33 protein-coding genes and 1 pseudogene are annotated in these 48,239 nt (G+C 55.6%); 22 read left to right on the top strand and 12 right to left on the bottom strand.

Features of this window, described 5'->3' with window-relative positions:
• Nucleotides 1–710 precede the first annotated feature (710 nt).
• Nucleotides 711–1,039: pseudogene (locus tag B0G73_RS37625) on the bottom strand (tyrosine-type recombinase/integrase); the annotation flags it as partial.
• A gap of 673 nt (nt 1,040–1,712) precedes the next feature.
• On the opposite strand from B0G73_RS37625, the gene B0G73_RS37620 reads away from it, so the two are divergent.
• A complete protein-coding gene (locus B0G73_RS37620) occupies nt 1,713–2,123 on the top strand; it encodes a hypothetical protein (protein WP_258194157.1) in 411 nt (136 codons plus the stop codon).
• A gap of 719 nt (nt 2,124–2,842) precedes the next feature.
• On the opposite strand, the gene B0G73_RS37615 is transcribed toward B0G73_RS37620, so the two are convergent.
• Complete coding sequence (locus tag B0G73_RS37615; protein ID WP_106286105.1) at nt 2,843–3,034, bottom strand: hypothetical protein; 192 nt, start codon at nt 3,032–3,034, stop codon at nt 2,843–2,845.
• A 1,388-nt stretch (nt 3,035–4,422) separates the two neighbouring features.
• Here B0G73_RS37615 and B0G73_RS37610 point away from each other — a divergent pair.
• Nucleotides 4,423–6,486 (top strand): TonB-dependent receptor, encoded by a 2,064-nt coding sequence (locus B0G73_RS37610; RefSeq protein WP_181196751.1) that lies wholly within the window; start codon nt 4,423–4,425, stop codon nt 6,484–6,486.
• Nucleotides 6,487–6,659: 173 nt separating this feature from the next.
• Here the strand turns inward: B0G73_RS37610 and B0G73_RS37605 are convergent, their stop codons facing one another.
• Together B0G73_RS37605 and B0G73_RS37600 are read right to left on the bottom strand one after the other, a co-directional pair.
• Nucleotides 6,660–7,700 (bottom strand): GlxA family transcriptional regulator, encoded by a 1,041-nt coding sequence (locus tag B0G73_RS37605; RefSeq protein WP_106286103.1) that lies wholly within the window; start codon nt 7,698–7,700, stop codon nt 6,660–6,662.
• 1,234 nt (nt 7,701–8,934) lie between these two features.
• Nucleotides 8,935–9,282, bottom strand: a complete 348-nt coding sequence (locus B0G73_RS37600; RefSeq protein WP_106286102.1) for a MarR family transcriptional regulator — start codon at nt 9,280–9,282, stop codon at nt 8,935–8,937.
• Between the two features lie 93 nt (nt 9,283–9,375).
• Here B0G73_RS37600 and B0G73_RS37595 point away from each other — a divergent pair, with 93 nt between their 5' ends.
• On the top strand, nt 9,376–9,981 hold the full coding sequence (locus B0G73_RS37595) for a hypothetical protein (RefSeq protein WP_258194156.1): 606 nt from the start codon (nt 9,376–9,378) through the stop codon (nt 9,979–9,981).
• Nucleotides 9,982–10,480: 499 nt separating this feature from the next.
• On the top strand, nt 10,481–10,690 hold the full coding sequence (locus B0G73_RS40300) for a hypothetical protein (protein ID WP_146142561.1): 210 nt from the start codon (nt 10,481–10,483) through the stop codon (nt 10,688–10,690).
• A gap of 130 nt (nt 10,691–10,820) precedes the next feature.
• Here the strand turns inward: B0G73_RS40300 and B0G73_RS37590 are convergent, their stop codons facing one another.
• The 4 genes from B0G73_RS37590 to B0G73_RS37575 form a co-directional block, all read right to left on the bottom strand.
• Nucleotides 10,821–11,552 carry a hypothetical protein gene (locus tag B0G73_RS37590; RefSeq protein ID WP_106286101.1) on the bottom strand — a complete coding sequence of 244 codons (732 nt, stop codon included), beginning with the start codon at nt 11,550–11,552 and terminating at the stop codon, nt 10,821–10,823.
• A gap of 138 nt (nt 11,553–11,690) precedes the next feature.
• Nucleotides 11,691–13,943: a YjbH domain-containing protein gene (locus B0G73_RS37585; protein ID WP_106286100.1), complete on the bottom strand. Its 2,253-nt coding sequence runs from the start codon at nt 13,941–13,943 to the stop codon at nt 11,691–11,693.
• A 1,276-nt stretch (nt 13,944–15,219) separates the two neighbouring features.
• Nucleotides 15,220–16,215 (bottom strand): GlxA family transcriptional regulator, encoded by a 996-nt coding sequence (locus B0G73_RS37580; RefSeq protein ID WP_106286099.1) that lies wholly within the window; start codon nt 16,213–16,215, stop codon nt 15,220–15,222.
• Between the two features lie 1,369 nt (nt 16,216–17,584).
• A complete protein-coding gene (locus B0G73_RS37575; protein ID WP_106286098.1) occupies nt 17,585–18,151 on the bottom strand; it encodes a phosphatase PAP2 family protein in 567 nt (188 codons plus the stop codon).
• A gap of 1,371 nt (nt 18,152–19,522) precedes the next feature.
• Between B0G73_RS37575 and B0G73_RS37565 the strand changes: the two genes are divergently transcribed.
• From B0G73_RS37565 to galU, 3 genes are all read left to right on the top strand, one after another.
• The gene (locus B0G73_RS37565; RefSeq protein ID WP_106286096.1) at nt 19,523–19,885 is read left to right on the top strand and encodes a hypothetical protein; all 363 of its coding nucleotides are present in this window, start codon (nt 19,523–19,525) and stop codon (nt 19,883–19,885) included.
• A gap of 1,173 nt (nt 19,886–21,058) precedes the next feature.
• The gene (locus tag B0G73_RS37560) at nt 21,059–22,057 is read left to right on the top strand and encodes a GlxA family transcriptional regulator (RefSeq protein WP_106286095.1); all 999 of its coding nucleotides are present in this window, start codon (nt 21,059–21,061) and stop codon (nt 22,055–22,057) included.
• A gap of 663 nt (nt 22,058–22,720) precedes the next feature.
• The gene (galU, locus tag B0G73_RS37555; RefSeq protein ID WP_106286094.1) at nt 22,721–23,602 is read left to right on the top strand and encodes a UTP--glucose-1-phosphate uridylyltransferase GalU; all 882 of its coding nucleotides are present in this window, start codon (nt 22,721–22,723) and stop codon (nt 23,600–23,602) included.
• A 194-nt stretch (nt 23,603–23,796) separates the two neighbouring features.
• Here galU and rfbC (B0G73_RS37550) read toward each other — a convergent pair whose 3' ends face one another.
• On the bottom strand, nt 23,797–24,345 hold the full coding sequence (gene rfbC, locus B0G73_RS37550; protein ID WP_106286093.1) for a dTDP-4-dehydrorhamnose 3,5-epimerase: 549 nt from the start codon (nt 24,343–24,345) through the stop codon (nt 23,797–23,799).
• Nucleotides 24,346–24,969: 624 nt separating this feature from the next.
• On the opposite strand from rfbC (B0G73_RS37550), the gene B0G73_RS37545 reads away from it, so the two are divergent.
• The 15 genes from B0G73_RS37545 (at nt 24,970) to B0G73_RS37460 (ending at nt 45,638) form a co-directional block, all read left to right on the top strand.
• Nucleotides 24,970–25,215 carry a hypothetical protein gene (locus B0G73_RS37545; RefSeq protein WP_146142562.1) on the top strand — a complete coding sequence of 82 codons (246 nt, stop codon included), beginning with the start codon at nt 24,970–24,972 and terminating at the stop codon, nt 25,213–25,215.
• 108 nt (nt 25,216–25,323) lie between these two features.
• Nucleotides 25,324–25,494 carry a hypothetical protein gene (locus tag B0G73_RS37540; RefSeq protein ID WP_308706163.1) on the top strand — a complete coding sequence of 57 codons (171 nt, stop codon included), beginning with the start codon at nt 25,324–25,326 and terminating at the stop codon, nt 25,492–25,494.
• A 3,464-nt stretch (nt 25,495–28,958) separates the two neighbouring features.
• Nucleotides 28,959–30,485: a mannose-1-phosphate guanylyltransferase/mannose-6-phosphate isomerase gene (locus B0G73_RS37520; protein WP_106286091.1), complete on the top strand. Its 1,527-nt coding sequence runs from the start codon at nt 28,959–28,961 to the stop codon at nt 30,483–30,485.
• A gap of 47 nt (nt 30,486–30,532) precedes the next feature.
• Nucleotides 30,533–31,912: an undecaprenyl-phosphate glucose phosphotransferase gene (locus B0G73_RS37515; RefSeq protein WP_106286090.1), complete on the top strand. Its 1,380-nt coding sequence runs from the start codon at nt 30,533–30,535 to the stop codon at nt 31,910–31,912.
• Between the two features lie 380 nt (nt 31,913–32,292).
• Nucleotides 32,293–33,351 carry a polysaccharide biosynthesis/export family protein gene (locus tag B0G73_RS37510; RefSeq protein WP_106286107.1) on the top strand — a complete coding sequence of 353 codons (1,059 nt, stop codon included), beginning with the start codon at nt 32,293–32,295 and terminating at the stop codon, nt 33,349–33,351.
• Nucleotides 33,348–33,791, top strand: a complete 444-nt coding sequence (locus tag B0G73_RS37505) for a low molecular weight protein-tyrosine-phosphatase (protein WP_106286089.1) — start codon at nt 33,348–33,350, stop codon at nt 33,789–33,791. The genes B0G73_RS37510 and B0G73_RS37505 overlap by 4 nt, the downstream gene beginning before the upstream one ends.
• A gap of 13 nt (nt 33,792–33,804) precedes the next feature.
• Entirely contained in the window at nt 33,805–36,045 is a 2,241-nt protein-coding gene (locus tag B0G73_RS37500; protein WP_106286088.1) for a polysaccharide biosynthesis tyrosine autokinase, read from the top strand.
• Entirely contained in the window at nt 36,042–36,977 is a 936-nt protein-coding gene (locus tag B0G73_RS37495; protein WP_106286087.1) for a glycosyltransferase family 2 protein, read from the top strand. The genes B0G73_RS37500 and B0G73_RS37495 overlap by 4 nt, the downstream gene beginning before the upstream one ends.
• A gap of 9 nt (nt 36,978–36,986) precedes the next feature.
• Nucleotides 36,987–38,369, top strand: coding sequence for an O-antigen polymerase (locus B0G73_RS37490; protein WP_106286086.1), 1,383 nt, complete (start codon nt 36,987–36,989; stop codon nt 38,367–38,369).
• Complete coding sequence (locus B0G73_RS37485) at nt 38,366–39,658, top strand: hypothetical protein (RefSeq protein ID WP_106286085.1); 1,293 nt, start codon at nt 38,366–38,368, stop codon at nt 39,656–39,658. The genes B0G73_RS37490 and B0G73_RS37485 overlap by 4 nt, the downstream gene beginning before the upstream one ends.
• Entirely contained in the window at nt 39,659–40,612 is a 954-nt protein-coding gene (locus B0G73_RS37480; RefSeq protein WP_106286084.1) for a polysaccharide pyruvyl transferase family protein, read from the top strand.
• Nucleotides 40,613–40,615: 3 nt separating this feature from the next.
• Entirely contained in the window at nt 40,616–41,710 is a 1,095-nt protein-coding gene (locus B0G73_RS37475; RefSeq protein WP_106286083.1) for a glycosyltransferase, read from the top strand.
• On the top strand, nt 41,710–42,846 hold the full coding sequence (locus B0G73_RS37470; protein WP_106286082.1) for a glycosyltransferase: 1,137 nt from the start codon (nt 41,710–41,712) through the stop codon (nt 42,844–42,846). The genes B0G73_RS37475 and B0G73_RS37470 overlap by 1 nt, the downstream gene beginning before the upstream one ends.
• A 24-nt stretch (nt 42,847–42,870) precedes the next feature.
• On the top strand, nt 42,871–44,115 hold the full coding sequence (locus tag B0G73_RS37465) for a glycosyltransferase (protein ID WP_106286106.1): 1,245 nt from the start codon (nt 42,871–42,873) through the stop codon (nt 44,113–44,115).
• A complete protein-coding gene (locus tag B0G73_RS37460) occupies nt 44,112–45,638 on the top strand; it encodes a right-handed parallel beta-helix repeat-containing protein (RefSeq protein WP_106286081.1) in 1,527 nt (508 codons plus the stop codon). The genes B0G73_RS37465 and B0G73_RS37460 overlap by 4 nt, the downstream gene beginning before the upstream one ends.
• A 608-nt stretch (nt 45,639–46,246) precedes the next feature.
• On the opposite strand, the gene B0G73_RS37450 is transcribed toward B0G73_RS37460, so the two are convergent.
• The 3 genes from B0G73_RS37450 to rfbA form a co-directional block, all read right to left on the bottom strand.
• Nucleotides 46,247–46,888 carry a dTDP-4-dehydrorhamnose 3,5-epimerase gene (locus B0G73_RS37450; RefSeq protein ID WP_258194155.1) on the bottom strand — a complete coding sequence of 214 codons (642 nt, stop codon included), beginning with the start codon at nt 46,886–46,888 and terminating at the stop codon, nt 46,247–46,249.
• An 89-nt stretch (nt 46,889–46,977) separates the two neighbouring features.
• Nucleotides 46,978–47,529 carry a dTDP-4-dehydrorhamnose 3,5-epimerase gene (rfbC, locus tag B0G73_RS37445; protein ID WP_106286079.1) on the bottom strand — a complete coding sequence of 184 codons (552 nt, stop codon included), beginning with the start codon at nt 47,527–47,529 and terminating at the stop codon, nt 46,978–46,980.
• A partial coding sequence (gene rfbA / locus B0G73_RS37440) for a glucose-1-phosphate thymidylyltransferase RfbA (protein ID WP_106286078.1) occupies nt 47,514–48,239 on the bottom strand: 726 nt, incomplete at its 5' end. The genes rfbA and rfbC (B0G73_RS37445), both read right to left, overlap by 16 nt.

Genomic DNA, 48,239 nt, shown 5'->3' with positions numbered 1-48,239 from the left:
GGGGCAGATGAAACCCGCTGGGATCCAGTTGACTGCTGCAGAGCAATTCTATTCGCTGGTCATCTAAGTCATCCTTATCATATCGGCACTTTCTCGTCCTGCCATCCTTATCGCGACAGAGCCATCAGAACGCGGTCGATCTGCTTCCTCATTATTGAACAACACCTGCAACTTGCAGTACGTGCGGAAGACATTGTTCGCAACAGTGAAGTCCAGTGGACGAATAGGTCAAGGGCGGCCTCTCTTTATCCGCGGAATCGAACGCGCGCGTTTGTGGAGAAATCCACGGGCCTGACAGCTGATTGCCTTCAGAAGGCGGTTGCTCTCCCGTAAAGGCTCACTTTGCGGTCCGGCTTGAATGAAAGGATGCAACTAACCGTCTTTCGCCGTCGCGTGCCCGCCACCCGGTCTTCTATGAGGCCCGCACCGGGCTACACGGCAGGTCGCCTGTGCGATCACGCGGGAAGCGCTCGAAGCGCGATTCTGGTTACCCGCCGGTGCTGACCAGGTCCGCATGCTAAGGCTTTTGCTGACGGACGGCGCCGCATTATCGCGGTCGCTGAAAGAAGGATCCGTCTGCGTCCGGGCGAAGTGGTAGACTCAAGGCCGACGATTTCCTGATCAAGCCTTGAGTTGCCGCCGGTCGGGGGAGGGGATAGTGGCGCCGGAGTCGACCTCTCGCCGTCATCGTCCGGGTCGCGTCGAGCGTCACAGTCGATCCGGTGTTCTCGTCGGTTTCGCGATGCCGGCGATCATCGTCCATGTGCAGATACTGACTGGTTGTCGTCAGTGAGGCATGCCCGAGGTTATCGCGCACGAGTCGCAGATCGAGGTGCTGATCCGCCATATGTGACCCGGCACTGTGACGTAGCCAGTGTGCCGATGCCTACTCGAGGTGGTCAGCGCGCTGCGCATGGTCGTCGCCACGCGAACGCAACGAGTCTGCGGCGCCGCTGAAGACGTCCTTCACGATCCGGTGCAACGCGGCGCGCGTGAGTGGCTTGAGTGACTGGCCGACCGGCAGCGCGAGCGAGGTGTCTAGTAGAAGCCTGAACGACGTGGGCAAACGCTCCTGCAACATCCTCAATGCTTGGCGCAAATCGACTTGCGAAATTCAGTCTTGAATCAGGCGATATAGACAGAGTGCTTTTTGCGTAAGGTCGAGATTTGCCGCGCGTTGAATCCGACCAGAGAGAACATTCCGTGGTGGCGCGCGATAAAGGCACATCGATTGGAATTCAGTCGGTCACGAAGCAGTGCAGCCGGCTCTTTCCAGTTGCCGACGATGCGTTGGCGCATTTGGTCTAGTTCGCTCGACCACGACGACTTCCTCGCAAAGCCTCAGGCTGCGAACGCGCTCTGCTAGAGGGTATTTCGGCGGCACATTGCGAGAAATGCCGCCTGCGAATCAAACGGCAGGACTGCCCAGCGAATCGCGCCCGGTCGCTGCCCACTTCGTCGCGACTTTGTGGGTGTGATCGACACGTCGCGCCGGGTGCGCTGCGGGCCGAGGTCGGGGGAAAGCCGTTGCGAGTATGGCCGCAAGGCGAACGCCGCGCTCTCGCTGTCTCGCACTGAAGTCATCGGGGCGGCTGTTGAACATGTCGCGAGTTATCCAGCTATAATTCGTCCGTTCACCAAACGCTCCTTGTAACCTCGAATCTGTGTCTTCCAGACGAAACAAAACCCGCAGTGCCCGCGGCCATAGACCGTTGACCAAGGCGCTTTTGTTGCCAATGGATCGCGCTTCGGCGAGCGAGCAGTCGCTTGCCATTCATCTTGCTCTCGTCGCGTGTCGGAGCGGTCACGGAAATGGACACCTGATCAATGAATTGATGCGCGCGGTGTATCTGAGCTGGTTCCTGCAGCGTGCTGGATTTGGAAGTCGCCCCGTGGAGCAGTTCAGGATCGCCGAGTACGCCGTTGAAGCGACTTTGGCGCGCGCTCACGAGTGTGGCGAGTGGCGTTTGCCGGGCGACACGATTGATGACTTCGAAGCGCTTGTTGCCCTTTATGATTCGCAACTGGCCGGTGTACCGCTACACGAGGTACTTGCGGCAGAGCGGAAGCTGAGAGCGTTCCTCGCGGGGAACGCCAGTTCGCCAATCTCCATGAACGCCTGATCTGACATAGACGCCGGGGGTCGTTGGGCATTTTTCAAGGCGGCCTGTGGCTCAATGCGACCGCCGGGCTGCGCTCCCTGACTCCGACTTCAATGGTTAAGCTTCCTCGAATCGCTTTCTGGGAGGAAACTGCGCTTCCCTGTTCACCCTATGTTGGTTCACGATTTCACGATGATGCCTGTCCTTGTCCTCATACAGGGTCCCTCTCAATTATGGGAGACTTTCCTGCGGCCCTGACCTGGTTTTACCGGTAAGCCGGAATATGTTTGCATCTGTCTCCAGCGCCCAGTGCGTTTCGACGACTCAGGTGACATTGCACTGCCTGCCAAGTGGTTGGCGCCTTCCATTCAACGCCAAACCGCCCGCCGATTGCGCAGGCTGTGAGCCGCACATTACCTGGCCAGACGAAAATGTCGAGCTGCCGCGGCCCGTCGTTTTTTGAACCCACTGCGACCGCATTTTCATTTGCGCCGCGGCCGGCAAATTGCTGTTCAAAATGCCGAAATCCTCCAATGGCGGCGCACCCGGCAAATGAGAGGGTCCTGCCTCGCAGTCGACTATCTTTCTTCTGTTTTGAGCAGCGGTTCGGGCAGAAAAAAGCCCGTGCGTTCCCAGGCTGACTCCATATCAGGAGGGGACACGGAAGAGGTGGAATTCAGTTTAAAGCCATGCCCGGCAGCATTAGAGTCTGTCGGCGACGTAATTGATCGCGGCGAGCCTTATACGCTGTAGCTGTCGTTGTTTGTCGCGCGGGTCAATGCAAACTGCCCGAAGCCGTCGTCATCGGTTAGCGAGACGCCTGACGCACGACTGCGGTCAAACGCGGCGGAGAAGGTATCTTCGGCGCTACGCAACTGTGCGAAGGCGACGACGTCGCCGCACGCACCGGCCAGCAGCCCGCTCAGGATCATCGCCTGGCATAGTGTCGACTGCGTTTAGCTTGCCTTGCCGCGCTGCATGGCATCGAGCGCGACATGAACTGGCACGCAAAGACGGTTCACATCGGTACGCCGCATCGGTAACAGAATGTCTCGCTCTGACGTGCACTTGCGGACTCGGGCGGCCTTGTAATCGGGATTATCCTGACCACAGGAAAGGTGAGGGTTTGCGGGAGTGGGAAGGCCGGTGCATAAAGGTGCAGGCGCGAATGTTTCAAGCGCACGTAGCGTTGGCCAAGTTGTACGCATTGGTCCGAACTAACCGAAAAAACGAAAAAACGGCGCAACGGGCTATATGTTTCGCAGTATTGCGCAACGGGATCTGGGGATCTGCCGAGGAGTGCGGAATTTAACTTCGAGAGTTCAAAATGATGTCGATTGCTATTATCCGCAACGCCAACTTATGCGCGATAGACCATCCGCTGGGAGACAAATGGGTGCGTTCCAAGAAGAACCTGCCGTGAGCGGATATGCCCGGCGTCAAGCGGGGGCGGGGGATTGCCTCAAAGAAGTGCTCCTCGAAAGGCCCAAGGCGAGCCTATGCGATTGGAATATGCGACCGACGCAAGCGGCGCAGGGTCAAAATGTCGACTGAGCAGGACATGAAGACATGGTCATCCTGGCGATTCTGGTGCGATAAGCGATGTCGAATCGGCCGAATATAGGTCTGAACGACTTGAGGTCGTTAATGCGCGTGGAAGGAGTTAGACAAGCTATTTGCATGCCGCCGCCCCGGCCGCAGAGTGATTCTCTGAGTTCGCACATGTGCGCGTGTAGTCCGCTATCCGCGGAGTGAAGTGAAGCGCTATTCTGTTGATTAATATAGATTTATCAATAGATGCGCACGCCGGTCAACTCATATTCGGATAAGCTTTGCCGTATTCTCAATGTGCATTTCGCGCGGCGTCGCCCTGAGCTGACGCCTGCGGCCTCAATGTCGCGCTTGTTAAACATGTCGGCGTCCCGGTATCGAATGGCAATCCCGTGAGACAATCCGCAGCCCAGACGGGCAGGTCAGCCGGAGTTCTTTGTCGTTACTGTGCGAACACCATATTGATCTTTCCACTACCTTGGGCACCTCCCGCTTTGCCGCGTGCCGAATGTGCGTGCCTTGCCTCCAATGACTGTGAATGATGATGTTTGTATGTGGCCCCGTGACGAAAGTATTCATATCTTCAGAAAATCTGCGACCACCACTGATTCATCCAACGAGAGAGCATCGCCGCTTACCGCGCCTGCTTTGCGGTGTGACAAGTGTCATCGCCTTTTGCCTGGGCGGGCAGTCATGGGCGTCGGGGGCAGAGGCCGCCACCGCTCCGCCGCCACCCGAGGCTCACGTTGACCACCAGAATAAGCTAGCCATGGACCAACTTCCGCCGCTCGTCGTGACGGCAGAAAAGAAGCCTGAATTGGAACAGAAGACGCCGGTGGCCATGAGCGTATATGGCGGAGTCAGGCTCGAGGGTCTCGGTGTGAGCGACCTCAAGTCCCTGAGTACAATTGCGCCGGACGTAAACTTCGCACAGGTGCAGACGGTGGTGCCGGTCATCACGATCCGTGGCATTTCGAGCCGCGATGTGACCGAGGTCGGCGATCCCGCGGTGGTGGTAGTGACCGACGGCAGTTCAGTCAACCGTCCGTACGCGCTAAGCGGAACACTCTACGACCTCGAAGGCATCGAGGTGTTGCGCGGACCGCAGAACACGCTTTATGGGCGCAACGCCAACGGCGGGCTGATTAACATCGTCACGGCTAAGCCTGCAAAGGATGTGGAAGGTAGCGCGTCGATTGACCTCGGCAATTACAACGCCCGCAATCTCGCCGCAATGTTGAATGTTCCTGTGAACGATGCCGTGCAGTTTCGAGTCGCAGTGGTCTCGCGTCGACACGACGGGTATCTGAACAATGCGCCGCAGTCCGATGGCGACGACGAAAACACGCGTTCTGGCCGCCTCTCCGTTGCCGTGGAACCGTCCCGGGAGTTCCACGTGCTGTTTACCGTGCAGCAGACCACGATGAGGGGCGTTGGTCCGGTGTCGCTCGACATCCCGTACGTCTATAATGCCGATGAGAGCGTGTCTCACGAGAAACCTCAGTTTCCTGATGATCCGCGCACGTTCACATACGCTACGCCGCAGTCGTTAAATATTTCGGACACGCTCGCACGGTGGAGCTTCACCTACGACCTTCCCGCAGTTGAGCTAAGTTACACAGGAGGGTACGACAGCCTGGCGTACCACCACGATGGTGACAGCAGCGCGAGCCCTGGTGCACCGGTGTCGTATCAGCAGAACGAATATCCGAAAACGCAGAATCACGAATTGCGGGTGGCATCCCTCGGCGACACGCGCTGGTCGTGGCAGGCAGGCGCGTCGTACTTCGAGGAGTCGTCGTCCCTCTACAGCGCGAACGTGGCACCATTCGCGGGCGGCATGTATCTGCCAACACTCGCATTCGCCTACGACCTGCATACAGCCTCAACAGCCGCGTTCGGACAGACATCGTTTGAGCTCACGGATAAGGTCAAGCTGACGGCCGGCCTTCGAATGACCTGGGACGAAAAGAGTCGCGTTGGCGAGTACTTTTTCGCGGATTCAAGCGCGCAGCCGCTGACCTACACCCATGTGTCGCAGGACAACTCCGGTTCGTGGTCGAAGCCGACGGTGCATCTTGCGGCACAATGGTCGCCGAGTGCTGTGGTGATGACCTATATGCGATACGACACCGGCTACAAGGCGGGCGGGTTTTCATCGGCGGGACCGTACGCACCCGAAACGGTCAAGGGCGTTGAGCTGGGCGCAAAGACGCGCTGGCTCAGCGGGCGGCTGCAAATCAATGCCAGCGCGTTCGATTACGACTACACCGGCCAACAGATCTCGCAGTTGGTGCCGTTTGCGAACGGGCAAGTCGGCACGAAGATCGTCAATGCCGGACGCACGCAAATTTATGGCGCGGATACCGACGTGCTGGCGTTGATTGAGCCGATCGGCAAGATCAATCTTTCCGTGGCCTGGCTGCACGCGCGCTTCACGGATTTTCTTGTGGAAGGTGATGGAGGGCAGAATGTGCAGCTCGCTGGCAACGCACCACCGCAAAGTCCAACATGGTCAGTCGGTCTCGGTATCGAGCACGCTTGGCCAGTGCCGTCCGGCCGCCTGATCGGACGGGTGGATGCAAAATTTCAGAGCAGCCAGCATTTCACGGTATTCAATTACGGCGACGACTACGAGAAACCCCGATTGACCGCAGACCTTTCGGCGACCTATGTCCCGAATGGCAAGGACTTCGAAGTGCTTGCCTATGTGCGCAATGTCACAAACACACTTACGTATATGGCGGCTGAAGAATACTCATTCGACGACTCCTATCGATATGCGTTCGCTGCGCCGCGAACCTTCGGCGTGAAGGTGACCTACTATTGGTGAGCGGACATTGCCGGCGACTGCGGTCAAGCTCCTACCGGCATTCGATTCATTGCAAGCGTGGGTTTGTCACATTGAATAGGCGACGCTACAAAGACGCCGTGTCAGTTTGCTGGTCCTGAATCAAAATGCAAATCCTTTCTGGCAACGCGTCGCGAACACTTGAGGCGACAGTGTCATGTGCGGTTACCCGCCGATGGGACGGACCGAGTCGTGCGTGCTGGGACAGGCGGCCCGTAGGCGCGTGCCTGCAAATTCCGATAGTCGGTGGGTGTTGTCGCCAGATACTTCCTGAACAGTTTGGCCAGCCGGCCGCCGCCGCTGATACCGCAGCGTCGCGCGATCTTATCGATCGGCAGACTCGAGTCGAGGAGCATCCGGCAGCTCATATTCAGACGCGCTCGAAGGAGATAGTCGGAGGGTGTCATGCCGATTTCACTCTTGAAGCGGCGCAGGAAGTTGCGCTCGCTCATCGCCGCGACCTGCGCCGCATCATCAATTGAAACGGGAAGATCGACGTTCGCCTCCAGCCAGCGTGCAGATGCCATGATCTTCTCACTGATCTGTGTTGCCACGCTGGGCGTGCTAGGCGAAGTGAACGGCGAGTGATGCTGGGGCACGATCGACGCCGCAACCTCCCGCGCCAGATCGGACCCGAGATTCTCTTCCACGATGCGCAGCGCCGTTGATACGGCGCCCGGCGCTTCTGTCAACGACTGCGCCGGATGCGGGCTGTATGGCTCGTGACCGCCGTACTGTATCTGACAGTAGCGACTGGGAAGGCCGGCCGCCTCCAGAATCAGCCGGCCTTCCGCAATGGGGTGCACGATCTCGCTGAATGGATGCCTGCGACGTAGCCAGTTGCTTAGGCGTTCGTCGCGTGACGCCTGCTGTACTTCAGCCCCGCCGGCAATGAACAACAGGTGCGTGTCGTTCGTACCGCGGTGCGACTGGACATCGTCGGTCCAGACAAATACTGATGATGAACTGGCGATGCGCCCACCCGCGGCCGAAAGCAGCGAGACGTCGTAGCGTGCACGACCCGGCCGCTGCGCGGCAACAAGCGAGTTTGCCTTCTGGAAGATCTCGATTACTGCTGCGACCTCTGGCAGTGCAAATCCATTGAACAGCGCGATGTCGACGCGAGTCATCGCTCTTACTTGCGTCGGTGCGGTAGTTTGCCGCGAGTATCGCGGCGGTGTGCGTGCCAGCTCCATTTATCTTTCCCCAGAATGTTTTGGTCCGCAAAGCCTGTTTCGAGGCCCTATCGTTTTGTTATGGATGTGCGTTACGCAAATGACGGCGGCGTCACTATCACGCGGTCGAATACGCTAACGCCTGGAAGAGCGATTTCGAGCTCGATGGACGTTGCTAGCGATCTATGAGTAATCGTTCGGCTGTAGGCGTAGTTGGCCGGATTAACAGCTGAGTCGACATTCCGATTTTTGAGTGTGCCGCCGTTGCAAACGGCGTTTGAATTCATGCAACTACGCTTCTTGAAGGAATGGAACAGAGACATTCCTGGAAACTTTTCCAGTCGATGGCAAGCAGGGGAATAGTTCTGTCGCCTCGCGCGCGATATGAGAAAAATCGCATCCAGCCGTCAAGGAAAACACCCTGCCCCGGTAGAAGTAAGCATGGCGGCCTCGCAACGTGAGGCTGGCTTATGCCTACAATCTGTTCGACGACGTCATCAAGCAATTCGTTATTCCGGACGGTATGCGAGTTTGCACTGTTTGTCTGGGGTTGCGAGATAGCACTCAACGGCATCTTCTACGAGGCATGTGGACAATTCCACATACGACGCACCAATGTCATCGAGCACTGTCGCAGCAGTCGGGTCCCGCACTGCGTCTCCCGTAGTGCGTTTGAGTGCTGCCATTCTTGCGTGTCGCGGAAGTTTTCCGAATGATGTTTCGCTGCGCCGCAAGGAGTCTTGAAATGTTGGATAAGACGCTAGCCACCGACCTGCGACCCGACTGCCAATACGCGGTGCCGCGACAAATATGCCGGTCGGCGCGGTGCTTTCCATCTGTGTAAGCTCTCTCAGGTTCATGTTATAAAAAGTATAACGATGTCGCTGTGAGCTTGCAAGATATGCGTGCTTGCGGGCGGGTTTTTTGTTGCGGCAATATTCGAGTTATTGGATGCACGCGCAATGCAACGACTACGGGCTGCACCCCTGCCTCGAGTAGCTGCTATATGATGGCGGTGCGTGCGGAGTATTCGCTATTGCAACCCCCTGGAAGCATGCGGCACCATCGATTCAACAAAGTGAGCGGCGCCGACAATTGCATTACCGGGTCGGAGCAATCAGACGGGTTTCGCAACGGGCCTGCGTGATATTTTTTGATAGCTGTCTGCACCAACGAGCGTCCGTAGTTAGACCTGGCGTGGTATCAGGGCTTGCCCGTGTGCAATTTACCGAAGACTTCTAGAGGAGACAGAACGCTAAGCGTTCTTTGCGGCCTTCACGAGACACTCTGACAGCTTGTCAAAATGGCGCAGAGCGGCTTGCGTAAGTTCGATCTGTTTGCGCCGTGCGTCCTCGGTGTCAGACAGCATGATCCAGCCCTTGTCGCGCATGGATGTAATACGGGCATGCAAAGTGGCCGGCGAGCCGAGTTCGCTCACCCCCATCAGGTCTCTGACGGATAGCCGGTCCTTGGTTTGGGCAGCGCGGGCGACGAATTCCAGAATCCGCTCTTCCAGCGGGTCGAGCAACGGCAGCGAAGGCAGGCCGCGAAGCGCTTCGGCAAGTTGCAGAAACCGGAGGTAGAGGTCGGCAGGGCGCGTCATGGATTACGCTCAAATACAGGGTCGGTCGCACGCTGACCGATGGATGGGCTATGATGCTGCTCAGTCGATCCGGGCGATCTTTATTCTACCTCGATGTCTAGCTTACGTTTGCATTTCTGGTCGGTGGTCGGCACCGCGGTCGTCTTCATGCTGTCGCTATGGATCAATCAGGAAATCTTCACGCACACTGAGTTCGTGCGTGGTGTGAACTGGATTTACTTGCCATCTGGCGTCCGGCTTCTGAGCATATTGCTGTTAGGCGGCGACGGCGCAATCGGCCTGCTCATCGCGAGCTGGCTGGTTGACTTCTTTTACTTCTTTCCGCAAGACCCCGTTCGCTCATTTGCGGGGGGGATCATTGCGACGGTGGCGCCGTATGCGGTCTACCGGCTTGCGCTGGAGCGCTATAAACTACGTGCGTCGCTGACGAATCTCACGCCCAAGCGGCTTCTTGTTCTTGCCTTCGCATATTCAGTAGTGAATCCGCTTCTGCACCACATCTGGTTTGCTCTGCAAGGCGACACGGAGAACATTGCCGAACGTCTTTTTGCCATGTTCGTAGGCGATTTCGCGGGCGCGCTAATCATGCTCTACACGATGAAAGGCATGCTAGCGGTATTGCCAACGACACGACAAGCCGACTCGATAGTCGACCACGGAGACGAGGTGCCCCCGAGCGAGCGGCGCAAACAGATCTGACTGATTCGCGCAGGGGCATGCGGAACCAAAGCTGTCCGTTACCACTCTTGACGGGTCGGATTGCAGCCACGAATCGGCTGGCTTTCCCATTCGTTTGCGGGTTGTGCATTTACAGTACTTTTTAGCCTGCGTCTTTATCATCACGTACGCGCCGCGCGTGTCGGTTATCGGCGACGGGGTAGCCTGTCGATGCCTCCTGCCGGTACGACCCGTTGGAACCGGCCCCCTTCTACTTGCGACGGTTTTGCCACGCAAGTCACTATAAAAATCATAACAAATTGAACAGACGATTGCAAATCTGCCTTGAAGGGCTGTGACGCAAATAGTGACGTCTGCATGTCAGCCTGATTGACGGTCTGGTATGGCGAGGGCCGATAAGTTGCTGCCATCGAATCTATTCGTCCGGGATGATCGGCAGTCCTGGCGCGGGTGGACAAGCTGAACTGCAATGCTCCGCCAGATATCGGTTGTAGCGAGCTGTCCACACAGGGCTCGCATCATGGCAAAGTACAACCACGAATGCGCGCCCGAACCTGAATCGTTGCTTAAGCTTGACCGGCAAAGGCAAAGTGTTCTCGTCGAAACGTATGTCCGATTGCCCAGCGCCGGAACTGACGTCAGGCAACTCGCTCGCGACGGCGTCAGTTGCGGGCGCTTATCAACGCACGAGCAGGATGATGAACTCGCGATTGAAGTGCGTCGCCACTGAACAGCAGGTCAACATTTCGCAGCGTACTGTGCGGGCGTACGCTCGTCAAAAATCGAGCGTAGCCCGCGGCCCCGTTCGACTTACTCCCGAGTGGGAACGAGCTTGCAAGCCTCATCGCGCACCATCTTTTCTACGTCCCGGTTCCACCGGCTCCGCCCGTTCCGCCTGTTCCGCCGGTCGGGGTAGATGAGCCACCGGTGCCTGAAATGGGTGCCGCAGCGCCCGCAGCAAGCGCCGCGCTGGCAAGCGCTGCGGTGGGTTGGCCGTTACTCGTAATTGCACCGGCGGTCAGCAGGGCGTCGAGATCCGCGTCTGCCCCTGGTTGGCCCGGGGTGAACGATACAGTCAAGAACGAGTTTGTTGATAACGTTACGCCATACATGCTCTTGATCAGTCGCGCCACCGCGTTTTCTGCATTTGCTATCACCGTGCTATTCGTCAGCGCGCTCTGGTAGGTCGAATTGGTCGTGATGCCGGCAATCAGACCGTTGAGCGTCGTGCCGAGCTGTCCAGCCAGATAGCTCAAGAGTAGCTGGGTAAGCGACGTAATGTTGTATGTCCCCGCACCGGCGGCAAATGAATTGAGGACGATTGAACCACTTGTGACCGTAAGCAGGCATGGGCCGTCGAAGTGAAACGTACTCGAATATGCTCCGTTCGAATCTGAAGTCGCGTTGCTGGAGCCATTCTTACAGCTCATCTGGATGGCCCCGTTGGCCACCGGAGCGCCGACTGCTACCGTTCCTTTGATAGTCGAACGTGGCGAATCGCCGCCTCCTCCGCATGCGACGAGCGTGCTGCTCGCGAGCACAATCGATCCATACTGCAGCGCCCGCCACGCGCGGGTATCAACTAGTTTCATGGTACTTCTCCGAGAGAAAGTCACTCATAATTTCGCAGGCGGATAAGCCTGCACTGTCGCTACCTCTTGCTAACTGCTTTCACGGTCAAGCCACAACGCCATTTTTGTAGCTGTCGAGGAACCGGTTGGCTTGCCATGTCAATCCAGCTTCGGCGGCCCATTGTCCGGTCGCGCATAGCGGATATACGCGTCACGCATGCGATACATCTGCGTCGAAAAATATGCCGCGCTAAAACGTCCCTGGTTCAGCAGATATTGGCCGGTGCTATACGGGAAGTTGAGGTTCTCTGCTCCACCGGGCGACAGGTAGTTGGTCGATCCAACGCGTGTACGGAAATCCAGCGCAAACGCCTGGGCCCCGTCTACTTGAGTAATACCCGGTTTCATACCTTGACGCGGCGTGAGAGGGAAGCTGATGCTTGCACCGAGGAAGCTTCCCCGGCCGCTGTGTTCGCCATGAACACTGACAGACACATCGTCGAACCAGCGGGTCAGCGTGATAAGGGGACCCTTGTCGCCCCCCACGTAGCGTGCCACCCCAGCTTCGACCCATAGATTCCACGAAGGTTGGACCCATCGGTAGGTGATCGTTGCGTTTTCCTGATGCGACAGCGTATCTTCACCGGGCTCCTGATGCAGATAGGCGAGACGTACTCGCACGACATCCGGCCGGCCAGGGACGAACGCAGTTGTTTCGTTCTCGATGCCAATGTAGTGGTAGTTGAACTTACCTACGGCGGCCACATTCAGGACTCCCGGCATGACCCAGAAACTTTGAGCCAACGCCGCAGTGGCCAGGCCGCCGCGCAGGCGGTATTGGCTGAACACCCGGTGACTGTCCATATTCGCCGTGTTGTACAACGGGGCGATGTAGCTTGCGTACAGTTCAGCGCCACGCCACAGCGGAACGAATCCTTGAATATTCGCCCCGAAAGAAATATCGAAGTTTCCGTACTCGGTGCCATACAGATAACTCGTCACGGGCGAGATCTGAATGCGCGTGAGTCCATGACGCCGATCATCGCCATGCCATGCAATCGAGTCCGGGTCATAAGTCGGCCGCGTTCGCATCGTCATCGATGCACTTGCCGCGGAAGGTGCCCCGCCGGCGAGGAAATGTGCATAGGCTTTACGATCGACGGCGATGTCGGCGAGCGGTTCGTTGGCCTTCTTGACTACTGCGCGTATTCGCTCGATGTCACGCGGTGCATTGATACTCGCCACTCCCAGCACGATGCCAAGCGCGTCAGCCTCGTTCTGGTTGTACCGGTGGTTCTCATATTCGACGATGAGATCCCGGCCGCTGATTCCCACGCGCACGCGTTCGAGACCTGCGGCAAACAATTCCGTGGCAATCGAATCGAGCGCGGACGTGTCCAGCGACTCGGAAATGGCCGGCGCGTGCTCAGTAGACACCGCAGAGGTTGTATTGGCTACGACGACCGACGCATAGGATCGCAGCGGCGGCACAAATGGAACCGCCTCTCCGGCAGCGCGATCCGGCTGCTCCACAGCTCGTGGCTCGAGAAGCGGCTGCATGCTACGCGGCACGATAGCTTCGCTTGCGTCCGCATCGGTTGGTCCCTGCTGCATCTGAGCGTTGGTGCCATCGCACAGACCGTCTGTGCAGCGCCGTGAATTGAACCGCTCGCCGAACGGGATCTGGATGCCCACCGAGATCGATGTCCGCGGCGATACGCCGTCTGTCGACCTGACCGCACGCATTATCGTAGCGATTACGTTGGCATCGGCTAGCCAGGTGATGCGGGGCGACTGATAACGCACGCCTATGTAGGGCGTCTTCGAGTCATGTTCAGCCAGCAGCGATAGTCCCGTCTGCCAGAGCGACAACTGGGCACCTCCGAATAGGCCATCAAGCCGATCGCCTTGTCCATAGCCGATTGTCAGGTTGAGCGGCCCAATGGGCTGTGATACCGCGCCGTACTTCGAGCGAAAAAAATGTGTTTGACCACCGATGTCGGTCATGCCGAACGCGATGGCCGGCTGATATTTGAAAAACTGCGGGACTGCCAATTTGACATCGGCCATCAAATGACGAAAGATAAAATGATCCTGTCCGGCGTATCTGGTCGGCACATCCGCGGGATAGTTCGCCAATCCGCCGGCCACCTCAATGTACGGCAAGAGCCCGACGGCACCCCAATAGATCTGAGAGCCTGTTGCTTGCGTACCGTAGCGGGGGTCGATGTAGTTGTTGTACTGCCCCTCGCCGACGCCCTCCGGCAATGGGAACGCATAGGGGATTACCAGACCGCCTGCCTGGCCGAGGGAGCTCAGGGCTGGGTCGACAGCGTGCGCCGACGCAGAAAATGCCAGTACAGCGCCGAGCGCCAGCGCTTGCGGCGCGGATTGAGGTCGATATATGCGCAATCTGCAGAGTCCCTTTCATGTTCAAGCCATTGACGGACGTAGCAACAAAGCTGGGATCACACGACAGAACGGATCCACCCATTGCGTTTTCCACGCGATTAACTTCTTTCGACGACTAAGAGAATTTCGTCGGTAGGCACGAAGGTGCGCAATATGGCCGCGCGTGGCTTTCACACTGCAAACAGACCAATGTCGGACTGCGTAAGAATTTCGGTACCCGCGCGAGATACCAACGGCATCCGCATAAACGGTGTCGGGTCCAACCTGCTGAAAAAGTAGAACGTCGTCGTGAGCGTCAAGCGTATCTAACGAGCGCGAGCCCCGGCAACGCAGAGTCGATCGACACGTCGCTTCTTGTGAATTTGCAACTGACCTGCTCGGCACGTGCGAGCAGCCAATCGATTTGTAGGCCGCCTCGACGCTGCGGACTTGTCAAACGCACGAGCGCAACCTGGCGCTTTTCTGTAGCAAAAATCTCAACAGTCGCCCACCACTCGTCTCCGCCTCCCGATCTATGGCTCCCCTCAGATCTCTAACGTTGAAATGTCTGTGCCCTCACTGAAGAGATCTAGCCACCGGGGTCGATCCTATAGAACAATTTGAATTTCCGACACCGCGTGTCGGAATGAGACCCAATGTTGGCGAATGCAGCCATATATGAGAGCGACAGGTCCGCGAATCGTCAGTGCTGACAATCGGTGTAGTGCCCATTGGTAGCTCATTCATGGTTCTAGTGCGCGGTCTACTAAGCCATCCTGCGCCATCGTCAGGTGAAAATACGACCTTTCTGCGGCGTGGCCGGTGACCGCCGCCGGCGACACTATCAGACACTCTGCAGCGACAAGAGATGCTCGATACCCTCTCGGCTAATGCATTGCCGAACGGTTCGACGTTGCAGCGACAAGGTGCTTCGTCCCCGGGGAGGATCAGATGGCCGAGGAAAGAACGTGCCCACCCACCGGACGAGGAGGGCTTTATTCCGAGGATGACCGGGCCGCGCTTCGCGAGTCAACCAGATCATCGTTTGGATGACGGGTATATGCAAAGGTCAAGCTGGCGCCTGATGCGAGAGGACGGCAGAACTACTTGTTCTGGCCAAAGCGAACACGCCGACTTTAGAGGTGTAACATCCTGAGCCGTGCGTGACGCGCGCCTCTCGAACCCAACGGCAGTGAGCACCGTGATGCGCAATTGTGAGTGCACCGCTCGAGACTAAACCGAAAATTTCGCACAATGCGCCTTCATGTCGAATTCAAGTTGAGCGCACCGCAGACACTCAGGACGAACCACCCTGAGGGGTCGTTTTGCGCGTCCGGTAGTCGCTCGGTGTCGTCGCCAGATACTTTCTGAACAGCTTGGCCAATTGGGCGCCGCTGCCGATACCGCAGCGCCGGGCTATCTTGTCGACAGGCAAACGCGATTCGAGCAGCATCCGGCAACTCAAGTTCAAACGTGCCCGAAGCAGATAGTCGGAAGGCGTCGTACCGATCTCGCTCTTGAAGCGCCGCAGGAAGTTGCGTTCGCTCATTACTGCGACCTGAGCTGCGTCGTCAATAGAGACGGGGCGTTCGACATTAGCCTCCAGCCAGCGCGCGGAGGCCATGATTTTTTCACTGACTTGCCACTTCGCGTTGCGCGCGATTGACGAGTTAAAGGAAGTCCTGTGCCCCGGCGCGACGGATTCGGCAACCAGCCGCGCCAGTTCTGGTCCTAAGTCCTCTTCAACGACACGTAGTGCTGTCGCCACGGCGGCCGGCGCTTCACTCAGCTGGCTTGTCTGATAAAGACCGTGCGCTTCGGTGCCGCCATACAGAAGAGGGCAATACCGGCTGGGAAGTCCGGCCACCTCCAGAAGCAGCCGTCCCTCCGCGATCGGATGAACGATCTCGCTGAACGGGTGCCTCCGGCGCAACCAGTTGCCAAGGCGTTCGTCGCGGCACGCGAACTGCACGCCCGCACCGCCCGCAATGAAGAGCAGATGCGTGCCATTTGTGCCGCGGTGCGAGTCAACGCTATCTGTCCAGACGAACACCGACGACGAACTCGCAATGCGACCACCTGACGCCGACAGCAATGAAACGTCGTAGCGTGTGCGGGCCGATCGCTGCGCTGCAACGAGTGCGTTTGCCTTCTGGAAGATCTCGATAATCGCTGCAACCTTTGGCAGAGCAAAACCATTGAACAACGCTATGTCGACGCTAGTGATGTCGTTTACCTGCGTCGTCACCGTACCTTGCCGCGAGCAGCGGGGCAGAGTATGCACTGATTCCATTTTTCCCTCGGAATGTTTGACCTGCAAAGGCCTTTCTCTCGAAACTTTCTTTATTTTTGATAACACATGTTACACAAATGATTCTGACGTCATTATTACATGGTGATCGAGCTGAGCATTGGAAATTTAAGAAACTGAGCGGCTAGGAGGCGCATGAACATGGTGCGTATTCATGTCGGGTGAGTCGTGGTATGGTGCGGAAAGATACAGAGTATTAGCGAGGCATAAATTTGGGTAAATGAGACGGAGTGTATAGGGCGTCTTTTGAATTAGCTTATATGTTGAATGATTTAAAGGAAATCATCGGAACGTTGATGCCGGTACTTTGCCGCTAGCGCTTTCCGCCTTATTACGAGAGGTGGGACGGAGGCTTGATTGTTCCACGTGGAGGGTGGCTGACATGCCTCAGACCTAGATACGCTGCCAGTTTGCTGCTAGCGCGATCATGCAGAAACAAGACATCAGACAATTGATGACAGCGCCTGCGAAACCGCGGATTCCGTCGTCGGTGCGCGCGAGCGGAATATGGCCGAAGACCCCAACGCGATGCACGACTGGGTCTTCTCGGACATGCTCGTTGAGCAATCCCAGCATCTGTACCGCCGACGTGCTCTCGATCCAGGGACGCGCTGCATAAGGCCGGAGGTTTGGCAGGCGGTTTCGGGCAAACCATGCCGTAGCCGCTGCCCGCTTCCTCGACGCGGGCGGTGACTACGGCATGGGATCGGCAGATCATAAGCGCATATTCGACAAACCGATGATGCGCCCATTTTTGATGCGACGGCCGTCGTTATCCGGCTCGGCTCCTGTGTAAGTCGGAAAATTCGATAGATTGCGCCCGCATTCAAACTGTATGTTCAGCAAGAGGCTGGAGGGGTACCATAAAAGGCTCCGGTCGCAGTTGTGCGACTTGTGCCAAAAACTGTAAGAGCTGCCCAAGTTCGACCGTGGTTGTCCGTGGGAATTCAGGTGACCCAGCTTGAAGAATATCTCCTTTCCGCTCGCGATGAGCAATGAGAAACTCCTCGAGCTAATGCATATAAGCAAGCTTAAAAAGAGGGCGACAGAACGAAAAGCTGCGTCAGTTTCGGGCGGAACTCGGTACTGTCGCTGGGAATCCGTATCGACCGCGTTCTTAAGATTACCGGATCATCGGCTACGAGCGAAGAGCAAGATATGAAGTTGAATGAGTGATGTGACGGTCAGAAAGAATTTGACTTCTCGTCTGTCGAGCGCATAACAAAGACCGTCGATCAGGCGAGTTTTCTACGCTCTTCGCTACCCGATTAAACCGCCTTGGCCGATTTTTTCTTGAGCAGTAGAAACGACGGTAGCCCCCGTGCATAATGAAACGTGCTACCAGGATGACTTACTGGAAGCGTCTGCAGATGGCAGGTGAGTACTGGTCGATCAGGGACTGGAAAGGCGCGTTATGTCCATAAGCTATCCCCGATACCAGCAGAAGTGACACGGCTGCGACAATAGTTCCTCGTAGTTGAACATGCGAGTTGGCCAGCGAGCGTACGAAGAACAAAGCGACAGCCGAGCCAATAGCCCAACCCGCGATGACCTCTGACACCGTGTGGGCTTCCTCGAACACACGAGCTGCGCCTATGACGGCACCCCCTGCGAGGCCTAGGGTTACGCCGATGGACGAACGCCCCGCACGGCGCAGAAACAACGCGATGCAAGTCGTCCACACGGCCGACGAGAGCATCGTGTGTCCGCTGACCACGCGAAAACCGACTTCCCTGATTTCTATGCCGCATCCGGCGTAGAGGATCTTTGTTGCTCCGACGATCGCCATGCCCACTGCCAGAGAAATCAGCCAGTAAGCAGCCATTCGCCGATCAGACATGGCAATCCACATTGCGCAGCCCATTGCCAGCGGGAGAGTTACTGCGGCGTCGCCAAAGTTGCTGAGTGAATTCCACATTATGCTCAAATACCGGTGGGCGCGAGATGATTGGTTAGGAAGTGGGTGTTATATTCGCGATAGGCGCCACGCCGGACAATCCTACCGCGTTGCTATTCGACGACTTCAGTGCCTGACTAGGGCAAATCTCGGCTACGGCTGGAGACCGGAAGTCGAGATACACGTCGACAAACATGCTCGCTACGGCCTTCGCGTCAAATGTCATCTCCGATATCCGTGCTACATGTTCCCAGTTACTGCCCCGCCTGGCTAGCGTCAAACGCTGCGGTCAGTTAATGTCGCCGCCGTTGGATCGCGTCCAGCAACGCCCAGCTTCGAGCAGGTGTTCAACCCTGAGCCTTCTACCGGTGGCGTGATGCTCTTTCAATTGTGACACGACGAGATAGGTCAATAGTTTTGCGGACCCAAGCAGGCCAAAATCGAGTGGCTGGGTCATCGGGAATTGGGTTCGCAGACGGATTTCGACACGCAATGCTTAGTAGGCGAGCTGTGGCTTGACAGAAGCGCAAAAAGATTGACCGCCCCTGTCGCGCAGGCGGTCGCATCGAGTTAACGCCACGCGGGATCGAAGATCTCAAGGGAGAGTATTTAGCCTCAAATCTGATTGCCTCCGTCAAAATGTTGGCGGATTCCGTCGAGTGCGACTTGGTGGCGGTGAACTGCGCGTTCTATGACCACGCACAAGCCGTAACCGAGTTGCGCGCCGTCCGGCGGCCTCCAATACGAAGACTCTTCGGGTTGTTTTTTGGGAATCTCTATCGAAGCGCATGAGTTCAGTGTGTTCGGTGTCTTCCCCGCTCCCGACGGCCTTTCCTTCACTCCGATACTTCAATATTGGCGCTTTGCGTGGCTATCGGCGGCCCACGCCGGCCCGTTTCATTGCCGGATTCGGTCAATTTCGTGGCCTTGTCCGCCACTTTTCATCGCGCCTAATACTTTTCGAACTATGATACGCGCCGATCGGCTCGGGGGATTCCCTGGCAATCTTAAGCGATCGTATGAGACAGACTAAAAGTGATAGTCAATGAACCCCTCTTGTCGTACTCAAAGAGCCGTGACTTCACCTTTAGAACGCTATCGAACCCCGGTTCGTCGACCGCCATGATAACGTTGTCTCCGACAAGGGGAAGCAGATGTATCATCCGCAACCCGGTAGTACGGTATATGCCAAAGCCGCCAGTGTACTCGTACACATACGTCACTTTCTCGTCCATACGTGCCCTATTCGCTTATATAAACAATTTTTCTACTGAGTAGTGTCGCACAACTACGGCCGCGCTTTCACTTTAAACGGAGAGTGACAGCGATCCTACCGTTGCGACCCGACGAGACATGGGGAAAGAATGAAATGCCTCATCTGCAGGAAGTCAGATGGGAACGATCGTACTGAGCAGCGAAATCGATCTGCGTGCCGGACTTCATACGTCGGCGCGAAAAGCGAAAGGTACGACGGGGTGGTTCACAAATTTGATCACTGCCGGGCAGCAAATAAATTTTCATGGCAACCTCCTGTTGCGCGTAACTTATATATTGGAAGCTCGAAAGGAGGGTTTTGATGTACCCGTACGCAATATGAACTTATACATCGTTGACGTTATGGTAGCGAACCGAATCTGGCGGTTCAAGAAAAAATGCCTGCCGTCCGAGGGGGCGGCAGGCGAAATCGAGGGGCGGGGTTGCCTCAGAGAGGCGCCTCCTCGAAAGACCGAAATGGAGTTTAATCGTTCGAAGTAGACAGCGGACATTCGTGGCGGATTGAGTCAAAATGTTGACTGAACGTGACATGGAAAGGTGTCGTCCGGACAAGAGCCACTAAGACGTTCAAATGTGGCACTGATCTCGTAGCCGCGGGCTACTCGCCGCTGTCGGTGATGCAGATAGTCGGCATTTCGTTCTGTGGAATCATGCAACGGCGGCGCGAATAGATAACGACGAAGAAATCGAATTCGAGCAATCACTGTCATTGTCTTATCAGTTGGTCTGCACAACATTGACGCACCATTTTTCAACTACGACATTGTGGTGCCCGATGGAAATGTCCCGATGTCCGACGAGATAAGCTTAGCGACGTGCTTTGCATACGCCTTTCACATCGCTCGCTGCAAGCCAGCATGTCCGTGAGAGTGTTCGTTACGCTGAATGACCACCCTCAACCGATGCGAGCATGGCGCTGAATCGCCGGTTCTTTTGGGGCGGACGTGACGTGCATGTTTGCGACCCTTCTCCTATCGATGAGTTCAGCGCCAGACGGATCCGAGCACTCTCTACTCTTTTGCACTACGTCGCGTGAACCACGAGTGCATGTTCGACGCCGGCGTAATTTCTGCCCGGGAAGCGGCATCCGTGACACGCTGCGTGAGTTACGGTGATTCCTGCCATTTCAGCTTAGACCGGGTCAACGAGCTTCAATGCGAAATTGGTGAAGATTGGCACGACAGGAAAGGAGAGAGGCCGTTGCAAGCTTGCTGCGAGCCGGCGCCCGGTGGCGAAGTTCAAATGCCACTCCAACTTTGGAAGTCGCGGTTCGACGCCGACGAAGGGATTCTGTACGCCGGGCGCGTCCGCGAGAAGGCGCGGGTGTGCGCACCGAGCGGCGCCAATATGCATGCACCGGCGTTAGGTATCCGCGGGCGGTCGATGGTTGCGCGATGGCGAACTACTACTACTGCGTGGGCGACGACTTCGGCCCATTCTGCCTGAAGTCCCGTTCCCGCTAAAACCGAAGAATTTCCCGCCGCAGCGCGCCGCGCCGTACATGTCGCCTAAAGGGTTGATCATACCCGCCAACATATTGATCGATTCGGCCAGAAAAATGCGTCGCAGTCCATCCTTATGTACGATCAGTCCAGACCCCAAATTTGACTCAAAGCAAGTCTGAGCGGGCAACCAATTTCCGGGGAAAATCCGATGGAGCATTCTTCAGTCGCCAGCCGCAAAAGCGCAATGGGACCTCACATCATGCCAGAGACCTGTAGCGCGACGAAGCGTATAGGCATCGTTTTATTCAGTGGCTTTGCCCTTCCAGACGCCGCATCGATCGCGGAGGTATTCCAGTCGGCGAATGGACTCACTGTGGTCGAGCCGTGCGGCACGACAAGTTACGACGTCATTTTGTTATCGGCAGGGGGAGGCAGCATCGCGAGTTCTTCATCGGTCCTCGTCTGGACCGAGGGTATCGAAGCACAGCGCGACTCTGGGCGCTTTCACGCTTTATTTGTTGCCGGTGGCGGAGGGGTGAGTGATGCTCTGCGCGATGAACACTTGATTGCGTGGCTTCGTCGGGCGCATTGGCGCGGCGATCTCGTATTCCCGATCGGCGAAGGGCGGGCGCTTGTCGACGCTGCCTGCTTCGGGAAGGCAGTCGATGATGGTGTTAAGCGCTACGACGACCGCACGTGGGAAACCGTGCGGACTGGTTCAGGTAACGACTCTTCGAGCGCTTCCGCTAGTCTGTTTCGAACGGCCATTGCGGTGATTGAGGACGATTTTGGGGTTGAAATTGCTCGAAAGATCGCTGACCGGGTCGCTCCGTCTACAGGTTCCCCGTTTAGGGGGATTGTGCGCAAGAATACTTCGGCTGGCGTGAGCGAGAAAATCAAGGCGTCGGCAAAATGGCTGGAAACGAACGGGCACCGTCCTATATCGATCGAGGAGGCAGCGCAGATTGTTGGTATGAGCGATCGAAATTTCCTCCGGCGTTTCAAGATTGAGATGGGCGTGACACCGTCTGAGTACCTGCTGTACGTGCGGCTTGATATGAGCTGTCGCCTCCTTGTCGAAACGGACCTTCCAGTCGACAAGGTGGCGCGTCATTGCGGTATTGGAAGTGGCGGTCGGCTAGCGAAACTCTTTCGCAAGCATCTGACGACAACGCCCACTGAGTATCGTATGAGCAAGCAGATTTAAACAGGAAAGGCGGTTCTCCGGCCGTTTTAAAGACATGCCATGACATTGCAATTGGGAAACGTAGCTAGCTTTGCGGTCTCTACATGTCCATTGACAGAAGAATTATAAATTCGGGCTCCTGATGTAAAAGTGTCGTGACCATAGGTGTTGAGGTCTCGATCATTCCCGATCTGCTGCATTGTAGATCAGACGATCTGTCTATCATGGTTCATCGGCGATTTTTCGGTCAGCTCGCAGAGAGATTGGTAGATAAGGAGATGTTCAGGTTACTCATTCGGACCAGTTAATTACTGGAGAAAGGACAATGGATGGAAGTTGCGGTAACGGCTCGGCACCGAAGCGAAGATCACGGGCGAGGGGGAAGCTGGGCTAACGAAAATGTAGTGATTAGGGCTGGCTCAGCCAAAATTGAAACGCTTATGCGTTCGGGGCGACGTTAACAACTAAGGCATTATGCTCTCGCGCCAATGTTTTGCCTGCTGTGAGCGACATCCGCTGAATCTAGGTGGTCGCCACCGACCAACCGGTCTCAAGTCTGACGCGTTGAACCTCTCCCACAGGCTTAGCGGGTTCCATCGCTGCGCCTAGCATTGCGTGCTAATCACTAGTGCAGGGGTGACCTGATCGCGACATGACCGTATTTAATGACTTTCGGAGTTCCTCATGCTAAAAGTTACAAAGGCAGTATTTCCAGTAGCGGGTCTCGGTACTCGATTTCTCCCCGCCACGAAGGCTAGCCCAAAGGAGATGCTACCGATTGTCGATAAACCGCTGATTCAATACGCCGTCGAGGAAGCCATGGCCTCCGGTATCACTGAAATGATTTTCGTCACGGGCCGCAGCAAGCGGGCCATCGAAGATCATTTCGATAAGTCGTACGAAGTTGAAGCGGAATTGGAAGCGCGTGGCAAGGACAAGCTGCTCGAACTGGTGCGCAGCATCAAGCCGAGCCATGTCGACTGTTTTTACGTACGCCAGTCGGAGGCGCTCGGCCTCGGGCACGCAGTACTGTGCGCGGAGAAGCTGGTAGGTGATAATCCGTTCGCCGTGATTCTCGCAGACGACCTTCTGTATGGCAGTCCTCCCGTCATGACGCAAATGATCGAGGTGTTCGATCACTACCATAGCTCGGTGATCGGCGTTGAGGAGATCCCGGTGCAGGATACCAAATCGTACGGAATCGTCGACGGCAAGGAATGGGAGGAGTCGATCATCAAGATGTCAGGTATTGTTGAAAAGCCTGAGCCGAGCGCGGCGCCTTCAAATCTCGGTGTTGTGGGTCGATATGTGCTGAAGCCTCGCATTTTCAAACATCTGCGCGCAATAAAGCCGGGTACCGGTGGGGAACTCCAGTTGACGGATGCAATTGAGTCGCTGCTTGCCGATGAACAAGTGCTAGCATACAAGTATCGCGGTACGCGTTTTGACTGCGGCAGTAAAATCGGATATTTGAAGGCGACAGTGGAATTTGCGCTGCGGCATCCTGAGGTACGTGTCGAGTTTCGTGCATACCTTGAAGAGCATTTGTCTCTGCTGCCGATCTGAAATCGTCGACGTTGTGGTATGGGCGATGGCGGTCAGCTTTCGATGTATTCACCGGTATATTGACGTCACGCTAATAGGTAGCAAGCGCTCTTTCAACACGGCTAAGGAGATCCTGCTGGTTCGTGATGGCGGCGGTTGGGGGAGCTTCATCGGTTAGCGGAGGAGGGTCATTGTCGCGCGAATGGAGCCCCTTTTCAGTACACCTCGGCCATGCTAAAGCGCGTACCCACAGAGTCGCGCTCGGACGTGATGGGCACATCTCTCAGGTCCCATTCGATGGCGATATCGGCGTCATCCCACTGCAGCGTGCGTTCGTACTCCGGCAGACGTTTTTCGGTCGTCTTGCACAACACTTCCGCCACGTCGGAGAGTACGAGGAACCCGTTCGCGAAGCCCGGCGGAATCCAGAGCTGACGACAGTTCGCCGCAGACAGCCGCGCGCTAACATAGCGCCCGAAGGTGGGCGACCAACGCCGCAGATCGACCGCCACGTTTACCAGTTCGCCGTTTACGACCCGAACCAGCTTTCCCTGCGGCCTCTGAATCTGATAGTGGAGCCCACACAAAACGTTGTGCGCCGACACAGAGTGACGCTCCTGGACAAAACGATAACCACGCGCCACATGTTCGTCGAAGTCTTCCTGATCGAAGCTGTCAAATGAAACGCCGCGCCTGTCCGAGACAATGCGCGGCTCAATCATTTTGACATCACGAATTGCCGTGTGTGTAACCTGAATTGTCATGTGTGACGAATATGAAGAAGGATCGAGGACTCTCGATATAGTGTGCTGCGGGTGGTCGTTCGCGATCTACGGGCCAGCACCGCGCCAGGGGCGATCGGTTTCTGACCGGAGCGGCTGCGGGCGTGGTCTTCGGTGCGCCGTTGCGGAATCGCTGCGGCGTTAACGGAAGCCGACTTTGGCAGCCTTCCGAAAACTCTCGAAGAATACCGCTAGCGGTTCGTGAATGTCACTAACGACGGTTTATCCTTGATCGCCAAAAGATTGGCGCAAAACGCCACTCGTGGTTTCGAGCGGCAGAACGTCGGCCTATATGTTGCGTTGTGTCAACGATCGGCGTTATCGAGCCGTTTCGGGATCGGCGTATAGGCGCCATGGGCGCCGGGCGTTGAACGCGATTCGAACTTTCCAGATGGGTACGGTCGTACAACTTTCCACCAGCAAGAACTCGTTGCGATCCCGTCCGCGGCCGCGCAAGCCTGGCGAGCGCCACACAGTGCGTGGCCGCCAGCCGCCGACGGCGCAGGCGTGGCTCGAACACGATCGGCAGCGGTGCCTGGCTCGTGCCAATGAGGTCGGGCCACGCCGTCACACACTGGCTCTCGCGGTGTTCACGACACAGTGCTCGTGAACCTGCGTAGCGTGCAGGGCATCGTCCGTATGCGCAAGAAGTTCGGCGATCAGCGACTGGACGCCGCGTGCGAGCGAGTGCTTGCATCTGCGAGCCCGAAGTACCGCACCGTCAAGGCCATTCTCGACAAGAGACTGGACAGCGAGCCCGCAGCAGCAGCGCGCAAACGTCGGCGGCGCCTGCTGACCTATCTGAACGGCGGCCGCTTCGGTCGTGACGTCCGCTCCCTTCTCCTGCATTGAACCTCACGAATCCCAATCCTGAACTGAATATGGTCCTCAAGCAACTGCACCTGTCCGGCGTACTCGACTCGCTTGAGCAGCGCAACCGTCAGGCGATCGACGGTCAGGTTGCTTACACCGAAATATCCCACCAGGTTCCTGCATGAAGAAGTCGCGCAGCGGGACCAGAAGAAGCTCAGCGCGCGTCTCGTGCGTGCCGGCTTCGGGCTAGGCAAGACACTGGAAGCCTTCAACCTCAACCGGCTGCCGAAGCTTACCGCATCGTCATTGAAGGCTTGAGCTTCTTCAAGGCTAAATCGATGTGCGAAACCGGCTAAATCGGCGTTGCAAAATCCAGCAAGCAACCGCCTTCTTGAGGCCGTCCGGGTCCGCGTCCAACACTATTTTCAACTGCCGCCATTACCGAGATCATCCGTGGCGCCGTACACCGATCCGTGACACGGTTCGGGATCGCGTGCGATGCGGTGGCCTCTGTTGCCCGTCCGTGGATTTCGATGAGGGGCGGAATCCTTCAATGTTTTGGCGGACCAAATCACATAGCCCACAGGACAATACGTCGGGGGATTACAGATCTTGCGTGGCGTTAGACATGTACCGTCTGGCGGAGCTTTGCATCGGCGTCACCGGTCATATGCACGGGGACGTCACCGCCATTTCCAAAAATACGCGACCGTATGATCGCGTCCACTTGCGTCGCCAATGATGGATCGGCTCATCGGATTTGATCTTCACGCATGTACGGAATTACTCGAATATCTGGTTGCGTCCCGACTGGTGGTGCGCCAGCGAAATCGCCAACCGTTGAAGCCTGCGCAGTCGGTCAAATCCACTCGACTCTGCTTGGACCTGAACGGCTGTCGCGCCGTCTGGCATGCAGCGCCTGACATTGGAATACCGTGCACAAAGGCTCACTGAGCAACTCAAGCGAACCTCGGTGAAGACGTGCGACGGAGGCAGTCTGGCGTGAATGTTATTTGGCGGTGCGAGGATGGATTCACGCTTCCGGGCGGTGACAAAAATCTTCGTCACGTGCGTGGCCAATTTACCAGGAGAGATCGTCTTCGTAGTGAGGGCCGCTGACAACAACTCGTTGCGCGCCGCATGTGTGACCCAGCTAATTCCACTGACTCGATATGCCCTGGTCAACTCAACCCGATATTCTTTCTCGCGCCGACCTCTTAACCTATCTCGTCGTGTCGCAATTGGTAAGACATCGTCTAACCGGAAAATGGCTGACGGCAGAGCACACTGTTGAATCCGCGCATCTTTGGATGTCTGTGAATGGCCGACTTGATCTGCTAGCGCGCGTATCGTTGGGCAGTCGCGCGGAAGCGCTCGCAGCGCAAATGCTACGTGTGTCGACGGTGACGATCGATGCAAACGCCCTAGCGGGCACATTGGTTGACTCCGGGCATCTCGACTATCGGTCTCCCGCAGTGGCCGAGATTCACCACGCCTGCATGGTGCACCTCATGTCTGGATTCAATTCCCCGGCGCGCCAGATTTGGCGGCATGCATCGGGGTTGTTGTCGTGCGCAGTCATCTTCTTCCGACCTGCTTCCACGGACGAACTGAATGCGTCGGTAAGAATCGCACGTTGCTCGACGGGCGGAACATCGAGAAAGGAGCTTTGAAAGCTGCGAAAGGAGAGCGAGGGTCGGACCGTGCAGGGCGTCGATAACGGTTCTAAAATTTGACTCTCTCTAGGCGGTGGAAACGCGGCTAGGCAGGTGCCTTTGAAATCGTGATGAGCTGGCTATGCCTCTGGTCTGGGGCGGGCCGGTCAGCACATGAGAAAGTCATCCACGAGCTTGTTAGTGATTTTCGATTCGACGATTATCGCTGCGCGAGATCGGTTCGTGTCCGTTGCGGCAGTGTGGATGCCGAGATGGCATCCAGCGCCAAGGATTGCTCCTGGAGCGGACGTGCGAGAAATTCTGGTAGATGTCGTCCACGGGGCTGAGTCGTACGGCTGACTCTCGCGAGCAGAAGTGCGATCAATCTATGTTGCACTGAAAATTTCAATAGTTGCTTTTCAACATCCGACATGCCGCCCTCTCATATGGACCGGTTGGCTAGCCGTGCTGTGGACATCACTTTGAGAATCCGTATTTAGGGTGGCGGATTGAGCTACATCTTTGACGGATACGTTTGCCAAAAAGATGCGGCGCGGCTTTCACGCAGGGAGGGCAGGTCGTGTTGTGCAAGGGAGTGAAAATGGTATTCCGACTATCAATGAATTAGACGGATACGGCCAAACGTTTGTCACGAAACGTGAAGTGGCGGCCTGCAGTCTTGAAGAATCTCTATCGTTCGTCCTAAGTCGGTGAAATATATGGTAATTCATCTTTCTGTCCTCGCACACCTCTGCTTCGGATGGGCGTTCGTCTATCTGGCTTTTAGCGTGTTCTCCGCCTTGAAGGTTGGGAAGCGGCACGACCGGCCATTGATATTTCTCGAGTTTCAGCCACATCGGGCGCGTGGAACCTGGGAAGCATCACGTGCCAAACTGATGATGCGCTTGCGGCTGTGGGCAATTCTTAGCCTGTTGGTTGGAATTGCGTCTCTTACGGGATATCTGTTGTTCTCGTGAAGGCCGCCAGTTCCGTCTTTGTCGTACATGGCAAGAAAATGCGTCGAGAGCCGGCTGGACGTGGCTCCGACAGCGCTCGCCACCTCGCCGGCTGTTGTCTGCAATCGGCAACCAAACCGACGCAGGGCGGACAGATTGGTGGCGTAGCTGCCATGGACATTTGCCAAGACGCGCCAAGCCCAGGGATCTTTGGCAAATCAGGAGACGGCGCTGAGTGCGTTTTCGATCTCGAAAAAGTCGATAGCTGTCTTTCGTTGAACGGTGCATTGTCGGCACTTAAACTAACGCCCGAACGGCGGAATTCGATTGACGTGACAAGCCTCTGCGTCTGCTGCAAGCCAAATCGAGCAAAACTGTTGGGAGCCCTCTAGCGTGGTATCTGCAGATTTCGTCCAGACGTACGCGGGAAAGGCGACGATCAGACCACTGAATTCGGCGCGGGACGCATCTACGCGAGGGTGCTATAAATTGACGGCGTGATCGCGCCACTCGAAGTGGCGAACCCCATCGGCTCAAAAGGGTGCCCGTTCCGAGGCGTGATAACCGAATGGGCTAAAACGCCAACATATTGGCGTTTTCCGTCAGTCATACAACGTGAGAAGGCGGCCTATGTATGATGCACTGCAACTGAGGTCGCAGTGCATTTTTCAGGTTAGCGGTTACGACTACAACCGAAATACGAAAGAGAAAGCGCGATTTTACGCGGGCAACGAGTAGCAATAGCGTTACCAGTGGGACGGAAGTGAGCGTGGACCGATTGACACCGGAATACGGTTGAGTCAAAAACTGCGCATGGCTTCTAAGAAGGATGCGATTTGCATTTTGAATTCGCTCACGCAATCGGCGGGCGAAAGTCGAAAGTGGCTGGAGACGCCACGAATATCACATCGGTTCAGTCCATCAAAGATGATGTTGCATAGATGGGCAAGTCCTATTGAGAGTCACGAACGACCCCGGTTGCTGGATCATGTCGACCAGTGGCCGAAGGGTTACCGCATTGTTTTTTCTGATTCGGCAGTGCAACTGTCCGTGTACCAAAGTCCATCAAAATGGGCTGGGATCAACAGTTGCGCCACATGAAATAAATAGCATAGAGCAAAACACTGCTTTGCGAAGGCTGCTCAAGTTGGAACCACAAACAGGACTGCATATGGAGAACACATCGACGGATGAAACGGTCGCGTACGCTGACGACCGCAAGGCGGTTTCGACGGAACAGGGGTTCTCCGCTGCGCCCGTCCGGCTCGTCCCGGTGGTGCTCGCCGGCGGGGCTGGCTCACGGCTGTGGCCCGTGTCGCGTGAACAGTATCCGAAGCAGTTGATTGACGTACTCGGGTCGGAATCGCTGCTGCAAGCTACCGTGCAGCGGGTGAAAGGCTTCAATGTGCAAGGGCGATTGGTGGCTACTCCGATTGTCGTCTGTGGAAACGAGCACCGTTTTGTGACGTCGGAGCAGTTGCGTGAACAGGGGCTCGAGGCACGTATCGTGGTGGAACCGGCTCGCCGTGACACTGCGCCGGCACTGACGTTGGCGGCCACGATGGCGTGCACCGATGGGGATGACGCGATCATGCTGGTCATGCCTGCGGATCATGCGATCGTCGACGTTGCGGCCTTCCAGGCGGCAATCGCTGTGGCCGCACAGCACGCCGATCGAGGCGCGATCGTCGCACTGGGTGTGCCACCCACGCGTGCCGATACGGGTTTCGGTTATATCAAACTCGGTGATGAGATTAGTGGCAGTGCGCATCTCATTGAGCACTTCGTGGAGAAGCCGGCGGCAGAAGTCGCTGCTTTATACGCGGCGTCGGGCCAGCACTGGTGGAATAGCGGCATCTTTGTTTTGCGCGCGAGCGTGTGGCTAACGACGCTCAAGCGGCTTCAGCCAGCAATGTATGACGCGTGTCTGCAGGCGCAGGTGCAGGGTCACAGCGACTCTTCTTTTTTCCGGCCGGGCGCGGAAGCGTTCAAGTCATCCCCGACCGACTCTATCGACTATGCGGTGATGGAACACCTCGGATCGCAACAAGGCTTGGCGGAAGGTGTCGTGGTGCAGCTCAGCGCGGGCTGGTCCGACCTCGGTTCGTGGGACGCGGTCTGGGATGCACTCGAGAAAGACAATGATGGCAACGCTTCTCGCGGCCGTGTCGTTTTTGAGGGTACCACTTCCAGCTTCGCTCATTCCGAGAAGCGTCTGATCGCGTGCGTTGGCATGACCAACGTGGTGGTGGTTGAAACAGACGACGCCGTGCTGGTAGCCGACCGTTCCCGCCTCCAGGAGGTGAAGAGTGTGGTTAGCCGGATGCGGGCACTGCAGGCGCCTGAAGCGGAGGTTCATCGCAAGGTCCGTCGTCCGTGGGGTTACTACGATTCGATCGACCGAGGTGAGCGCTTCCAGGTCAAGCGGATTGTGGTCAACCCGGGTGGACGCCTGTCGCTGCAACTTCATCACCACCGTGCCGAACATTGGACAGTGGTGAGTGGCACGGCATTGGTCACACGCGGCAATGAGGAATTCGTGTTGAGCGAGAACCAGTCGACGTTCATTCCGTTGGGGGTGGCGCATCGACTCGAGAACCCGGGAAAGCTGCCGCTCGAATTGATCGAAGTGCAGTCCGGCTCATATCTCGGTGAAGACGACATTATTCGGTTGGACGATACATACGGGCGGGCGTGACGCTTTGGCGCAACACGTTGTCCATCTTCTGGCGGGGAAATCGCAACATGCTCGGAATACAAGGGTTACTGGCGCGGCTTGTCGACGTGATTGTCATCGTGGCCGGTGCGCTTCTGGCATCGAACATTCGCTTTGAGGATCTGGCGCAGACTCGGGTGGATGGCGCATTCATCACGTTTTCGGTCGCGCTTGCTCTGGTCTCGTTTCCGGTATTCGGCCTCTATGAATCATGGCGCGGTCGCTCGTTGTTGCGTCTGAGCGGGCAGGTTTCGTTGGCGTGGCTGCTGGTCCAGGCGGGCGGGCTCGTGCTGATGTTCTCCGTGCATCGCACGGATATGATCTCACGCCTCTGGTTCATTTATTGGACCGCTACTAGCGCGGGTGGCTTGATCGGATCGCGTCTGTTGCTGCATACGGTGCTGCGTAGCGTGCGCTACGTTGGTATGAATTTGCGCAACGTCGCCGTAGTTGGCGGCGGAGTTCATTGCAGGGAAGTCGTGAGCAAGGTGCTGGCCGCACCCGCGAGCGGCTTCCGCATGTCGGCTCTATTCGAGGTTGGCGCGGGGGAAGTTTTCGCACCCAAAGGCATTCCCACTTTTGAGGACTTCGGTAAGTTCTCCGAACACGTACGAAAGAGCGGGATTCAGGAAATCTGGTTGGCGTTGCCATTGTCGGAAGCGCAGACCATGCTACGTTTCGTGAACGAATTCCGCGACGACCTCGTGAACATCCGCTTCATCCCGGATGTGCGCAGCATGGCGTTGTTCGACGCGGGCGTGGTGGATCTGATCGGCGCGCCGGCAATCAGCTTGGTTGCGTCGCCACTGCCCGCACGGGCAATGGTGCAGAAAGAGATCTTCGACCGGTTGTTCGCGGCGCTGGCGCTGCTCGCGTTGACGCCGTTGCTGCTGGTAATCGCGATCACGGTGAAGTGCTCGTCGCGCGGTCCGGTTTTCTTTACGCAGTATCGGAAGGGTGCAGATGGGCAGGTGTTCCGGATCTATAAGTTCCGGACTATGCGTGCTCATGCCGAGAAAGCTGGCGTGGTCACTCAGGCGACCAAGGGCGATCCACGCATCACGCGAGCAGGCGCGCTCCTGCGCAAGACAAGTCTCGATGAACTGCCGCAGTTTTTTAATGTGCTCCGCGGCGACATGTCGGTGGTTGGGCCACGGCCGCATGCGATTGAGCATGACGAAATATATCAAAAGGTTGTTGATGGTTATATCCATCGTTATCGGATTAAACCTGGCATTACCGGTTGGGCGCAGATAAACGGGTTCCGGGGGGAGACGGATCGACTTGAGAAGATGCAGAAGCGCGTCGAACATGATCTCTATTACCTGCAGAACTGGTCATTTGGATTGGACATGCGAATTGTGATTGCGACGATGGTTAAGGGACTGGTGAGCAGCAACGCCTATTAACGAATCAGCAACCCGAGCAGGTTCCATATAAGTCCGCGCGTGATCCTCAGTCGGCGCACAGAAGCATTAGCCGCCGGGCGTGTGCGGACCCTCGGCACGGTTACCGTGTCGATTGTGCGGAAATCTACCGGTCAATCGAACCGCAGGCGGAAATGGGCAACGCATTTTCATACACGATTCACGGGGAGATCGTGCGATTTGTTGCAATTGACGCTGCCGCCGAATTCGAAATCAATGAAAAGCATTTGAAGGATTATCTGATGGCATTATTGTGGAAGTGGGCCGTTGGCTGTAAAGGAACTGATTGCCGTCGCGGTTTTCAATTGCTGGCCGGAGTAGCTGCAAGCGTAATTCTGTCGGCCTGCTCGGTCGCTCCTGGAATGCGAATGACGACACCTGCAACGTTACCGCTGACTAGTGGCGACGCGCAGACTCCGCCAGTCGATCTTCAGGTTCCGATAGTCGACATCAATACCGCATTGATCAGGACGATGCGAGATGAAGTGGGGCAACCGACCGCGGTTGAAAGCAACAAGCTTTTCGCATACACCTCCGGATATACGCTTGGAGTAGGCGACGTACTGCAGATTACGGTTTGGGATCATCCTGAACTTGCAGTTGCACAGGGCATGCAGCAGACCCAGACAAACGTACAACGCAGTACGGATCCGGCAGCCGGTTTCGTTATCGAAAAAGACGGTACGGTTCGGTTTCCGTACGCTGGAAAGATTGCTGTCCGCGGCCTTCAAGTTGGGGAGGCCCAGGATCGCATTGCCGCCGCCTTGAGGCGAGTCTTCGAGAATCCACAGGTCACGGTCAGGGTTGCGTCCTACCGTGCCAAAGAGGTCTACGTCGACGGCCAGGTCAGGAATCCGGGAGCCGTATCCATAACCGACATTCCGATGACGCTCTACGAGGCGATCACTCGAGCAGGTGGACTCGCTGACAGCGCTGACCAGAGCCGATTGCTATTGGTGCGCGACGGTGTCTCCTATCCGATAGATCTCGCGAGGATGCTTGCTCGCGGAGAGAACCCTTCAAAGATCTTGATGCAGAACGGTGATCTGCTGCGAGTCGTCTCGCGAGACGAAAGCGGCGTCTATGTCATGGGCGAAGTAAATAAACCGTCTACTGCCTATCCGTCGAGAAACGGCGCGCTGACGCTTAGTGAAGCTCTGGCTCAGGCGGGAAGTATCAACGCGAATTCTGCCGACGCAGCGCAACTCTACGTAATACGCAGTTCCGGAGGTGCAAAGCCCGAAGTCTTCCACCTGGACGCCCGCTCGCCCGTATCAATGATTCTGGCGAACGAGTTCCACTTGCATCCGAAGGACGTGGTGTATGTGGATGGGAGCGGGCTTGTCCGATTCAGCCGTGTTCTGAGCCTGCTCTTGCCAGCGATCAACGCCGGTCTAACCACTGCAATTGTGACGAAATGAGCGTCAATTCCATTCTGATTGTCTGCGAGGGGAATATCTGCCGAAGCCCTATGGCCGAGGCGCTGGCTAATGATCTGTTTCCACAACTCCATGTTAGCTCCGCGGGATTGAACGCGCTGATTGGAAGAAAGGCCGATCCGTTTGCCGTGTCGGTTATGACAGAACGAGGGCTCTGTCTGGAGATGCACGTGGCCCGACAACTAAGTTGGTCCATGGTTAAGGCTGCGGACATGATTCTGGTCATGTCCGCCGACCAGAAGAAGAGGGTTGAGGACACCTACAGGTTCGCAACAGGCCGAACGTATCGAGTGGGCCATTTCCAACAATTCGACGTGGCTGACCCTTACCAGAAAGGCAAAGCTGAGTTTGAGAATGCGTTTGCGTCGATCGAAACCGGCTTGAGGCGTTGGTCTTACGCGCTGGAAGAATTGAACGTATAAATATAGGTAACAAATGGCTGCTAATCTACCTGCGTCGCTTGACGCTACCAGTGCCGATGACGACGTTTCGTTTGCCGATTACCTTTCGTTGATATACGAAGGGCGGTGGCTCATTGCGGGAATCATGGCGTTTGTGGTCTCGCTCAGCGTCATCTACGCCTTCGGCGCTCGCCCCATCTACGAAGCTAATATTCTGATTCAGGTCGAAGAATCCGACCTCTCCGAAAAGAATCTGCTTGGCGATCTCGCGCCACTCCTGGACGCCAAATCTGCAACCACCGCGGAGATCGAACTTCTGCGATCACGACTTGTGGTTGGGTCCGCGGTTTCGAGTTTGAAGCTCTTTATCGACGCCACGCCCAGGCATTTTCCGATCATTGGCGGATGGGTGAGCAATCGCTACGAGAGCAGGATGTCGGGGCCCGAGCCGGCCGAAATCGCGCCGTCATTTCTCGGTCTGAACCGCTTTGCCTGGGGCGGTGAGAGCATTCAGGTCAATCAATTCGACGTTCCAAAAACATACTGGAAGCGAAAATTCACGCTGGTAACTACCGGTCGTGACTCTTACATATTGAAGAGTTCGGGCGACTTCGTGCTCGAAGGAAAGTTGAATCGTGTCGCCAGAGGCCGGGTCGACGACGGTGAAGTCACGCTGCTCGTAGCGAGGCTGGCTGCTCGTCCAGGAACTGAGTTCATTCTCAAGCGCAGTTCCGAACTTCAGGCGGTGGAGGATCTTCAGGACGATCTCAAGATAGAAGAAAAGGGCAAGCAGTCCGGTATCCTCAGCGTCACCCTGAACGGACCGGATCCAAAGAAGACCAAAAGTATTTTGGATGCGGTCGCTAACGAGTACGTGACGCAAAACGTTGCGTTGAAATCGGCGGAAGCACAACAAACCATCGAGTTTCTCGACCGCCAGCTCCCTCAGTTGAAGAGCCAGCTTGACGATGCGGAGGCCAAGTACAACCGTTTTAGAAATGAGAAAGGCACTGTCAATCTGAGTGAAGAAGCGAAGCTCATATTGCAACAATCCGTGGATTCGAACACCGCCCTTCTCGAGTTGCAGCAAAGACGGCTCGAGTTGAGGCAGCGTTTCACGGAGGAGCATCCGAGTGTCGTTGCGCTCGATAAGCAGATTGCGTCCGCAAAGGGTCAAACTGAGTCGCTCGGCGGCAGAATCTCCCGCTTGCCCAACCTGGAGCAGGGCGCTTTGCGTCTTATGCGCGATGTTGCTGTCGATACGGATCTCTACACGGGCCTTCTGAATAGTGCACAGCAGCTCCGTGTCTTGAAGGCGGGCAAAGTCGGCAACGTGCGCGTGGTCGATTTTGCACAGGATTCGGAAGAGCCGATCAAGCCGAAGAAGGCTTTAGTGATCGCAATGGGTGTTGTGTTGGGCGCCATTTTCGGCGTGACGAGCGCGTTTGTGCGGAAAGCGTTCTTTGGTGGCGTTGAGAGTGGTGATGCGATTGAGCGCGCTACTGGTTTGCCCATCTTTGCAACGATTCCACACAGCGAAGAGCAACGCGCGCTGGACGATGCGGTTCGTCAGCGCGTAAAAGGCTTTCATATCCTTGCTCACCAGAATCCCGCGGATACGACAGTCGAAAGTTTGCGCAGCCTGAGAACGGCAATTCAATTCGCCATGCTCGAAGCTGAGAACAATGTCGCCATGGTCACGAGTCCGAGCCCTAGCGTGGGCAAATCGTTCATTGTCGCCAACCTCGCAACGATACTGGCATCCTCCGGTAAGAAGGTGTTGTTAATAGATTGTGACCTGCGTCGTGGACACGTGCACGATTGCTTTGGTTTGGCACGGGAACCAGGAGTGAGTGACTGCATATTGGGCGAGATCAGTCTGGACGAAGTTATTCAGCGGGACGTTCTTCCGGGGCTCGATTTCATTTCGACCGGAACCGTGCCGCCGAATCCGTCCGAGTTGCTGACCAACGCGAGATTCGGGGAAATGCTGGAGAAACTGCGTACTTCATACGACCTAGTGATCGTGGACAGTCCGCCAGTCCTCGCTGTGACGGATGCCGCGATTATCGGAAAGCATGCCGGGACAACACTTTTGGCGTTGCGTTATGCGCAGCATCCGCTGCATGAAATCATTGAGTCCGTTCGGCGACTGCAGCACGGCGGGGTTGCACTGAAGGGCGCATTGCTTAACGATCTGCCTCGCACCGCGCTCGGCTACGGTCGCAGATATGGGCGGTACTACGCGTATGAATACGGTCAACTAACGAAATGAACAAGATCTCGTCAATCAGCACGCGTCGTCACGACGGAAAAAGTCCTCCGTCGAGCACGTTGGCCGACGCTCATCACGTCGCTGTGGTCCTTGTGAATTATAAAAACGCCAAGGATACGTTGCGCTGTATCGAATCGCTTGAACAACTCGATTATGGCTCTTATTCCATAGTCGTTGTAGACAATTGTTCGGGCGACGGCTCCTATGAACGATTCATGGAGCTTGAACCGTCGGTCAAGGCTATACACTCGGATTCCAACGACGGCTTCGCCGCTGCATGCAATCTGGCGATGAATGCGTTGCGGGACTCGGCGGTCAAATACTTCTGGTTGCTGAACAACGACACCATCGTTCGCAAAGACACGCTGTCGGAGCTCGTGTCGGTCGCAGAACAGAGTGATGCCATAGGCGCGGTCGGATCGCGGATTGTCCATCTGCACGATGTCGAAAAGACTATCTGTGCCGGCGGCGGAGTAATCAACCGTATTACCGGTCGATCGATGCACGTTGAAAATTTTACGGCCGACACAAAGCTGGACTACCTGTGTGGGGCAAGTTGTCTGATTCGCCGGGATGCGTACGAGGACATCGGGCCGCTCTCAGAGAAGTACTTTCTCTACTGGGAAGACGCTGATTACTGTTTCCGGTTGACGAAAAAGAGCTGGTCGATTTCCTTTGCCGACAAGTCGATCGTCATGCATGCGGAGTCGAACACAGTCGGCAAAGGAAGCCCTCGATTTGACTACTTCTTTTCTCGCGGCTCGGTCATTTTCCTTAGAAGCCACTTCAAATATCACTGGGTCGTTCCGCTACTCGTCTCCTTGTCGGGCAGGCTCGCTCGCCGTGTCATAAGGGGAAATTACGCAGGAGCCGTAGCGATTGCGACCGGGGTGGCACATGGCCTGTCAGGTCAACTTCGGCGTCCCGGCTGACGAACCGCTATGGCAACCTTTGGAACATATTCGACACCGCGAAGGGCACTCCCCTTAAATTTGCTATTGGGCTTGAGCGCGCTTTTTGCCGCGCTTGGGGCTCAGATTTATCCCGTTTTCGGAATCATTTGTTTGGTGACGATCGCGTGTTCGCTATTGGAGGCGACCAAGAAGAATCTCGCCGGACCGGCGTTTGTGATGCTCATTGTATTTAGTCTTTACGTGCTGCCGCGCGCCGCCCTGGTTTTGCTGGGTGCGATCGACAAATTTTCGGGTTTCGATCTCAGTGACGACAACCAATGGATCATTGGAACAGTTCTATTTGTCTACGCGTTTTTGTCTGGGACCAAGCTTAGTGGGACAGATAGCGTTCCCCTTGGTGCACCGGCAAAGGGTTCGAAGCTGGCGGTCATCCTCAGTCTATTCATGATTGCCTGTTCCATCCTGTTCTTTGTCAGCTATTTAAAGGCTGTCGGTGGGGTGGAGGGACTGATCGCCAATTACAACGCGGAGACTTATTTCGCGGCGACTCAGGACGAGGTGGGTTCCGCGAGCAAGAACGGGTCGATTTACACGCTGATTTCGGGATTCGCTATCGTAAGTGCAGCGCTGTTTGCGCTCGAGAAATCTAGAAAAATGGTGATTTTCTATTCCGTTTTGTGCGGGAGTTCGCTGGTGATGGCGGTCTGCTTCATCAAGCGCGAGTATGCGTTCGACGTATTGATGGCGATTATCGTCACGCTGGTTGCAAGGAAGTCCGTGGTTAGACTGCAAAGGCTCGCACTAATCGGCTTCGCAGCGGCGGGAATGCTCTTCCTGCTGTTTCTCGTCAGATCCGGATTTCAGCCTGGCGACGCTGCCGCCGTTCCTTTGGCTTTACTCGACACGTCCGAATTCTGGGTACTCGATCAGATCATGAATGTGTACCAGAAGGGCATCGCGTTGACTGATTACGATTATGGTTGGCTTCACGTCACGGCGCTTGTCTCGCCGTTCATGCCGTTCGACTCATATGTCCCGCTAGACCACATTCTGGTTGAGCGATCGATGGGAATTTCGGGCTGGGGAATTCCGCCGACGATTTTTGGTTACGCCTTTCTCGTGTTCGGGTGGCTTGGCCTGATTCCATATGGGATTGCGCTCGGATACCTTATCGGCCGGGTTGATCGATGGCTGAAGAGCAGAACGCGAAAAAACTGGAGTTTCCTGAGCGCTTACATGATTTTTATCATGTATTGCTGGTTTTTATTTAGAAACGGTGACCCGGTGTTGGCGGTGTTTTATACCAACCGGTACTTATTCCTGGTGATTTTCGTTGCCTTGATTGAGTGGGTGTTTAACCGCGGTTCCAGACGAATAGCTACCGGGAACTCAATGAGAGTGCGGATATGACGCGACACTTCAACTCACTCTTTCGCCAGGCGCTGGGATCGAACGTGGCGATATTGGGGCTGAATTTCGGGAACGTGGCCCTTACGTCACTGTTCGCCGGTTTAAGCACGCGCGGCGCAGTTACGGCGATCATGGCCTATCCGCCATTATTAGCTTCGATATGCTGCTTCGGTCTTCATTTGGGTTTCGTTTACCTGACGCAACGATTCCCCGAGCGCGCGGAAAGTCTTTTTAGATGTTTGATTGTCTGTGCCATTTTTTCCATTGGTGCGGGTACGCTCCTAAGCCTGAAAGTTGCGCCATATATCGCCAGCAAAATTTCGGCCGATAGAAATTTGGTAACAATTTGGACAATCGTTCTGACCGATTCGACGATCCTCTACGCGCTGTTTTCGGGAGCATGCCAAACCGAAAAGCTGTTCCATGTATTTAGTGTCTCGCGATTGATGTCGCCCGCAGTGACGGCACTGGGAATTCTGGTTTTCGGTCTTTTTTCGGTGGTGGAAACGCAAGCTTATCTCGCTGCCTACGCCGCAGGATCGCTGGTAAGCAGTGCGTATGCGATGCTCATCTGCGTCAAGGAATACAAAAGTAGAGGAGTGGTGGGCCGCAAGGACGTTCGCGAGCTGGGCCGCCTGGCCTCGCTGTACTGGATTGGCGATGTAATGAATATCCTGGTTTGGCAGGTGGATAAGATCGCGCTGATTGCACTGTCCATGCCAATGCGGGAGGTGGGCGTTTATACGATCGTCGGAGCAATTGCGCGAGGCGTCGGCCAGATCCCAATTTCGTTGAGTCAAGTGCTTCTGGCAAAGGCAATCGGAAAATCTAGAAGTGCAGTGGTGGCACAAACCGCGGTTAATTTCCGATATATCACGGTTTTGTCTGTGCTAATGGTGGGCTGCCTGGCTCCGGTAATGCTGTCGTCGTTCTTTATCGCGAACGTGGAGATTTCCCGATTTGTCAAGGTGCTGTGCATTCTGTCTATGGACTCCTGTGTGGCCGGAGGAAGCCTGATTGTTTCTCAGGCATTCAGTGCGGTAGGCGAACCGCATAAGGGGGCGATCCGCCAGTTGGTGGGCGGTTTGTCCGCGATGGTATTCGCGTATTTTCTCGGGTTGCAGCTTGGTGTCGTGGGCGTCGCGACCGGGATTCTGATGTCCTCCGTTCTAAAACTCACTGTAGCGTGGGTGATGTTTAAGAGTGCTTTTGAGACCGGATCTGAAAATTGGATGCCTTCACGAACCGACTGGGGTGGGGCCTTGGAGTTTTTTAAACGGGTAGGCTAAATGAATTCAATTAAATGCAAACTGACGTCGTTGCTGGAAATCATTCCGCAGGGCGAGCACATAATATTTGCCGACTATCCCGTTTACTTCAATATCGGGGATCTTTTGATATTTCAGGGAAGTGAGAATTTCTTTCGAGATAACAATATTGTGATCGACGACCGATTTAGTCTGAAGGAGAAGTCGCAACTTTCAAGAAGCGCGGTTGGCAACAGAACTATCGTATTGCAGGGAGGAGGTAATTTCGGCGACCTTTATCCGTGGCATCAATCGTTCCGTGAACAAATCGTGACGCGATTCTCCAATAATAAAATTGTTCTCTTGCCGCAGACGATTCATTTTTCTGATATTGCCAAGGCCAAGGAGTCGGCGGCAATTTTCCGAAGTCATAAAAATCTGCACATCTGCGTTAGAGATGAAAAAAGCCACAAGTTTGCGTTGGACTTTCTGAGCGACAAGGTCTATCTCTTGCCGGACATGGCGCATTGGCTTTACGGGTCAGCGCCATTCAAACCTGCAATGCCGGGCGCCGCGAAAGGGACGCTCTGGCTCATTCGTGGAGACAAAGAGCAGCCGCAGGCTTCACCTGTCTCGGAATTGCCGGTTCATGCAATGGATTTCCAAGGGGATTGGAACGATTTGCAAAAGTTTTCGGCACCGTTTCTCGAGCAATGGTCGAGCAAATTTCATCGGGTTGCCGGGATGGCTCCGGTCAGGCTAGTTCGTCCGTGGAAAATGTACTTGCCGATGGTGCGTTCAATCATCGAAGCGAATGTGAATTTCTTCTCGAAATATGAGCGCGTTGTGACGTCGAGATTGCATGGGCATATTCTCGGTGCCTTGCTAGACAAGCAAATTGTTTTGATTGATAACTCGTACGGCAAAAACTCTGGTTATTACGAATGCTGGACGAAGGCGCTCCCAAATGTGGTTCTCGCTGAGAACGGAGCGTGAGTCGTGCGAAAAGCATTCGTATTGCTTTGGGCCGAGATTTCCGTTGAGAACTGGAAGAAATCCTTCGAAGAAGGCATTCGACCGGACAGATCTCCCTATGGATATCATTATCTGGAGGAGTCTGGATTCGATGTGTTTTACTCGCAATCAGTTAACGAAAACTACCTTTCCAGGATTATAAGAAAAAGTATCTCCAGAATTTTTCGGGCTGATCTTGTGCATGCTGTGAGAAATATCAGAGGCATGGCAAAGGCCGACTACATCTTTACACACACGGATAGAGAAACGTTCTCTGTTCTACTGTTGAGGACAGTTTTCCCGTGGCTGATAAAAGGAAAGACGGTATGCCAGATTATCTGGTCCCCAGACCTACTGAAACAGCAAAGTAAGTTCGGCGCAAGGATCCTCGGAGCCGTTTTGAGGAAGGCAGATCTGGTGATAACGTTGTCGAGCCAGAACCAGGACTGGCTGAATCAACTCGACAGCCGGATCAACGCAAGGTCGGTGAAATTCGGCATTTGTCATGACAGCTTTTCGGCTGAGGAACTCCCGGCTGTACGGGACGATTCGGCGCTGAGAATTTTAGCAATTGGCAACGACGAACATCGCGACTGGAAGACGTTTTGTGCTGCTCTGTCCGAGGCGCGCGACGTCCGCATCCGGGTGCTTAGCCGCACCTTCAAGAAATCTGTCGCGTCATATCCAGACGATTGGGAAATAGAGTCCGCGAATTCGCTGGCTGAAGTCAAGGATGCGTATGCCTGGGCGGACCTCGTCGTCGTGCCGCTTAAAAGCAACATGCATGCGTCCGGCATTACATGTGTACTGGAGGCGGCGTTCCTGGGCGTGCCTGTTATCGCGGCAAATACCGGAGGACTGACTGACTATTTTGACGAAGGCGAAATCATGTACTACGAGACCGGAAGTGCCGAATCGCTTGGTTCGCAAGTCAGGAAATTTGCCACGGATGTCTCGGCACGAAGGAGTTATCAGCGCGCAGCGTTCTATCGCGCGCGCAACGAAACGCTGACCTCAAAAAACTACATTGACCAGCAAGTGAGTTTGATTCTGGCTCGAGATGCAATCGGGGGGACCTAATGAAAATAGTGCACGTGTGCGAGACCCTGAAGGGCGGCATCGAATCGTATTTGGCGGAAATTATTCCGTACCAGGTCGGTTTGTACGGAGCGGACAATGTCCACATAATCGTCCCGCGCGAAGGAGATGAGAGGCGAAGCGAGTTCCACGAAGCCGTTGCTTGGGAATTCAGGAGACAGGGGCGTTCCTTCTCTACGATGCTGAATCTCTGCCTCGCGATTCTCAAGATCGTCAGGACACAAAGGCCGGACGTCATCCACCTGCACAGCTCTTTTGCCGGCGCCATTGGTCGTGTTGTGTTGATGGCAGTACGGAAGGAGACGAAGGTAATTTATTGTCCGCACGGTTGGTCGTATCTGCGCCAGGGTGCCGAGGGCACGAACTGGCTGTGGAAGAAGATCGAAACTATGCTCGCGTTGGCGTGTAACAAGATCGTTTGCATTTCCGAACACGAGTATAACGCTGCACTCGACGCCGGCTTGCCGAAACTGAAGCTTGAACTGATCGTAAGCGGGATCTCCGATGTCGTGTCGGACGCGCCGCGGAATCAGTGTGTCTCATCCCAAAGCCGCGTAATACGGCTGTTATTCGTCGGTCGGCTGGACTATCAGAAGGGTGTCGATCTGTTGTTCAACGCGCTTCGACTGGCTGCACGAAAAGATATCGAATTGACGGTGGTAGGGGAGGCGGTCGTCAATTCCGGCTGGTGGGCTCAGGTCCGTGGATCGTGTCCTGAGAACGTGCAAATCATCGGCTGGCAGGAACGAGATGCTTTGCAGATTTTTTATGAACTCGCGGACGCTCTTGTGGTGCCTTCGCGTTGGGAGGGCTTTGGCCTCGTTGCCGTTGAAGCACTCAGAGCGGGCACGCCGGTGATATGCAATGTGGCTGGAGCGTTGCCGGATATCGTGGAACACGCAATTAGCGGCTATCACCTCGATTTTGAAAACGGAGAGAAGGCGGTCGCCTTTTTCTCGGACCTGGAGCTTGAAAACCTGACCCTCTTGAGGCGCGCAGCGCGTGACCGCTATACCAGCGTTTTTAAATCGCAGGCAATGAACGAAAAAATGCTGCAGATGTATCAGGCAGTAATTCCGGACTCAGAGGCGGTGGGCACCGCGGGGTTTATGGAGTAGTTGGCCAGATTTATCGAGGATTATATGATTCATGTCGACTACGTGGTTGGTCACGACCCCGCAATTGATCGTGACGGTATCGGAGACTATGCGGAACAGGTGGCAGCAGCTCTAGGCCGACGAGCACCTCTTGGCACCAGGATTGGCTTTGTTCACTCAAGGTTCAAACCAGGGAATATTCTTGAATGGCTTGGATTTCTTCGATTCTTTAGCCGATCGAATATCGTGCATATTCAATATCCGGTTGAAGGGTGGGGAACATCTGTCATGCCAGGTGTTATGCCGGTCATTGGTCGGATGTTTTTTCGATCGAGCCGCCTGGCCGTCACATTGCACGAATGGAGAAGCATGCATGTGTTGCGTCGTGCAAGTGTTTGCTTGACCATTCTTCTGGCAGACGTTCTCATCTTTGCCTCTGAACGGGAGCGGAAAGCGTTTTTGAGTTCACGAATCGCGAAGTATATAAGACGTGTTCAACAGCAGTTTGTCATTCCGATCGCCGTGAATGTCGATATTCCAGAACTTGAAGCAGCCGGTATTCTGGCAGCACGTGAAAATGCGCTGTCGCGCCTGTGCGTCGAAAAAAGCGGGCATAACGATAGCGGGTGCACTCGGCAGTTAGTGCTAGGCTTTTTCGGATTCGTCTATGAATGGAAGCAGCCGGAAAAAATGCTGCATATCGTCAAGGAACTGCTCAGCAAAGGTTGCGCAGTGAAACTGGTTATGTGCGGCGACTTTCCGGACGGGCACGACGAGAAACGGGAAAATTTTCGTGGGAAAATTGCGGAGTATGGGCTGGAAAGCAATGTCGAATTATGTGGTTATATCGAGCGGGCGGATGAACTGGCTTTAACGCTTTCTGCGTGTGACATGGTTCTTCAGCTATTTTCTGACGGTCTTTCAGCGAGACGAGGAAGTTTCTGGTATTCCGCGGAACTGGGAACGCGGGTTCTTTCCACATTTCCGAACGCGGAGGACGAGTTCGAGCAGTGTGGAACGGGGTATGAGCCTTCGAGTGACGAGCGTGTGCTCCTGGTTGCCGCGGACGATGATCCTGCAAATATAGCGGCAAGGATTCTGGACTGGACCGGGCCTTGGAGCCCACCGGTACGAAGGAATATTGCGCCTACTTGGGACGAGATAGCGGCCCAACATGAAAGGGTTTATGACGCAGTAGCGCCGACGATGGACGAGCGAGCTGACGGATCGGGCGACGGCGCCGTTCCGTCGGCGGAGACGTTTGGTTCGCGGTCGGGGGAGAGCCGATGAAATTGGTTGATCGCCCGGAGAAAAGACGCTCCGTTGTGAAAGCTATCCTGAGCGGCATGTCTTTTCTGCTGCCATCCTTGGGACGAACTGCGAAAAACGGTTTAGCTGTTTCGTCTGGCATTTCCGGGCTGAACGGCAACGAAACTATCGTTCGTATCGACGAGACGGGTGCGAGGGGTAACGGAGTTGACGACGATACCGATTATTTCACGCGAGCCTTGCATTCCAATGTCGAGGTCGTTGCGGGAAAGGGAAAGGTCTATCGCGTCCAGCCCCTCGTATTCGTTGATCTAAAGAACGCCGCATTGGATCTGAATGGTTCAACCCTCCTGATAGACCGGCCTACCCCGACAGGTCCTTCGCCGTCGGGGCTCACATTCAAATCTTCGTCCGGGCTAGGCGGATGCCAGAATCTGCAGTTGCGAAATGGAAAAATTGCTTACGTATCGGCGCCCGCTACACGGATCGACAATAATTTTGCAATATATGCGGAGGGAGTTCAAGGGATAGAAATTTCAGAAATGGAGATCGATGGAAGTTGGTCGGCCGGGATCTGGGTGCAAAAATCGACCAATGTTTATATTCACGGCAATTATGTCCATCGTACCAAAGCCGACGGCATAACTTGTCAGGGTTGCGGAGCCAACATAAGAATCATTTCAAATCGCGTGAGTTTCACGGGGGACGATTGTGTTGCCGTAACTTGGTTCACGGGAAATGATGAATCATACGTTGGGAATACTTCAGGCCAGAGATATAGCTTGAACGTCACAATTTCGGATAACACTTGCGAGGATGGTGCCGCTAGAGGAATTTTCTTGGGCGGCGTGTCGGGAGGTGAAGTTTCCTTCAACAAAATTTCGAGAACCGATGCCATTGGCATTCTGCTAGCCAGAGATACTGTGGACCAGTTTTCCGAATTCTTTTATGCTCACGGTGTGAATAATTCGAATCTGAACGTCGATATTCACCATAACTCGCTGAATCAATGCGCTATTGCGTCAAATAGCAGATATGCAGAGGTGGGCGGGATCTGGATATCTGAGCGAAATCGCGGCATCCGCGTAATGAATAATATTTTGAATAAATGCAATAATATTCATTTTTATTGCGCTGGGAATGCTGAAATATACGAGAATAAAAGTTTTTCTCCCCAATGGATCGCGGGCGGAAGGGTGAGAAAAGAGCAGATGCTGGGGCGAGGCAGTCACGTTGTAACCGGTGCCAACTCGGCGAGCAAAGGATGGAATTTCGGTCGAATCTACGAGAATGAGTTGGTTGGCGATTGCTATTACGCGATCTGGGTTGGTCCGGGAAGCCTGTCCAGACAATGGCAGGTCACAAGGAACCGGATTTTTGTTTCGACTGGCACGTCCCGGTCTGTGCGTTTCCTTTCTGGTGAAACGGGACAGGAAAACGTGGCGAGAATCAATGCCTGGATCCGCACCGATAATCCAATGAGGGTTTCTGTGGAAGATAATGTTGTTCAGGATCTACGCGACGCGCCGACTCTAAATAATTAGATTCGCTTCCGGCGTCGGCACGCGCAGGGCGGGCTTGTGGTCTCGCGTTCAGTCTCGGCTGTGAGCGTCTTCTGCCGGGCAGGGAGGGGCAGAGGCATTCTCCTCGCTAGCACGGCGCTCGAGGCGTTGATTGGATTCGTGACGTTTTCTCACACGATGTTCTGCCCGATTCTCAGACGTGCTACTGGTGTGCGCCTCATGCAGCGACCGCATATATCCGTCCATCTCGCCGCTCTGTTGTTGGTGGCGATGCCTACGGTATCCCCACACGGCGCCGACGCTGCCGCAGATCTTGCTGATCAAGACGGCAATGCAAACGGCAATGGCAAGGAACACGAGGGCGAGACTCTCGCCGATGTTTCTTAAGCGTGTCAGTCTTGGCAAATCTCGCACGATGGCTCCAAAGCAGGCAGCGCCATAGTCTACCAGTTTGGAACCGAGCGTTCGACAAGGCCCCAGCAAACTATTGTGCGAAACATTGGGCCTTCAGGCCGAAGGCCGGTCGTTGCGAGCGGCGATTGCGGATACCAAAGGAAGCGGTATTGATCCGCTTGTCCCCATATATGCGGAGATGAAATGGGGGTATGTACGAACCTGTAAACACCCTGTCAGTTGGCATCCGCACCGCTTAGCATGCCTTTGTAGGACTTCATTGCGGGGCTTAGCCTGAAGCGCTTGTAGCTGGGCGACGCCTCAGTGGTGTCAAGTGATGAAGTCGCTTCGGAATAGGAGCTAACGTTATTCGTGTCTGCGGAGCGGCCTTGGGATAGAAGAGACGACTTAAGCGCTTGCTTCTTTGACATTTGAGACCTTAGTTGGCGCCCTTTTTTGTTTTTTTCGCCAAGAGCAAGATTGTCGCCAGTCTCAGATGTGGATTCAAGCATCATGTTGGTGAAGTAATCTGGCTCGTCTATCAAATCTTTCCCTAGGGTCGCTTCTTTGGTCAGGTTTGGTGGCTCGTAAGGCGAACTGCTGGCCTCCTTCCTGTCGTCGAGGTCTCGTCGACGTTGGTGGCCGGCGTAGCGACGTTTGTAGTGCCCCAATTTCGACGTGTCCGAATCATCTGACACTGTCAAGCCAGTCGACGAGTAAGAAGTCAATGTGGCTGGATCAACCGACGTATAGTCCAATGCGCTCGCATCACCGGTGGAGTAAGTCGACAGAGCCGATTGCCGGCTCGATGTGCTCTGAGCGAAGCCGGAGGCGGACACCGCCAAAAGACACAAAAGCCAAGCGTGCAACAGTCTCATTACATCTCCTGACAAGACCAGGAATTTCATTCCAGTTTGCAATTGTGTTGCCGTCCTCGCCATATGATATTGACTCACGCTCTGGGACCTTATTCGAACACGGCAGCATCGGCTAACGGCTTGGCTGCCGCGTCTTTCGCCGCCAGCAGCGGCTCTTCCTTGATCGGCCACTCGATGCCGATGGCCGGATCGTTCCAGACGATGCTGCGCTCGTGCTCGGGATACCAGTAGTCGGTGGTCTTGTAGAGGAATTGCGCGGACTCGGACAGCACCACAAAACCGTGCGCAAAACCGGGCGGGACCCACAACTGTCGATGGTTGTCGACCGACAGAACCACGCCCGCCCACTTGCCGAAATTCGGCGAACTCTTGCGGATGTCGACCGCGACGTCGAACACTTCACCTTCGACGACGCGCACGAGCTTGCCCTGCGCATTCTGGACCTGGTAGTGCAACCCGCGCAGCACGCCCTTCGCGGAGCGCGAATGGTTGTCCTGCACGAACTCGACGCCCGGCTCGACCTGCTCGGCGAATTCCTTCGCATTGAAGCTCTCGAAGAAAAAGCCTCTCGCGTCGCCGAACACTTTGGGCTCGATGATCTTGACTTCAGGCAGCGCGGTTGCGGTTACTTGGATGGCCATGCCACTTGATCCGTAAGAAGGTTTTGTAGATACTTGCCGTAAGCGTTCTTCGCGAGCGGTCTGGCGAGCGCCTGCAACTGCTCGCCGTCGATCCACTGCTGCCGGTAAGCGATTTCCTCCGGACACGCGACCACCAAACCCTGGCGCTTCTGCAGCGTAGCGATGAAGGTCGCGGCTTCGATCAGCGAATCATGTGTACCAGTGTCGAGCCACGCGAAACCACGGCCCATGATCTCGACATTGAGCGCGGCGTTGGCGAGATATCGCGAGTTGACGTCCGTGATTTCGAGCTCGCCACGCGACGACGGCTTGATGTCCGCAGCAATGTCGCAGACCTGTCTGTCGTAGAAGTACAGACCCGTGACCGCGTAGTTCGAGCGCGGCCTGGCCGGCTTCTCTTCGATCGACAGCGCGCGGAACTGCCTGTCGAATTCGACCACGCCATAGCGTTCAGGATCGTGCACGTGGTACGCGAAGACCGTGGCGCCGTCGGCCTTCTCGTTGGCGCGCTCCAGTTGCTTCGCGAGATCGTGGCCGTAGAAAATGTTGTCGCCGAGAATCAGCGCCGACGGATCGTTGCCCACAAAATCCCGGCCGATGATGAACGCCTGCGCGAGCCCATCCGGCGAAGGCTGAACCGCGTACTGGATATTCATGCCCCACTGGCTGCCGTCACCGAGCATCGCTTCGAAGCGCGGCGTGTCCTGCGG

Source organism: Paraburkholderia sp. BL25I1N1 (genome assembly GCF_003002025.1).
Classification (GTDB): domain Bacteria; phylum Pseudomonadota; class Gammaproteobacteria; order Burkholderiales; family Burkholderiaceae; genus Paraburkholderia.
Note: the sequence above shows the minus strand (reverse complement) of the source record. Positions and strands in the feature narration are given on the sequence as shown.

What these genes read in the sequence shown, in the direction of transcription:
- B0G73_RS37615 (WP_106286105.1), bottom strand. Translation starts at nt 3,034, where the DNA reads ATGATCCTGAGCGGGCTGCTGGCCGGTGCGTGCGGCGACGTCGTCGCC.
- B0G73_RS37610 (WP_181196751.1), top strand. Translation starts at nt 4,423, where the DNA reads ATGGACCAACTTCCGCCGCTCGTCGTGACGGCAGAAAAGAAGCCTGAA.
- B0G73_RS37605 (WP_106286103.1), bottom strand. Translation starts at nt 7,700, where the DNA reads ATGGAGCTGGCACGCACACCGCCGCGATACTCGCGGCAAACTACCGCA.
- B0G73_RS37600 (WP_106286102.1), bottom strand. Translation starts at nt 9,282, where the DNA reads ATGACGCGCCCTGCCGACCTCTACCTCCGGTTTCTGCAACTTGCCGAA.
- B0G73_RS37595 (WP_258194156.1), top strand. Translation starts at nt 9,376, where the DNA reads ATGTCTAGCTTACGTTTGCATTTCTGGTCGGTGGTCGGCACCGCGGTC.
- B0G73_RS40300 (WP_146142561.1), top strand. Translation starts at nt 10,481, where the DNA reads ATGGCAAAGTACAACCACGAATGCGCGCCCGAACCTGAATCGTTGCTT.
- B0G73_RS37590 (WP_106286101.1), bottom strand. Translation starts at nt 11,552, where the DNA reads ATGAAACTAGTTGATACCCGCGCGTGGCGGGCGCTGCAGTATGGATCG.
- B0G73_RS37580 (WP_106286099.1), bottom strand. Translation starts at nt 16,215, where the DNA reads ATGGAATCAGTGCATACTCTGCCCCGCTGCTCGCGGCAAGGTACGGTG.
- B0G73_RS37575 (WP_106286098.1), bottom strand. Translation starts at nt 18,151, where the DNA reads ATGTGGAATTCACTCAGCAACTTTGGCGACGCCGCAGTAACTCTCCCG.
- B0G73_RS37565 (WP_106286096.1), top strand. Translation starts at nt 19,523, where the DNA reads ATGGGAACGATCGTACTGAGCAGCGAAATCGATCTGCGTGCCGGACTT.
- B0G73_RS37560 (WP_106286095.1), top strand. Translation starts at nt 21,059, where the DNA reads ATGGAGCATTCTTCAGTCGCCAGCCGCAAAAGCGCAATGGGACCTCAC.
- galU (WP_106286094.1), top strand. Translation starts at nt 22,721, where the DNA reads ATGCTAAAAGTTACAAAGGCAGTATTTCCAGTAGCGGGTCTCGGTACT.
- rfbC (WP_106286093.1), bottom strand. Translation starts at nt 24,345, where the DNA reads ATGACAATTCAGGTTACACACACGGCAATTCGTGATGTCAAAATGATT.
- B0G73_RS37520 (WP_106286091.1), top strand. Translation starts at nt 28,959, where the DNA reads ATGGAGAACACATCGACGGATGAAACGGTCGCGTACGCTGACGACCGC.
- B0G73_RS37515 (WP_106286090.1), top strand. Translation starts at nt 30,533, where the DNA reads ATGCTCGGAATACAAGGGTTACTGGCGCGGCTTGTCGACGTGATTGTC.
- B0G73_RS37510 (WP_106286107.1), top strand. Translation starts at nt 32,293, where the DNA reads ATGCGAATGACGACACCTGCAACGTTACCGCTGACTAGTGGCGACGCG.
- B0G73_RS37505 (WP_106286089.1), top strand. Translation starts at nt 33,348, where the DNA reads ATGAGCGTCAATTCCATTCTGATTGTCTGCGAGGGGAATATCTGCCGA.
- B0G73_RS37500 (WP_106286088.1), top strand. Translation starts at nt 33,805, where the DNA reads ATGGCTGCTAATCTACCTGCGTCGCTTGACGCTACCAGTGCCGATGAC.
- B0G73_RS37495 (WP_106286087.1), top strand. Translation starts at nt 36,042, where the DNA reads ATGAACAAGATCTCGTCAATCAGCACGCGTCGTCACGACGGAAAAAGT.
- B0G73_RS37490 (WP_106286086.1), top strand. Translation starts at nt 36,987, where the DNA reads ATGGCAACCTTTGGAACATATTCGACACCGCGAAGGGCACTCCCCTTA.
- B0G73_RS37485 (WP_106286085.1), top strand. Translation starts at nt 38,366, where the DNA reads ATGACGCGACACTTCAACTCACTCTTTCGCCAGGCGCTGGGATCGAAC.
- B0G73_RS37480 (WP_106286084.1), top strand. Translation starts at nt 39,659, where the DNA reads ATGAATTCAATTAAATGCAAACTGACGTCGTTGCTGGAAATCATTCCG.
- B0G73_RS37470 (WP_106286082.1), top strand. Translation starts at nt 41,710, where the DNA reads ATGAAAATAGTGCACGTGTGCGAGACCCTGAAGGGCGGCATCGAATCG.
- B0G73_RS37465 (WP_106286106.1), top strand. Translation starts at nt 42,871, where the DNA reads ATGATTCATGTCGACTACGTGGTTGGTCACGACCCCGCAATTGATCGT.
- B0G73_RS37460 (WP_106286081.1), top strand. Translation starts at nt 44,112, where the DNA reads ATGAAATTGGTTGATCGCCCGGAGAAAAGACGCTCCGTTGTGAAAGCT.
- B0G73_RS37450 (WP_258194155.1), bottom strand. Translation starts at nt 46,888, where the DNA reads ATGAGACTGTTGCACGCTTGGCTTTTGTGTCTTTTGGCGGTGTCCGCC.
- rfbC (WP_106286079.1), bottom strand. Translation starts at nt 47,529, where the DNA reads ATGGCCATCCAAGTAACCGCAACCGCGCTGCCTGAAGTCAAGATCATC.